The 57,671-nt window shown below is 61.4% G+C and carries 49 protein-coding genes and 2 pseudogenes (2 of these 51 running past the window's edge); 26 read left to right on the forward strand and 25 right to left on the reverse strand.

What is annotated here, in order from left to right; genetic code table 11:
- Both TX24_RS07555 and TX24_RS07560 read left to right on the forward strand, forming a co-directional pair.
- A protein-coding gene (locus TX24_RS07555) for a TIM barrel protein (RefSeq protein WP_034135331.1) crosses the window boundary here: on the forward strand, nt 1-637 show its 3' portion. The gene continues 143 nt to the left of window position 1, outside the view; 637 of the gene's 780 nt are visible here — the last part of the coding sequence; the start codon falls outside the window, past its left edge; the stop codon is at nt 635-637.
- 19 nt (nt 638-656) lie between these two features.
- A complete protein-coding gene (locus TX24_RS07560; protein ID WP_057710052.1) occupies nt 657-1,583 on the forward strand; it encodes a sugar ABC transporter substrate-binding protein in 927 nt (308 codons plus the stop codon).
- Between the two features lie 119 nt (nt 1,584-1,702).
- Here TX24_RS07560 and yghU read toward each other — a convergent pair whose 3' ends face one another.
- The 5 genes from yghU to TX24_RS07585 are packed head-to-tail and all read right to left on the reverse strand — an operon-like array spanning nt 1,703 to nt 6,701.
- Entirely contained in the window at nt 1,703-2,530 is an 828-nt protein-coding gene (yghU, locus tag TX24_RS07565) for a glutathione-dependent disulfide-bond oxidoreductase (RefSeq protein WP_032900551.1), read from the reverse strand.
- A gap of 44 nt (nt 2,531-2,574) precedes the next feature.
- Complete coding sequence (locus TX24_RS07570; protein ID WP_003190575.1) at nt 2,575-3,675, reverse strand: agmatine deiminase family protein; 1,101 nt, start codon at nt 3,673-3,675, stop codon at nt 2,575-2,577.
- An 8-nt stretch (nt 3,676-3,683) separates the two neighbouring features.
- Entirely contained in the window at nt 3,684-4,766 is a 1,083-nt protein-coding gene (locus tag TX24_RS07575; RefSeq protein ID WP_003190573.1) for an extracellular solute-binding protein, read from the reverse strand.
- The gene (gene aguB / locus TX24_RS07580) at nt 4,763-5,644 is read right to left on the reverse strand and encodes an N-carbamoylputrescine amidase (RefSeq protein WP_057710053.1); all 882 of its coding nucleotides are present in this window, start codon (nt 5,642-5,644) and stop codon (nt 4,763-4,765) included. The genes TX24_RS07575 and aguB overlap by 4 nt, the downstream gene beginning before the upstream one ends.
- 4 nt (nt 5,645-5,648) lie before the next feature.
- Complete coding sequence (locus TX24_RS07585; RefSeq protein WP_003190568.1) at nt 5,649-6,701, reverse strand: agmatine deiminase family protein; 1,053 nt, start codon at nt 6,699-6,701, stop codon at nt 5,649-5,651.
- A 134-nt stretch (nt 6,702-6,835) separates the two neighbouring features.
- Here TX24_RS07585 and TX24_RS07590 point away from each other — a divergent pair, with 134 nt between their 5' ends.
- The 3 genes from TX24_RS07590 to TX24_RS07600 are packed head-to-tail and all read left to right on the forward strand — an operon-like array spanning nt 6,836 to nt 8,859.
- Complete coding sequence (locus tag TX24_RS07590) at nt 6,836-7,702, forward strand: LysR substrate-binding domain-containing protein (RefSeq protein WP_003190567.1); 867 nt, start codon at nt 6,836-6,838, stop codon at nt 7,700-7,702.
- A complete protein-coding gene (gene mug, locus TX24_RS07595; protein WP_003190566.1) occupies nt 7,699-8,232 on the forward strand; it encodes a G/U mismatch-specific DNA glycosylase in 534 nt (177 codons plus the stop codon). Before TX24_RS07590 ends, mug begins: the two co-directional genes overlap by 4 nt.
- Nucleotides 8,233-8,262: 30 nt before the next feature.
- The gene (locus tag TX24_RS07600) at nt 8,263-8,859 is read left to right on the forward strand and encodes a glutathione S-transferase family protein (RefSeq protein ID WP_003190565.1); all 597 of its coding nucleotides are present in this window, start codon (nt 8,263-8,265) and stop codon (nt 8,857-8,859) included.
- Between the two features lie 132 nt (nt 8,860-8,991).
- Here the strand turns inward: TX24_RS07600 and TX24_RS07605 are convergent, their stop codons facing one another.
- Nucleotides 8,992-9,759, reverse strand: coding sequence for an SDR family NAD(P)-dependent oxidoreductase (locus TX24_RS07605; RefSeq protein WP_003190563.1), 768 nt, complete (start codon nt 9,757-9,759; stop codon nt 8,992-8,994).
- A gap of 138 nt (nt 9,760-9,897) precedes the next feature.
- Here TX24_RS07605 and TX24_RS07610 point away from each other — a divergent pair, with 138 nt between their 5' ends.
- Entirely contained in the window at nt 9,898-11,046 is a 1,149-nt protein-coding gene (locus tag TX24_RS07610; protein ID WP_054898567.1) for an aldose epimerase family protein, read from the forward strand.
- A 115-nt stretch (nt 11,047-11,161) separates the two neighbouring features.
- Here TX24_RS07610 and araH read toward each other — a convergent pair whose 3' ends face one another.
- The 7 genes from araH to TX24_RS07645 all read right to left on the reverse strand — a co-directional run bounded on the left by araH (nt 11,162) and on the right by TX24_RS07645 (nt 19,585).
- Nucleotides 11,162-12,130 (reverse strand): L-arabinose ABC transporter permease AraH, encoded by a 969-nt coding sequence (gene araH / locus TX24_RS07615; protein WP_057710054.1) that lies wholly within the window; start codon nt 12,128-12,130, stop codon nt 11,162-11,164.
- Nucleotides 12,131-12,139: 9 nt separating this feature from the next.
- On the reverse strand, nt 12,140-13,642 hold the full coding sequence (gene araG, locus TX24_RS07620) for an L-arabinose ABC transporter ATP-binding protein AraG (protein ID WP_057710055.1): 1,503 nt from the start codon (nt 13,640-13,642) through the stop codon (nt 12,140-12,142).
- Nucleotides 13,639-14,643 carry a substrate-binding domain-containing protein gene (locus tag TX24_RS07625; RefSeq protein WP_057710056.1) on the reverse strand — a complete coding sequence of 335 codons (1,005 nt, stop codon included), beginning with the start codon at nt 14,641-14,643 and terminating at the stop codon, nt 13,639-13,641. The genes araG and TX24_RS07625 overlap by 4 nt, the downstream gene beginning before the upstream one ends.
- Nucleotides 14,644-14,782: 139 nt before the next feature.
- A complete protein-coding gene (locus TX24_RS07630) occupies nt 14,783-15,646 on the reverse strand; it encodes an SMP-30/gluconolactonase/LRE family protein (protein ID WP_057710057.1) in 864 nt (287 codons plus the stop codon).
- A gap of 16 nt (nt 15,647-15,662) precedes the next feature.
- Entirely contained in the window at nt 15,663-17,243 is a 1,581-nt protein-coding gene (locus tag TX24_RS07635; protein ID WP_057710058.1) for an aldehyde dehydrogenase (NADP(+)), read from the reverse strand.
- A gap of 10 nt (nt 17,244-17,253) precedes the next feature.
- Nucleotides 17,254-18,246, reverse strand: coding sequence for an AraD1 family protein (araD1, locus tag TX24_RS07640; protein WP_034135672.1), 993 nt, complete (start codon nt 18,244-18,246; stop codon nt 17,254-17,256).
- Nucleotides 18,247-18,262: 16 nt separating this feature from the next.
- On the reverse strand, nt 18,263-19,585 hold the full coding sequence (locus tag TX24_RS07645; RefSeq protein WP_034135673.1) for an MFS transporter: 1,323 nt from the start codon (nt 19,583-19,585) through the stop codon (nt 18,263-18,265).
- 191 nt (nt 19,586-19,776) lie between these two features.
- Here TX24_RS07645 and TX24_RS07650 point away from each other — a divergent pair, with 191 nt between their 5' ends.
- Nucleotides 19,777-21,513, forward strand: a complete 1,737-nt coding sequence (locus TX24_RS07650) for an IlvD/Edd family dehydratase (protein WP_003190553.1) — start codon at nt 19,777-19,779, stop codon at nt 21,511-21,513.
- A 48-nt stretch (nt 21,514-21,561) separates the two neighbouring features.
- A complete protein-coding gene (locus TX24_RS07655; RefSeq protein WP_003190551.1) occupies nt 21,562-22,284 on the forward strand; it encodes a FadR/GntR family transcriptional regulator in 723 nt (240 codons plus the stop codon).
- Nucleotides 22,285-22,291: 7 nt separating this feature from the next.
- On the opposite strand, the gene TX24_RS07660 is transcribed toward TX24_RS07655, so the two are convergent.
- From TX24_RS07660 to TX24_RS07670, 3 genes are all read right to left on the reverse strand, one after another.
- Nucleotides 22,292-22,891: a hypothetical protein gene (locus tag TX24_RS07660; protein ID WP_003190550.1), complete on the reverse strand. Its 600-nt coding sequence runs from the start codon at nt 22,889-22,891 to the stop codon at nt 22,292-22,294.
- Between the two features lie 665 nt (nt 22,892-23,556).
- Nucleotides 23,557-25,686, reverse strand: a complete 2,130-nt coding sequence (locus tag TX24_RS07665; RefSeq protein ID WP_057710181.1) for a TonB-dependent siderophore receptor — start codon at nt 25,684-25,686, stop codon at nt 23,557-23,559.
- A 189-nt stretch (nt 25,687-25,875) separates the two neighbouring features.
- Nucleotides 25,876-26,967: an NADH:flavin oxidoreductase/NADH oxidase gene (locus tag TX24_RS07670; RefSeq protein WP_057710059.1), complete on the reverse strand. Its 1,092-nt coding sequence runs from the start codon at nt 26,965-26,967 to the stop codon at nt 25,876-25,878.
- A gap of 90 nt (nt 26,968-27,057) precedes the next feature.
- Between TX24_RS07670 and TX24_RS07675 the strand changes: the two genes are divergently transcribed.
- Nucleotides 27,058-27,357 carry an ArsR/SmtB family transcription factor gene (locus TX24_RS07675; protein ID WP_003190545.1) on the forward strand — a complete coding sequence of 100 codons (300 nt, stop codon included), beginning with the start codon at nt 27,058-27,060 and terminating at the stop codon, nt 27,355-27,357.
- A 10-nt stretch (nt 27,358-27,367) separates the two neighbouring features.
- On the opposite strand, the gene TX24_RS07680 is transcribed toward TX24_RS07675, so the two are convergent.
- Together TX24_RS07680 and TX24_RS07685 are read right to left on the reverse strand one after the other, a co-directional pair.
- Nucleotides 27,368-28,396, reverse strand: a complete 1,029-nt coding sequence (locus TX24_RS07680; protein ID WP_057710060.1) for a GGDEF domain-containing protein — start codon at nt 28,394-28,396, stop codon at nt 27,368-27,370.
- A 2-nt stretch (nt 28,397-28,398) separates the two neighbouring features.
- Complete coding sequence (locus TX24_RS07685; protein WP_003190543.1) at nt 28,399-29,250, reverse strand: hypothetical protein; 852 nt, start codon at nt 29,248-29,250, stop codon at nt 28,399-28,401.
- A gap of 328 nt (nt 29,251-29,578) precedes the next feature.
- On the opposite strand from TX24_RS07685, the gene TX24_RS07690 reads away from it, so the two are divergent.
- The 5 genes and pseudogenes from TX24_RS07690 to TX24_RS07705 all read left to right on the forward strand — a co-directional run bounded on the left by TX24_RS07690 (nt 29,579) and on the right by TX24_RS07705 (nt 36,525).
- Complete coding sequence (locus TX24_RS07690; protein ID WP_003190542.1) at nt 29,579-30,469, forward strand: bestrophin family protein; 891 nt, start codon at nt 29,579-29,581, stop codon at nt 30,467-30,469.
- A 138-nt stretch (nt 30,470-30,607) separates the two neighbouring features.
- Nucleotides 30,608-31,687, forward strand: a pseudogene (locus tag TX24_RS32880) (HAMP domain-containing protein); the annotation flags it as partial.
- A 327-nt stretch (nt 31,688-32,014) separates the two neighbouring features.
- Nucleotides 32,015-32,551 (forward strand): annotated as a pseudogene (locus TX24_RS32885) (methyl-accepting chemotaxis protein); the annotation flags it as partial.
- A gap of 245 nt (nt 32,552-32,796) precedes the next feature.
- The gene (locus TX24_RS07700; protein ID WP_057710061.1) at nt 32,797-35,205 is read left to right on the forward strand and encodes a glucose/quinate/shikimate family membrane-bound PQQ-dependent dehydrogenase; all 2,409 of its coding nucleotides are present in this window, start codon (nt 32,797-32,799) and stop codon (nt 35,203-35,205) included.
- A 57-nt stretch (nt 35,206-35,262) separates the two neighbouring features.
- Nucleotides 35,263-36,525, forward strand: coding sequence for a carbohydrate porin (locus tag TX24_RS07705; RefSeq protein ID WP_057710062.1), 1,263 nt, complete (start codon nt 35,263-35,265; stop codon nt 36,523-36,525).
- Here the strand turns inward: TX24_RS07705 and TX24_RS07710 are convergent.
- The 4 genes from TX24_RS07710 to TX24_RS32450 all read right to left on the reverse strand — a co-directional run bounded on the left by TX24_RS07710 (nt 36,522) and on the right by TX24_RS32450 (nt 39,595).
- Nucleotides 36,522-37,697, reverse strand: a complete 1,176-nt coding sequence (locus tag TX24_RS07710; protein WP_003190535.1) for a XylR family transcriptional regulator — start codon at nt 37,695-37,697, stop codon at nt 36,522-36,524. The genes TX24_RS07705 and TX24_RS07710 overlap by 4 nt on opposite strands.
- 88 nt (nt 37,698-37,785) lie before the next feature.
- A complete protein-coding gene (locus tag TX24_RS07715; protein ID WP_057710063.1) occupies nt 37,786-38,175 on the reverse strand; it encodes a hypothetical protein in 390 nt (129 codons plus the stop codon).
- Entirely contained in the window at nt 38,172-39,392 is a 1,221-nt protein-coding gene (locus TX24_RS07720) for a PAAR domain-containing protein (protein ID WP_244175833.1), read from the reverse strand. Before TX24_RS07720 ends, TX24_RS07715 begins: the two co-directional genes overlap by 4 nt.
- Nucleotides 39,341-39,595, reverse strand: a complete 255-nt coding sequence (locus tag TX24_RS32450) for a PAAR domain-containing protein (protein ID WP_244175835.1) — start codon at nt 39,593-39,595, stop codon at nt 39,341-39,343. Before TX24_RS32450 ends, TX24_RS07720 begins: the two co-directional genes overlap by 52 nt.
- Nucleotides 39,596-39,886: 291 nt before the next feature.
- Here TX24_RS32450 and xylA point away from each other — a divergent pair, with 291 nt between their 5' ends.
- The 8 genes from xylA to TX24_RS07765 all read left to right on the forward strand — a co-directional run bounded on the left by xylA (nt 39,887) and on the right by TX24_RS07765 (nt 49,251).
- On the forward strand, nt 39,887-41,203 hold the full coding sequence (gene xylA, locus TX24_RS07730; protein WP_057710064.1) for a xylose isomerase: 1,317 nt from the start codon (nt 39,887-39,889) through the stop codon (nt 41,201-41,203).
- A gap of 101 nt (nt 41,204-41,304) precedes the next feature.
- Nucleotides 41,305-42,303: a D-xylose ABC transporter substrate-binding protein gene (gene xylF, locus TX24_RS07735; protein ID WP_057710065.1), complete on the forward strand. Its 999-nt coding sequence runs from the start codon at nt 41,305-41,307 to the stop codon at nt 42,301-42,303.
- A gap of 97 nt (nt 42,304-42,400) precedes the next feature.
- Complete coding sequence (xylG, locus tag TX24_RS07740; protein WP_057710066.1) at nt 42,401-43,945, forward strand: D-xylose ABC transporter ATP-binding protein; 1,545 nt, start codon at nt 42,401-42,403, stop codon at nt 43,943-43,945.
- Complete coding sequence (locus tag TX24_RS07745; RefSeq protein ID WP_032892316.1) at nt 43,946-45,082, forward strand: sugar ABC transporter permease; 1,137 nt, start codon at nt 43,946-43,948, stop codon at nt 45,080-45,082.
- Between the two features lie 838 nt (nt 45,083-45,920).
- A complete protein-coding gene (locus TX24_RS07750; RefSeq protein ID WP_003190524.1) occupies nt 45,921-46,229 on the forward strand; it encodes a DUF6124 family protein in 309 nt (102 codons plus the stop codon).
- Between the two features lie 203 nt (nt 46,230-46,432).
- The gene (locus TX24_RS07755) at nt 46,433-47,374 is read left to right on the forward strand and encodes an ornithine cyclodeaminase family protein (RefSeq protein WP_057710067.1); all 942 of its coding nucleotides are present in this window, start codon (nt 46,433-46,435) and stop codon (nt 47,372-47,374) included.
- 117 nt (nt 47,375-47,491) lie between these two features.
- Nucleotides 47,492-48,625 (forward strand): NAD(P)/FAD-dependent oxidoreductase, encoded by a 1,134-nt coding sequence (locus TX24_RS07760; RefSeq protein ID WP_057710068.1) that lies wholly within the window; start codon nt 47,492-47,494, stop codon nt 48,623-48,625.
- Complete coding sequence (locus TX24_RS07765; protein ID WP_034134993.1) at nt 48,625-49,251, forward strand: helix-turn-helix transcriptional regulator; 627 nt, start codon at nt 48,625-48,627, stop codon at nt 49,249-49,251. The genes TX24_RS07760 and TX24_RS07765 overlap by 1 nt, the downstream gene beginning before the upstream one ends.
- Nucleotides 49,252-49,410: 159 nt before the next feature.
- Here the strand turns inward: TX24_RS07765 and TX24_RS07770 are convergent, their stop codons facing one another.
- Complete coding sequence (locus tag TX24_RS07770; protein ID WP_057710069.1) at nt 49,411-50,187, reverse strand: ABC transporter substrate-binding protein; 777 nt, start codon at nt 50,185-50,187, stop codon at nt 49,411-49,413.
- Between the two features lie 173 nt (nt 50,188-50,360).
- Nucleotides 50,361-51,860: a CoA-acylating methylmalonate-semialdehyde dehydrogenase gene (locus TX24_RS07775; protein WP_057710070.1), complete on the reverse strand. Its 1,500-nt coding sequence runs from the start codon at nt 51,858-51,860 to the stop codon at nt 50,361-50,363.
- Between the two features lie 108 nt (nt 51,861-51,968).
- Between TX24_RS07775 and TX24_RS07780 the strand changes: the two genes are divergently transcribed.
- Entirely contained in the window at nt 51,969-52,898 is a 930-nt protein-coding gene (locus TX24_RS07780) for a LysR family transcriptional regulator (protein WP_057710071.1), read from the forward strand.
- A gap of 9 nt (nt 52,899-52,907) precedes the next feature.
- Here TX24_RS07780 and TX24_RS07785 read toward each other — a convergent pair whose 3' ends face one another.
- Nucleotides 52,908-55,073, reverse strand: coding sequence for a TonB-dependent receptor (locus tag TX24_RS07785; RefSeq protein ID WP_003190512.1), 2,166 nt, complete (start codon nt 55,071-55,073; stop codon nt 52,908-52,910).
- Nucleotides 55,074-55,182: 109 nt separating this feature from the next.
- Between TX24_RS07785 and TX24_RS07790 the strand changes: the two genes are divergently transcribed.
- The 3 genes in view from TX24_RS07790 to TX24_RS07800 are tightly spaced (at most 36 nt apart) and all read left to right on the forward strand, a layout consistent with a single transcriptional unit that may run on beyond the window.
- Nucleotides 55,183-56,355, forward strand: coding sequence for an MFS transporter (locus tag TX24_RS07790; RefSeq protein ID WP_003190511.1), 1,173 nt, complete (start codon nt 55,183-55,185; stop codon nt 56,353-56,355).
- Between the two features lie 36 nt (nt 56,356-56,391).
- Entirely contained in the window at nt 56,392-56,907 is a 516-nt protein-coding gene (locus TX24_RS07795; protein WP_003190510.1) for a sigma-70 family RNA polymerase sigma factor, read from the forward strand.
- Nucleotides 56,908-57,671, forward strand: the 5' portion of a protein-coding gene (locus tag TX24_RS07800; protein ID WP_003190508.1) for a FecR domain-containing protein. 205 nt of this gene lie beyond the right edge of the window; only the first 764 of its 969 coding nucleotides appear in the window; its start codon is at nt 56,908-56,910; the stop codon falls past the right edge of the window.

A 57,671-nucleotide genomic window follows, 5' to 3' on the forward strand; every position in this document is an offset into this window, starting at 1 on the left:
GACGGGCGCGGACTTCACCTCGATGACCGGCTACCTCAGCGGCACCCTCACCGACCCCGACGGCATCCGCCAATTGCTCGACAGCGCCCGTGAGTCGCTGGGCATTGCCGAGCGACTCAATTGCCCCTGCCTCAACCTGCATGGCACGGGCCTGGGTGAAGGCGGCCTGCCCGTGCAGCCCGTCAGCCACACCACCGGGCGCATGTGGCTGAGCGCATGCAAAAGCCTGGAGAAAATCGCGCGCCTGGGGGAAGACGCCGGCCGCGTGTTCCTGCTGGAAAACCTCAACACCGCCGTCGACCACCCAGGTACACCGTTTGCACGTGCCGACGACACCCTGGCCCTGATCGAAGCCGTCGGCAGCCCGCATTTGAAGATGAACCTGGACCTGTACCACGCGCAGATTGGCGAAGGTAACCTGATCGAATTGATCCAGCGCGCTGGCAGCGCCATCGGCGAAATCCAGGTGGCTGACGTGCCTGGGCGCAAGGAGCCCGGCACGGGCGAGATCCACTACCCGGCCATTGCCCGGGCCTTGCACGCCATGGGTTACACCGGTGTGGTCGGCCTGGAGGGCTGGGCCAGCGGCGACAGCGAGACGGCCCTGGAGCGTTTCCGCCAGGCATTCACCCTATAACAATAAAAGGAACAGCCTCATGCACCGTTATTCATTACTAGTGGCCGCGCTGTTATTGATGTTCAGCCAGTGGACCTTCGCTGCCTATCGCATCGGCGTGAGCATTGCCCGGGTGGACGATAACTTCATGACCTATGTGCGCACCGGCCTGGAGGCGGCAGCGAAACACCAGGACGTGCAGATCCAATTCGAAGACGCCCAGGGCGATGTGGTGCGCCAGCTCAATCAGGTCGAAGGGTTTCTCAACCAGAAAGTCGATGCGGTCATCGTGCTGCCGGTGGACACCGCTGCCACCGCCAACATCACCCGCGCCGCCGTGGCGGCGAAGACGCCGCTGGTGTACGTCAACCGCCACCCGGATGAGCGTACGCTGCCTGAGGGCGTGGTTACGGTGGCCTCCAACGACATCGAAGCGGGGCAATTGCAGATGCGCTATCTCGCACAAAAACTGGGCGGCAAGGGCAATGTGGCGATCATCATGGGCGACCTTGCACAGAACGCCACCCATGACCGCACCGAGGGGGTCAAACAGGTGCTCAAGGACTTCCCGGGGATCAAGGTCGTCGAGCAGCAAAGCGCCGAATGGCAGCGCAGCAAGGGAATGGACCTGACCAGTAACTGGTTGCTGGCCGGCACCGCGTTCAATGCCATTGTCGCCAACAACGATGAAATGGCGATTGGCGCGGCCATGGCCTTGCAGCAAGCGGGCAAGGCCAAGGGCGAGATTGCGATTGTCGGCATCGACGGCTTGCCCGATGGCCTGGCGGCGATCAAGCGCGGGTTGTTGGCGGGCTCAGTGTTTCAGGACCCCAAGGCCCAGGCTACCCAGGCCGTGCAAGCGGCGGTGCGGATGATCAAGGGCGAGCAAGTTGACGCACAGGTGTGGGTGCCATTTGAGCTGATCACGCCTGAGCAGGTGGAGGTGTTTGAGCAGCGCTACAAATAACGCAGCTTTGTAGGAGCGAGCTTGCTCGCGAAAAACGCCCAGACGCCGCGCTCATCCAGGAAACACGCGTTATCGTTGACGTTTTTCGCGAGCTTGCTCGCTCCTACCTGGTTATCGTATCAATCCAGGTCACGTGCATCATGCCGCTCGGGCAACTGATCATCGCCCGACACCCGGTTCACCCGCCGTCCACGCTGCACCGCCGGCCGTGCGTCAATCGCATCCGCCCAGCGCTGCACATGTTTGTATTCATGCACCGACAAAAACTCCGCCGCGCCATACAAACGGCCTTTGACCAACCCACCGTACCAAGGCCATATCGCGATGTCGGCAATGGTGTATTCATCCCCGGCGATGTATTGGCTGACCGCCAGGCGCTTATCCAGCACATCCAGTTGGCGCTTGGTCTCCATGGCGAAGCGGTTGATCGGGTATTCCATCTTGCTTGGCGCATAGGCATAGAAATGCCCAAAGCCGCCCCCCAGGTAAGGCGCGCTGCCCATCTGCCAGAACAGCCACGACAGGCATTCAGCCCGGGCGGCGGGCTCCGTTGGCAGGAACGCACCGAACTTCTCGGCCAGGTACTGCAAAATCGCGCCTGATTCGAACACGCGAATCGGCGTGGCGCCGCTGTGGTCCATCAGTGCAGGAATCTTCGAGTTCGGATTCACCGCCACAAAGCCACTGCCGAACTGGTCGCCGTCGCCGATCTTGATCAGCCAGGCATCGTATTCGGCGCCGCTGTGCCCCAGGGCCAGCAGCTCTTCCAGCAGGATCGTGACCTTCTGCCCATTGGGCGTGGCCAGGGAGTATAACTGCAGCGGGTGCTTGCCCACCGGCAGCGGCTTTTCGTGGGTGGCGCCGGCGATGGGTCGGTTGATGCTGGCGAAGGTGCCGCCGCTTTCGGCGTCCCAGGTCCAGACTTTGGCAGGTACGTACTCGGTCATAATCAATGCTCCAGAGGCGCTTGTGATCAACGAAGCGTTCCAGACTAAACCAAAGGTTGATGACTCGTCACACAGTGAATGCCACCGCCACCCGCTGCGATAGCGTCAATATTGATCTGCACCACCTTGCGGCTCGGATACAGCCGCGACAGCAGCTCCAGCGCCTTGCGGTCCGCCAGTGGGTCGCCGAACTCAGGCGCGATTACCGCATCGTTGATCACGAAGTAATTGATATAGCCCGCGGCGAAATCCGGGTTGCCTTGGCTGAACTTGCTTTTACGCGGCTTGAGCGGCGGCGATACGGTATGCACCTGCAACGGGCGACCATCGGCGTCGGTGGCGTTCTTGAGCATTTCCAGGTGTGCCAGGGTGACCTTGTGGTCATAGGACTGCGGGTCGGTGTCGAGATTGGCCAGCACCACGCCGGGAGACACAAAGCGTGCGTAGAAATCCACGTGGGCGTCGGTGATGTCCTTGCCCTTGATACCCGGCAGCCAAATGATTTTACGCAAGCCCAGGCGCTCCTTGAGTTCGGCCTCCACCTCAGCCTGGCTCCAGTCGGGGTTGCGATTGCGATTGATCCAACTGCTTTGCGTCATGATGCCGGTGCCCAGGCCATCCACTTCAATGCCACCGCCCTCGCCCACCAGTTCGCTGCGCCAGTAGCGGGCCCCAGTGTGTTCGGCAATCTGGGCAGCCAGTTGCGCATCCTCGGCGTGCTGCTGTTTGTTGCCCCACCCGTTGAAGTTGAAATCCACCGCCCCCAGCGCTCCGGTGCCATCAATCACGAAATTGGCGCCGGTGTCGCGTATCCAGATGTCGTCCAGCTCGGTCTCGACAAAGGTGATGTTGCGCGTGCCGCAATGTTTTTCCGCCAGCACCCGCTCGTCTCCACGGCAAAACACGGTCACCGGCTCATACTCGGCAATCGCCCGGGCGATACGGCCCAGCGCTGCTTGAACATCGGCGGTAAAGTCCTCCCAGATGGCCTCCTGGGCACCAAAGGCGATAAACGCCTGGCGGTGTTTTTCACCCTCGTCGGGCATATAGAAGCGGCCACTGACAGCGGCACGTACGTAAGGAGCAATCAGGCTCATCGCTGCGACCACGCTGGTGTGTTTGAGGAAGGTTCGACGGGTTGGCATGGGGGTCTCTACTGAAGAGGGGCGGTCTTGAATTTAGTCCATACGCGCATACGTGCACGCATATCGGCCTGGGGGATATCTTTGCCAGCGATCAACCGTTCAAAGGTGGCGGCATCTGGGTAAATATCCGGGTTGTCGCGCAGACTGGCCTCCACCTGCGGTCGCGCCTTGGCATTGGCGGTGGGATAGCCGGTCAGGTTGGTGATAGCGGCCATGTTCTGCGGGCGCATCACAAAGTTGATAAAAGCGTAGGCGTATTCCGGGTGCCGGGCATCGACGGGAATCGCCATGGTGTCCATCCAGACTGTCGTGCCCTCGCGGGGGATGTGATAGCCGAAGGTCACCGCCTTGCCGGCCGCATCGGCGGCACGCTGGGCCTGGGTCATGTCGCCACTGTAGCCCAGGGACAGGCACAGGTTGCCGTTGACCAGATCGGTCACCGGTTGCGACTGGAACTTGCGAATAAAGGGGCGCAGCTTGAGCAACAGTGCACTGGCCGCAGCCAGATCTTCGGGCTTGGCACTGCGCGGGTCGCGGCCCAGGTAGTTAAGCACCACCGCGAGCACTTCATCCGGCGAGTCAATCAGGGAGATGCCGCAATCGGCGAATTGGGCGGCAAACTCGGGCTTGAACAGTAGATCGAGGCTGTTGACCGGCGCGTTCGGCAGGCGCTGGAGGATCTGCTCGGTGTTGTAGGTCAGGCCGATGGTGCCCCAGGTATAGGGCACCGTGGCCTTGTTTGAATTGACGTAGTGCGCACGCAACGCCTGCAGGCCCGGTTCAATGTCCCCCAGGGCCGTGAGCCTGGCAGGGTCCAGGGCCTGCAGGCTGCCGGCACGCATCAGGCGCTCGGCCACTGTGTCGCCTGGGAAGATCAAGTCATAGCCACTGCCTCCGGCCATCAGCTTGGCTTCCAGGGTTTCACTGCTGTCCATCACATCGTAGATCACCTGGATACCGGTTTCGGCGGTGAACCTGGACAAGGTGTCAGGGGCAAAATAATCGGCCCAGTTATACAGCTTCAAGGTCTTGTCATCAGCCACGGCACAGGCGCTGGTGAGGATGAGGGCACAGCTCAACAGGCGTTTCATGATAGGCGCCCATCCAGGGTCAGCAGCGCACCGTACAAGTCCGGGCGACGGTCACGGTATATGCCCCAGGTCAGGCGCTCTTCGCCCATGGTGGCCAGGTCCAGGCTGTGCACGAGTACGCCCGTGCTGTCGCGGTCGGCTTCGGCCAACAGCTTGCCTTTGTGATCGCAGATAAACGATGAACCATAAAAATCCATTTGCAGGCTCGCATTACTGTTCGCCACTTCGCGCCCGACGCGGTTGGCCGCCACCACCGGCAGCAGGTTGGCCGCCGCGTGCCCGCGCATGGTCATCTGCCAATGGTCGCGGGAATCGAGGCTGGCACAGCCGGGTTCCGAACCGATGGCGGTGGGAAACAGCAGTACCTCGGCGCCCTGTAATGCCAGGCAGCGCGCGGTTTCCGGAAACCACTGGTCCCAGCAGATACCGATGCCCAGGAGCCCGAAGGCGCTGTCCCACACGCGAAAACCGGTGTCACCGGGGCTAAAATATTCCTTCTCCTGGTAGCCGATGGCGTTGGGAATATGGCTCTTGCGGTACACCCCAAGCAATCGCCCGTCAGCGTCCGCCACACTCAGGGAGTTAAAGAACGCATTGCCGGCTTTTTCGAACCAGCTCAGTGGCAGCACGACGCCTAACTCCTTGGCCAATGCAGCAAAGCGTTTGAGCACTTGGCTGTGCTGATACTCCTCGGCCAAGGCCAGGTGCTGATGCCGTTGTTCGATGCAGAAATACGGCGTAGCGAATAGCTCCTGCAACAGGATTACCTGGGCGCCCTTGGCGGCTGCGTCGCGCACCAGTTGCTCGGCGCGGTCGAGGTTACTCGGTAAATCCCAGGTGCAAGGCATCTGGGTAGTGGCAATCGTCAATAGACGCATGGCATTACCCCTTCAATGGCCAGGCAGGCTGTTGTTGGGTGATGCAATGCACACCGCCGCCGCCATGGGCCAGGTGGTTGATGCGCACCGGTACGATCTCGCGGTCCGGAAAAGCCTGGCCCAGGACATTGGCCGCGACCTGATCCGCGGCGATTCCATAGGCAGGCATGATGATTGCGCCATTGGCGATATAGAAGTTGGTGTAGGAGGCGCAGAACACCTCGGCGTCAGTGTTCACGGCCTCGGTAGCCTCATACAGCTCGATCAGCTCAAAACGACGGCCCTGAGCGTCGGTGGCCAATTCCAGGACGCGACGATTTTCCCGCGCAACTTGGGCATAGACCGAGCTGTGGTCGTGGGTCGCGTCCACCAGCAACACGCCGGGGCGGGCGAACGCGCAGATGCCGTCGACATGCCCATCCGTCATGTCGCCGGTAACGTAGTTCGGGTCGCCGGGCAACCAGATCGTCTTCTTGATACCCAGCCAGCGCGCGAACACCTCCTCGATGTCAGCCTTGGTCACGCCAGGGTTGCGGTTGGGATTGAGCAGCACCGATTCGGTGGTGATCAAGGTGCCCTCGCCGTCCACATGGAGGGCACCGCCCTCATTGCTCAACGGCATGCCGAAGCAGACAAGCCCGAGGTGATTGAGCACTCGACGGGCCAGGCTTTCATCCCATTCATGGGCCGACTTTGCGCCCCAGGCATTGAAGCGCCAGCTCACACCGGCCAGCCCCTGTTGCGGGTGACAGATAAAGGACGGGCCGGAGTCGCGGCACCAGCTGTCGTTGACCGCCTGGGGAATCAGTTCAATCCGCGGGCCGCACAAGGCGATGGCACTGGCAACCGCCGAAGGGTCGACAACCATCTTCACCGGCTCAAAGCGTGCAATGGCAGTGGCTACCCGCGCGAAGTCCTGCTGCACCTGCGCCAACGTCACGCCCCAAGTGTTCTCCCACAACGCCTGGTTATGAGGCCAGACCATCCAGGTCGCCGCATGCCGGCACCATTCCGCGGGCATCCGCCACCCCAGGTTTTCAACTTCATCCATCTGCATGACAAGTACCTTTGAGTTAAGTCATTGTGTTCAGTGAAAGCTACCCACGGGCTAATGACAGGCATGCTACGGTGAAGAAATAGCGCAAACAAACGATGAATTTTGCGCAAAACTGATTAGAGGAACTTATCAGCATGCTCAACCACTGGCCGCCCCTCGGCACCCTTCGCGGCTTTGAAGCCGCCGCTCGGCTGGGCAGTTTTCACAAAGCCGCCGAAGAGCTGCACTTGACCCAATCGGCAATCAGCCAGCAGATTCGCAGCCTGGAGGCGTACCTTGAACAGCCGCTGTTTTTTCGCAGCGGGCGCAGCGTCAGCTTGACCGACGCCGGCCAGGATTTCCTCAGCACCACCCAGGCCTTACTGCAACAACTGGCCGTCGGCGTGCGGCGCCTTGGGCAATACCGCAAACCCAATCAATTGGTGCTCAACACCACGCCGACCTTCGCCCGGCATTGGCTGTTGCCCCGCCTGGCCGACTTTCGCCGCCAACACCCGCAGGTCGATCTATGGATTTTCAGCACCGACGAAGTGCCAGACATGGCCAGCCAGACCATCGATTTGGCGGTGCGCGACGACATCAGCTCCCAGGCCGAATGCAGCTTCAAGGTGCTGCATATCGACCGGCTGTTTCCGGCATGCCACCCGCAGGTGCTGGAGGTGCCTCTTGAGCAACGCACCACCTTGCACGGTGAGCGGGAAATGGACTGGAGCCATTGGGCGGTGGAAGCCGGGATTGATGTGGGCCAACAGGACCAGGGCCTGAATTTTTCCGACCCCGGTTTATTGCTGGATGCGGTGTGCACCGGGTTGGGGATTGGCCTGGTAAGCCAGTTGCTCAGCCGCCAGGGGCAAGCCAAAGGTTTGCTTACGCCGTTGGTAGACGCCACCATTCGCGGCCCCAGCTGGGCGCTACTGACCCATCGCGACAGCGAGAACGACCCCCTGGCGCGGTGTTTTATCGAGTGGCTATCGAGCCATTTGCAGGGAGATGCGGCATGAACGACCGACTCGACGACCTCCTCGCCGACCACTTGCATGTCCTGTTCTGCGGCATCAACCCTGGCAAGGGCTCCGCCGCCCTCGGCCTGCATTTTGCCAATCGCAGCAACCGCTTCTGGCGCACCGTGCATTTGGCCGGTTTCACGCCCCATGAAATCCGCCCGCAAGACGGTGCCACCTTGCTGCACTACGGTTGCGGATTGACCACCTTGGTGGCACGTCCAACGGCCAGTGCAGGCGAGTTGGCGCGGCATGAGTTCCAGGACGCGGCGGCGGCGTTCGAACACAAGATCCGCCGCCATGCCCCGCGCTTCGTCGCGTTCCTCGGCAAGCCCGGCTATAGCGCGCTGAGCGGCCAGCGCGAGGTCGCCTGGGGTTTGCAAGCGCAGCCACTGGGCGGGGCCTCGGTCTGGGTGCTGCCCAACCCCAGCGGGCGCAACCTGGCGTTCAGCCTCGATCAATTGGTGCAGGCGTATCGGCTGCTGCACAACGCCGTTGCGCAATCCAGGCCCGCGCCCTTAATCTCGTGAGCCCAACACCCTGTAAGCAATGGAGGCTGCATGAAACTGGTCGGAATGCTGGACTCGCCCTACGTACGCCGCGTGGCTGTTTCCCTGGAGTTATACGGGGTGGACTTTGTTCATGAACCGCTTTCGGTGTTCAGCACTTACGCTGAATTTGCCCAGATCAACCCGGTAGTCAAGGCCCCGACCCTGATGCTGGACGATGGCACGGTGCTGATGGATTCGAGCCTGATCCTCGATTACCTGGAAGCGCTGGCGCCGGCTGACAAGAAGCTGCTGCCCCAACAACCGGCTGCACGCGCCCGCGACCTGCAACTGCTTGGGCTCGCGCTGGCGGCCTGTGAAAAAAGCGTGCAGATCGTCTATGAACACAACCTTCGCCCCGCTGAAAAATTGCATGCGCCGTGGCTTGAGCGCGTTACCGGGCAACTGCTGGCGGCTTATGCGTTGCTGGACAAGCAGCTGGCAGGCAATGAAGCGCTGACCCAGGCGTCGATTACCGCAGCGGTCGCCTGGTCGTTCAGCCAGTTCACCGTGGCCTCGGTGGTAAAGGCCGATGCGTTCCCCAACCTCAAGCGCCATGCTGAACGCCTGGAGCAGCACCCGGCGTTCAAGCGTTACCCCATCGAATGAACTCGCGCTAATGTGTAGGAGCGAGCTTGCTCGCGAAAAACTCATAGACGCCGCGTTTACTCAGGCTACACGCGTTATCGTTGACGTTTTTCGCGAGCAAGCTCGCTCCTACATAGGGCCCTGTTCGCGTCGCTACACCCATCCGCCGTCAACGATAAAGTTCTGCGCCGAGCACATCGCCGAGGCATCCGAGGCCAAAAACAGCGCCATGTTGGCGATGTGTTCCGGCATCACGCTGCCGGGCAGGCACTGGCTGCGGGCGATGAGGTCCTTGGCGGCGTCGTCGACCCACATGGCCAGTTGTTTTTCGGTCATCACCCAACCCGGTACCAAGGTGTTGACGCGGATATGGTTGGGCCCCAGTTCCCGCGCCAGGGCTCGGGTCATGCCGTGGGCGGCAGCCTTGCTGGCGGCGTATACGGGGTAGCCGGCCGAGGCCATCATCCAGCCCACCGAGCCCAGGTTGATGATCGAGCCGCCGCCGGCCTCTTTCATCATCGGCACCACCGCCTTGGCGGCAAAGAAGGCATGTTTGAGGTTGACCGCAATCAGCTGGTCGAACAGGTGCGAGTCGATTTCTTCCAGGCTGTGGCGCACATCGTTCGCTGCATTGTTGACCAGTACCGTAATCGGCCCCAGGGAATGCTCGAAGCGCCCGATCGCCGCGCGGTAGCCGATCTCGTCGGTGATATCGCAGCACTCGAACTCGACACTCTGCCCTTTGGAGTTCAGCAGCGCCGCCAGGCGTTCACCTTGGCTCTGTGCACGGTCCACGAACGCCACCTTGGCGCCCTGCGCGGCGAAGGCCCGCACCATGAACTCGCCAATCCCCGAAGCCCCGCCGGAAACCAGCACGGTTTTGTCCTTGAGGTCGGGATAAATCGCTTGCTGGGTAGTCATAACAATCAGTACTCCGCTTAATTAGTCTTATTTTATTTTGCAAGAACGGCGTTAAAGGCTATAAATCTGCTGTCATATCGACAAAATATCTCAAATTAGTAGAACTATTCCAGCAAAACAACAAAAGGAAGTTCGACCATGAAGCACCCTCGATACCTGCTGTCCGGCCTCGCGCTGTCCATGCTGATCGCCAGCGGCGGCGCGCACGCTGCCGGCCTTAGCAGCGAACACAAACCCTTCGGTAAAACCAATGACGGCACCGCCGTCGAACAGTACGTGTTGCGCAACAGCCATGGCATGCAAGCCACGGTGATCACCTACGGCGGTGTGCTGCAGTCGCTCAAAGTGCCGGACAAACACGGCAAGCTCGACGACGTGGTACTGGGCTTCGATGACGTGCAAGGCTATCAAGGCGGTACCGCGTTTTTCGGTGCCACCATCGGCCGCTTCGGCAACCGCCTGGCCGGCGGCGCCTTCGAACTCGATGGCAAACGCTATCAGGTACCGCTCAACGACGGCCCCAACTCATTGCATGGCGGCGCCCAGGGCTTCGACAAGCAGGTGTGGCAAGCCAAATCGGTCAAGGACAAAGACTCGGTGGGCGTCACCCTCACCTACCTGTCCAAAGATGGGGAAATGGGCTTTCCGGGCAACTTGAAGACCGAGGTCACCTACCGCCTCAACGACAACAACGAACTGCACATCGACTACACCGCCACCACCGACAAGCCGACGGTGCTCAACCTCACCAACCATAGCTACTTCAATCTGGCCGGTGCGGGCAACGGCGATATTCTCAAGCAGGTCGCCACCTTGCACGCCAGCCACTACACACCGGTGAATGCCACCTTGATTCCCACCGGCGAACTGGCACCGGTCAAGGGCACGCCGATGGACTTCCTGAAGCCCACACCCATCGGCCAGCACATCAAGGCAGACCATCCGCAGCTCAAATTCGCCGAGCCCAAGCAAGGTGGCTTCGACTTCAACTGGGCGCTGGATACCAAAGGGGACGTCAAGCAACTGGCCGCCGAAGTGCATGATCCTGAGTCGGGCCGACGCTTGCAGCTCTACACCACAGAGCCCGGCGTACAGTTTTATACCAGCAACTTCCTGGACGGTTCGGTGAAGGGCAAAGGCGGCAAGACCTATCAGCATTGGAGTGGATTTACCTTGGAGACCCAGCACTTTCCCGATGCGCCTAACCAGCCGAGCTTTGCCTCAACGCGTTTGAATCCAGGGCAGACTTACACCCAACACACTATTTTCAAGTTCACCGCTGATTAAACTGTGGGAGCTGGCTTGCCTGCGATGGCGGTGGCACAGGCTACTCAATTATTGCCTGAACCAACGCTATCGCAGGCAAGCCAGCTCCCACATTGGTTTTTCACAGCGCCTGGGTTCAGCGTTGTTTCATGCGGTCGATGACCACGGCCAACAGCAGGATTGAGCCGCGGATCACGTACTGATAGAAAGTGTCGATGTTCTTGAGGTTCATCGCATTCTCGATGATCGCCAGAATCAACACCCCGGCAATCACATGGCGGATCATGCCGATGCCGCCGCTCAGCGACACCCCACCCAGCACGCAGGCCGAGATCACCGTCAGCTCGAAGCCCTGGCCGATCATCGGTTGGCCAGAGGTCATGCGTGACGCCAGGATCACTCCAGCCAGCGCGCCAATCAGGCCGTGCACGGCAAAGATCAGGATCTTGGTGCGGTCAACGTTCACGCCGGCCAGCAACGCCGCTTCCGGGTTACCGCCGATAGCCATGGTGTTGCGCCCATAGGTGGTGTAGTTGAGCAGCCAGCCGAAAAACAGGAAGCAGACAATAGTGATCAGAATCGGCACCGGCACACCAAACAATTGGCCGTTGCCGAACACGAAGAATTGCTCCTGGGACACCCCTACCGCCTTGCCGTCGGCAAAGATATAAGCCAGGCCGCGCACGATCTGCATGGTTGCCAACGTAGTGATCAAGGCGTTGACCCGCAGCTTGGCGATCACGATGCCATTGATCAACCCCACCATCAGGCCCATCAGCAGCGCGGCGCCAATGCCCAGCATCACGCTGTCGGTATCGCGCATCACAATCGCCGCGACCACCCCGGCGCAGGCGATCACCGAGCCTACCGACAGGTCGAAGTGCCCCGAGGCCAGGCAGAACAGCATGGTGCACGCGGCGATGCCCACAGTGGAAATCGCCAGGCCCAGGCCGCGCATGTTGAGCGGTGAGAGGAAGTTATCGATCAGCAAGGCACACAGTACAAAGATGCCCACGGCTGCCATCAACATCGCCCAGTTGTCGAGCAATGCGCGCATGTCCATAGGTTTGCGTGACGAGGGCAACGCGTTGTTTTGAATAGTCATGGTCGTCTCTCAGTTCGCCAGGCCGCGTGGCAAGGCCAGTTGCAGCAGGTTGGATTCAGTCGCCTGTTCGCGCAGTTGTTCGCCGCGCAGGGCGCCTTCGCACAGCACCAGGATGCGGTCGGAGATGCCCATCACTTCCATCAGGTCGCTGGACACCACGATTACCGCTATGCCACTGGCCGCCAGGTTATGGATGATCTGGTAGATCTCCGACTTGGCGCCGATGTCGATACCGCGGGTGGGTTCATCCAGCAGCAGGACCTTCATCGGCATCGACAACCAGCGGCCAAGAATGGCTTTCTGCTGATTACCGCCGGACAGGTACAGGATTTTCTGCTCGGCATTCGGCGTCTTGACCTTCATGGCCTGGATCTGCCGCTCGGCGTTGCCCTTCTCCCAGCCGTCGCGCAGCAGCCAGCCGAACGAGGCATGGGCGCTGCGGGCGCTGATGTTGATATTTTCCGCCACGCTGGACAGCGGAATGATGCCTTCCTTCTTGCGGTCCTCCGGGCACAGCAGCACGCCAGCGGCGATGGCGTCGCGGGGTGAGCGCAGTTGCAGCGCTTGCCCGCACAGTTCCAGGCTTCCGGCACTGGCGCGCTCTAACCCACTGAGCAGGCGAAACAGCTCGGTACGCCCCGCGCCCACCAGCCCGAACAGGCCCAGGATCTCGCCTTTGCGCACCTGGAAACTGATCGGTTCACGCAGGCCGGGGCCGAGCAAGCCGTCCACCTTGAGCGCCACGTCGCCCTGCTCACGCGGGCGGTAATCGTAGATGTCCTGGATATCGCGACCGACCATGCAGGTCACCAGTTGATCGTGGGTCAGCGTGCTCATGTCCTCGAAGGTGCGCACGTAGCGGCCGTCCTTGAACACCGTCACCGCGTCGCAAATGCGGAACACCTCTTCCATACGGTGCGACACATAGAGCACCACTTTGCCCTCGTCGCGCAGGCGCGTGATGATCGCCATCAAGCGGTCGATTTCCCGCGCCGATAAACTGCTGGTGGGTTCATCAAAGGCGATCACGTTGGCGCCGCGAGACAGCGCCTTGGCGATTTCCACCAGTTGGCGCTGGCCCAGGGACAGGCGCCCAAGTTTCTCGTCGGGATCGATTTCATCGGCCAGGCCCTTGAGGCAGGCCAGGGCCTGCTTGCGCAGCAGGCTCCGGTTGACCACGCCAAAGCGCGTGGGCAAATGCCCGAGGAACAGGTTCTCGGCCACGCTCATTTCCGGCACCAGGTGCAGCTCTTGGTGAATCACCGCCACACCGCTGGCGATGCTGTCGGCGGCGCATTTGAAGGCCATGGTCTGCGCGCCGATCTGCACGGTGCCGCTGGACGGAATGTAGGCGCCGCCGAGGATTTTCAGCAGGGTCGACTTGCCTGCGCCGTTCTCGCCCATCAGCGCGTGCACCTGCCCGGGGTGGGCGGTGAAGCAAATGCCATCCAGCGCCTTGACCCCGGGAAAGGTCTTGCCGATGCCGTCAAACCGCAGGGCCGCAGCGGTCATTTCCACAGCCCGATCTTGGTCAGTTCCGCCTGGAAGTTTTCACGGGTGATCAGCGTCACTTCGTCCATGGCGGTGTATTTCGGCGGCTCGGTGCCTTGGGTGACCCACTCGTACATCATCTCAGCGGTTTTATAGCCTTCAATGTGCGGGCTGGGCAGCATCGAACCAAAGAAGCCGCTGTTGGCTTTCTTCAATTCGCCGATGGCGTCGGTACCATTGATGCCGATGCCGATCACATTGGTTGCGGCGAAACCGGCACTTTCGGTGGCGCGCACGCCGCCGAGCACGGTGTTGTCGTTCATGCCGCCGATGATCAGGTTCTTCGCCCCGCTTGGCAGCTTGACCAAGGCAGAGTTGGTGGCGTCCATGCTGCCGGGCACGTCGAGGGTTTTCAGGGGGGCGGTGAGGATGTGGTCCTTGGGAATACCGGCCTCCTCCAGGGATTTGATCGAGCCGTCGGTGCGTTTCTTGCCGGTGTCGAGTTCGTTGAAGGTGTTGATCACCGCGTAGGTGTCCTTCCAGTCCCAACCGCGTTTTTTCGCTTCGGCGGCCATGGCGGCGCCCTGCTTCTGGCCCACCTCAAACGCGGCCATGCCCAGGTACGGCACGTCTTCCATGAAGTTGCCCTTGGCATCGACAAAGCGATCATCCACGGCCATCACTTTCAGGCCGTTGGCCTTGGCCTTGGCGACAATGGCCGGGCCCAGGGATACGTCTGGCGGGCAGATCACGAAGCCCTTGGCACCGTTGGCGGCCAGGCTGTCGATGGCCGAGAGGGTTTTCTCGCCGTCGGGCACCGCGATCTTGATGAGTTTGAAGCCTTTGTCCTGGGCGGCTTTTTCCGCAAACGCCCACTCAGTCTGGAACCAGGGCTCTTCGGCCTGCTTGACCAAAAAGCCGATCTTTACTTCTTCAGCGGCCAGCAACAGGCCGCTCAAGCTCATGGCCGAGACCGCCACAGCGGCGCAGCACAGGGAACGCAAACCACGACGACGATTCATAGGGGTGACTCCTTGTTGTTGTTTTTAGGTAGAACGTTGTAGGAGAGAGCTTGCTCGCGAAAAACCCGAGGGCGACGCGCCCATCCAGCATGAACGCGTTATCGTTGACGTTTTTCGCGGGCAAGCCCGCTCCTACAGGTTATCCGGCGAAGCGGTGACAGGGTTTTCCGGGAACATCCATTTCAATCGCCAGTACCGCACCATCCAACGGATGCCCCAAGGGACTCGCAGCACTGGTGATATACAACGTGGTGAGCTCAGGCCCACCGAACACGCAACTGGTGGGCCGGCTGACCGGCAGTTCGATGATGCGATCCACCTCACCCAAGGGCGTTAGCCGCAGCAGGCAACTGCCGTCCCAGCGCGCGTTCCAGATGTAGCCCTCGGCGTCCATGGCCGAACCATCCGGCCCGCCGCGTGTGTGCGGCCCGAACCAGGCCTGGGCGGCGCCGAGTTGGCCGTCAACCTGGATCGAATGCTGATAGAGCGTGCCGTCCATGCTGTCGCCGAAATGCACCTGGCTGCCCTCCTCGTTCCAAAGCAACGTGTTGGGAATGCCCAAGCCGTTGAGCAACCGCGTGACCGTTGCATCCGCATCGATGCGAAACAAACCACCGGAACGCCGGGTAATCGGCAGGTCTTCGCCCTGCTCGCCAATGTTGTTCTGCATGGTGCCCAACCACAGCCGGCCCTGGGCATCGCAGCGTGCTTCATTGCCACGGTTGCCCGCTTGCGGGTCGGCTACGCACAGCAGGGTCAAGGCTTCGGTGGCCAGGTCCAGGCGATACACGCCGCTGCTCAAGGTCACCAACGCATCGCCGCGTTCACAGGGGATGAACGCCGAGACGTGCTCGGGCAACTGCCACACCTGCAACTGCCCACCCATCAGGCGCAGTGCCTGGCGGGCGGCGATATCCACCCAATACAGGGCCTGGGTCGGTGCATCCCAGAACGGCCCTTCGCCCAACCGGGCACGGTGCGGGGTGACTGCGCTCAACGACATGAAGCCTCCTGATCAGTTACAGCGATTCGCGCGATGGCGTGCCATTTACCAGGCGCTGAATACGCAAGGGGTTGGCGTTTTTCAACGCATCGGGCAGCAGGCTATCAGGGTAGTTCTGGAAGCACACCGGGCGCAGGAAACGGTCGATGGCCAGGGTGCCGACCGAGGTGCCACGCGCATCCGAAGTTGCCGGGTACGGCCCGCCGTGGACCATGGAATCACACACTTCCACGCCAGTGGGGTAACCGTTGAGCAGGATGCGCCCGACTTTCTGTTCCAGCAGGGGCGTGAGTTCGGCGAACTGTTGCAGGTCGCCCGGTTCGCCGATGAGCGTGGCGGTCAACTGCCCGTGCAGCCCCTGCAGGGCGGCGCTGAGTTGGGCTTGGTCGGCCACTTCGACGAACACCGTGGTGGGGCCGAACACTTCCTCTTGCAGCACTTCGTCACCGTCAATCAACAGACGTACATCCGCCTTGAACAGTTGCGGTTGCGCCTGGTTGCCCGATTGCGCGCTGCCCGCCAGATGCTGGATGCCCGGGTGAGAGAGGAGTTTTTCCAGGCCCTTGCCGTAGCTGCCCAGGGTGCCGGCATTAAGCATGGTTTGTGGCGGTTGCTCGCCGATCAATTGCGCGACCTGTTGCGTGAACGCGGTGAACGCAGGCGAGGCGATACCGATCACCAGGCCTGGGTTGGTGCAGAACTGGCCGCAGCCTTGTACCACCGAGGCGGTCAGGTCGCGGGCGATGCTTTCGGCGCGGGCGTGCAGCGCCTGGGGCAGCACGATTACCGGGTTGATGCTCGACATTTCGGCAAACACCGGGATCGGTTGCGGGCGCGCCGCGGCCATGTCGCACAGGGCGCGGCCGCCTTTGAGCGAACCGGTAAAGCCCACCGCCTGGATCGCCGGATGCTTGACCAGCGCCTCACCGACGCCGCCGCCAAAGATCATATTGAACACGCCGGCCGGCATCTCGGTGGCCTCGGCAGCGCGGATGATCGCATCGGCCACACGCTCGGCGGTCGCCATGTGCCCGCTGTGGGCCTTGAACACCACCGGGCAACCGGCGGCCAGCGCGGCAGCGGTATCGCCGCCAGCCGTGGAAAATGCCAGAGGAAAGTTGCTGGCGCCGAACACCGCCACCGGGCCAAGGCCGATGCGGTATTGGCGCAGGTCTGGGCGCGGCAGCGGCTGGCGCTCTGGCAGGGCCTTGTCGATACGCGCGCCGTAGAAGTCACCACGGCGCAGCACGGTGGCGAACAGACGCATCTGGCCGCTGGTACGCCCACGCTCGCCTTTGATGCGTGCGGCCGGCAAGGCGGTTTCGCGGCAGACCAGTTCGACGAAGTCATCGCCCAAGGCGTCCAGCTCATCGGCCACCGCATCCAGAAACTGCGCACGCCGTGCGGCGCTCAAGGCGCGATAGGCCGGGTACGCCTGGGCCGCGGCCTGGGCGGCGGCGTCCACTTCCTGGGCGGTGGCCTGGTAGAAATCCTGGGGCAAGGCTTCGCCGGTGGTAGCGTCGATGCTTTGCAGCTTGATGCTGCCATTGGCGCTGCGCTGGCCGCCGATGTAGTTGTGGCCGAGGAACGGGGTCATGTTGATCTCCTTAAAGGGGGGTGACTTGGCCGGGTTCAAATGCCGCATCGCTGCTGCCGATACCGTTGATCAACGGCGCGCCGAATTCAGCCTGGCTGATCTCGAACACATCGCCCGGCTGGGTACGTATACCGTCGGCGAATGACAAGGTGGCGGTGCCGAAGAAGTGAATGTGCACATCGCCCGGCTTGAGGAATTGGCTGTATTTGAAGTGGTGGTATTCGAGGTTTTCCAGGCTATGGCACATATTGGCCTCGCCACTGAGGAATTCGTTCTGCCAGATCACCTCGCCGTTGCGCAGGATGCGGCTGGTGCCCGCCAAGTGCTGGGGCAGTTCGCCCACGCGCAGCTCCGGGCCATAGCTGCAACTGCGCAGCTTGGAATGGGCCAGGTACAGGTAGTTCTTGCGCTCCATCACATGGTCGGAGAACTCGTTGCCCACCGCGAAACCCAGGCGATAGGGTTTACGGTCATACCCGATCACATAGAGGCCGCCGATTTCCGGTTCTTCGCCGGCGTCTTCGGCGAACGGCGGCACCGGGAACGCCTGGCCCGGGCGCACGACGATGCTGCCATCGCCTTTGTAGAACCACTCCGGTTGCACACCGGCCTGGCCGGCGCCTGGTTTGCCGCCCTCCACGCCCCATTTGAAGATGCGCATGGTGTCGGTCATCGCGCTGTCGTCGCCGGCCTGCTGGTGCATCTTGTCGCGGGCCGAGGCACTGCCCAGGTGGGTGAGGCCGGTGCCGCTGATCAGCATGTGTGCTGGGTCCGGGTGGTCTAGCGGTGGCAGGATCTTGTGGTGCGCCAACAAGGCGGCGTAGTCATGGCTGGCGCCCAGGCCGAGGGCCTCTACCTGTTGCTGCAACTTGCCGCCGCCGTCGATGGCGGCCAGCGCCAGTTCACGCACGCTGTGGGCGCCGCGCACTTCGCGCACTTGGTTGCCTTCTACCACGCCGACGCGGCGCTCACCGTTGCTCAACTCGAACTGAACTAAACGCATGCGGGTTCTCCTGGATTTAAGTGCGTGTGGCGCCACGGGCGCTGGCGGCGAATTGGTCGGCGGGCAGCACGTGCTTGCGCTCCAACAAGCGGTAGACCACGAGGGTCAGCAGCAAGCCGAACACCATCACACCGGATAAGAAATACAAGCCTGAGGCCAGGTTGCCGGTGTACTCCTTGAGCGCACCGATCACGAACGGGCCGATATAGCCGCCGAGGTTGCCCACCGAGTTGATCAAGGCAATACCGGCCGCCGCGCTGGCGCCGGCAAAGAAGCGCCCCGGCAGGGTCCAGAACACGGCGGTGCAGGAAAACATTGCAAACGCCGCCAGGCACAGCGCGGCCATTTGCAGCACCGGCACGGTGAGCCAGGCGCTGCAGAACAGGCCGATGGCGCCCAGTACATACAGCACGGCGAGATGGCCATAACGGTCGTTCAAGCGGTCGGAACTGCGCGGAATGATCAACAGGCCGATGATGCCGAAGATGTACGGCACGGCGGAGATGAAGCCGGTGGTGAGGTCGCTGCCGCCAAACTGTTTGATCAGGGTCGGCAGCCACAGGCCGAGGCCGTAGATGCTCAAGGTCACCGGCAGGTAGAACAGCGCCAGCAGCAACACGCGCTTGTCCTTGAGCGCATGCAAGGGGTTGCCGTGGCGCGTCTGGCCGTAGGCCTGCAGGTCTTTGTGCAGCTCGCCGGTGAGCCAGGCTTTTTCTTCCTCGCTCATCCAGTTGACCTTTTGGGGGCCGTCCGGCAGGTAACGCAGCACCGGCCAGGTCAGCAGGATCGCCGGGGTGCCGATCACGATAAACAGCCACTGCCAGCCATGCAGGCCGAGGATGCCGTCCATGCCGAGCAGACCGCCGGACACGGGGCCTGTGATCATCATTGCAATCGGTTGGGAGAGGATGAACAGCCCGAGGATCTTGCCGCGATGGCGCACCGGGAACCATTGGGTGATGTAGTACAGCACGCCGGGAAAGAACCCCGCCTCCGCCGCGCCCAGCAGAAAGCGCATCACATAGAAGCTGTGCGGCCCCTGCACGAACGCCATGCCAATGGTGATGGCGCCCCAGGTGATCATGATGCGCGCAAACCAGCGCCGTGCGCCGAAGCGGTCGAGCATCAGGTTGCTAGGAATTTCGAACAGGAAATAGCCAATGAAGAACAACCCGGCACCGAGGCCATAGGCGGCGTCACCGATGCCCACGTCAGCGCCCATGTGCAGCTTGGCGAAGCCCACGGCGGAACGGTCCACGTAGGCGATCAGGTACAGCAGGATCAGGAAGGGAATCAGTTTCAGCGTGATGCGCCGAATAAGCCGCAGTTCCTGGCTCATGGGGTCGATCTCCGATTGTTGTTTTTATAGAAGCTCGGGGGACGCCTCTGACGAAATCCGCCAGGGCCATACCTCAGTTAGGATCGACTATATAGTATGACTATTTGCAAAACAACACTTCCAAAGCGGCGATTTTGCGCTTATGTTTAAGCACGCATAGAACATATAGTCATACAATAAGAGAATCGATCATGCCTGACAAAAAGCCCGGCCTACGCTCTGCCCAGTGGTTCGGTACCGCCGACAAGAACGGTTTCATGTACCGCAGCTGGATGAAGAACCAAGGCATTGCCGACCATCAGTTCCATGGCAAACCGATCATCGGTATCTGCAACACCTGGTCGGAGCTCACGCCGTGCAACGCGCACTTCCGCCAGATCGCCGAGCACGTCAAGCGTGGCGTGATCGAGGCCGGTGGCTTCCCGGTGGAGTTCCCGGTGTTCTCCAACGGCGAATCCAACCTGCGCCCTACTGCGATGCTCACTCGCAACCTGGCGAGCATGGACGTGGAAGAAGCGATTCGCGGCAACCCGATTGATGGCGTGGTACTGCTCACCGGCTGTGACAAGACCACCCCCGCGCTGCTGATGGGCGCGGCCAGTTGTGACGTGCCGGCCATCGTGGTCACCGGCGGGCCGATGCTCAACGGCAAGCACAAGGGCCAGGACATCGGCTCGGGAACAGTGGTGTGGCAGCTCAGCGAACAGGTCAAGGCCGGCACCATCACCCTGGATGACTTCCTCGCGGCCGAGGGCGGCATGTCGCGTTCGGCGGGCACCTGCAACACCATGGGCACGGCTTCTACCATGGCGTGCATGGCCGAAGCACTGGGTACTTCCCTGCCCCACAACGCGGCGATTCCGGCCGTGGATGCGCGTCGCTATGTACTGGCGCACATGTCGGGCATGCGCGCCGTGGAGATGGTGCGTGAAGACTTGAAGCTGTCGAAGATCCTTACCAAGGAGGCGTTCGAAAACGCTATCCGCGTGAACGCAGCCATCGGCGGCTCGACCAACGCGGTGATCCACTTAAAAGCCATCGCCGGGCGCATCGGCGTCGAACTCGACCTGGATGACTGGACCCGCATCGGCCGCGGCATGCCGACCATCGTCGATCTGCAGCCCTCCGGACGCTTTCTGATGGAGGAGTTTTACTACGCCGGTGGCCTGCCCGCCGTGCTGCGCCGCCTGGGTGAAGCCAACCTGATCCCGCACCCCAACGCCTTGACCGTCAACGGCAAGTCCCTGGGCGAGAACACCAAGGATTCACCGATCTACGGCCAGGACGAAGTGATCCGCACCCTGGACAACCCGATCCGCGCCGACGGCGGCATCTGCGTGCTGCGTGGCAACCTCGCGCCCCTGGGCGCGGTGCTCAAGCCTTCGGCCGCGAGCCCCGAACTGATGCAGCACCGTGGCCGCGCCGTGGTGTTCGAGAACTTCGACATGTACAAGGCACGCATCAACGACCCGGAGCTGGACGTGGATGCCAACTCGATCCTGGTCATGAAAAACTGCGGCCCCAAGGGTTACCCCGGCATGGCCGAAGTCGGCAACATGGGCTTGCCGGCCAAGCTGCTGGCCCAGGGTGTGACGGACATGGTGCGCATTTCCGATGCGCGCATGAGCGGCACCGCCTACGGCACCGTAGTGTTGCACGTGGCCCCGGAAGCCGCAGCCGGCGGGCCGTTGGCGACAGTGAAGGAAGGTGATTGGATCGAACTCGATTGCGCCAATGGTCGCCTGCACCTGGACATTCCAGATGCCGAGCTGGCAGCGCGCATGGCCGACCTGCCGCCCGCGCAGAACCTCATCGTCGGCGGCTATCGCCAGCTGTACATCGACCATGTGCTGCAGGCCGACCAAGGCTGCGACTTTGACTTCCTGGTGGGCTGTCGCGGGGCGGAAGTCCCACGGCATTCCCACTAATTGGGATGCTATGATGCGGCGAATCTAAGCCAGAGCCTCCCCGTCGTTATGGATCACCAGCCGCCCAAGCCGCGCAAGAGCCAGCATGCCCAGATCGTTCAGGACTTGGGCATGCACATCGTTTCCGGTCGCTTCAAGCCCGAGGAACGGTTGCCCATGGAAGCCACGCTGTGCGAGGAATACCAGGTCAGCCGCTCGGTATTGCGCGAAGCCACGCGAGTGCTCAGCGCCAAGGGCCTGGTGTATTCCAAGCCACGGGTGGGCGCGGTGGTGCGGCCACGCTTGAAATGGCACCTGCTCGACCCGGACGTGCTGTCCTGGTTGATGCAGTCCACGCCCCACAGCGAGTTCTTCAACACCCTGGCCGGGGTGCGCCGCATCCTCGAACCGGAAATCGCCGCCATGGCCGCGACCACCGCCACCGATGAAGACATCGCCACCATCGAACACGCCTACCAGGGCATGGAAACCGCCAAGACCCACGAGGAACTGTTGCAGGCCGACCTGGACTTCCACCGCGCGATTGCCGACGCCACCCGCAACGACCTGCTCGCCTATATGTGCAACATGCTCTCGTTGCCGTTGCGCGAGTCGATCAACATCACCAACCGCCGCCCGGACATTCAGGGCCTGAGTCTGCCGCGGCACAAGGCGATCCTCACGGCGATCCAGAACCGCGATGCCCTGGGCGCACGGCATGCGTCGCTGGTGCAACTGGATGACACCCGGGTGGCGCTGGACACGGTGATGAATGTGTTGACGCCGTTGTGAGCCCGCGTCATTCCTGACTGTTATTGTTGGCTCTGGGGCAGGTGTTATCGCCCTCTTTTTTCAGCGCCAGGACGGCCTGGCGCTCGGACAGCAAGTGAGTGATGGCGCCGCCGATCGCCGCGGAAATCAATGCCAAGGCCTCTTTAGGCAGATTGATCGCCGCCCAGGTCAACCCGCCGATCAGCAGAATGACAAACAGGATATTGAACCGTGACACCCCGAGTTTTATCGAGCGGACGATATCGGACGTGTCCTGCATTTTTTCGAAGCGTTTTAGGTCTTCGAACTTGCGCACCGATTCCAGGGTTTCCAGGTAATGGGTTTCGGCCCGCTTGAGTTTCTTGATGACATCGGCTTCGAGCATGACCTCCTCTATCTCGATCCTGACCAGGCTGATATTGGCGCCTGGGCGGCCAAGAATTTCCGAACTCAGCGAACTTTCGGCCAGCTCGGCCAGCAGATAGGTATAGGAGGTTTCGCTGATCTCCTTGGCATATTTTTGCAAAGCTGATGTGTAGCACTTGGTGGCATATCGGGTGAACAGACGCTCGGCATCGTTAGTCTTTTTGATCAGTTCTTCAACTTCGTCGATCAGTTCCCGTTCCATTTTTAATATCCCTATTAAGCGTGGCTTCGAAAAGCAATGAGCGCCGACCGCTGCGCTGGCACGTTAGGGGCAAACATCCCTCGATCAAGGGCCAGTGTCTACTGTCAAACCTGACAGGTGAATAGGAGGCAGGGCCCCTTGCTCCCGTGACGGCCTACGGTCAGCGCCTATCTACCTGGCGCTCCCAAGATCCAAATGTGGGAGCTGGCTTGCCTGCGAAGGCGGCCTGACAGTCAACACAGTTGGACCGTGTACATATCCATTCCTGCGGTAACGGCCACTAAGGGTTCCGCCCTGACGGCGGCTCACTTTTGAAAAGCCGGAATGCCGGCCCAGACAAAAGTAAGCAAAACGCTCTTGCCCCACCACTCGGCACCTCGCCTAGGCTCGGTGTGCCCGTAATCCGCCAGTGATTTGGGGGGCCGCCGCCACGCGCCATCCATGGCGCGGGGCGGCTAAACCGGCATCCCTGCCGGTTTACCCCCCAAATCACTGTCGAATTCCGGCCAGCGTGGTTTGACGGGGCGCTTAAGATCAAGATCAAAAGCAGATCAAGAGCGACTCGCTTCGCATCGTGGTTACCGTCCGCTGCTACAGTCCACTAAGTTGTGTAGATACCTATGGTCATCGCAGGCAAGCCAGCTTCCACATATCGACGCTGTTCATCACAGGGTGTAGGCGATGCCCACCTGCACAGTGCGCGGTGCTCCGGGGTAGGCGTAGATATTGCCGAACGCGCCTTCTTCATACTCGCGGTTGAACAGGTTTTTCACATCCAGGTTCAAGCGCACATGCTCATTGACCTTGTAGTAGCCGAGCAAGTCGACCACGGTATAAGCGTCCATGGAGAATGCCGTGTTAGCAGTCTGGCCGGCGCGCTGGTCGACGTACTTGCCGCCGACGCCCAGGCCCAGGCCTTTGAGCGCGCCGTCCTGGAACTCGTAGACGTTAAGCAGGCTGAAGCTGTTGCGCGGGATGTTCATCAAGCGTGTGCCGGAGCGCAACGTGTTATCACGGGTAACTTCCGCATCTACGTAAGCGTAGCCGCCGATCACGCGCCATTCGGGCGTGAGGTTGCCTGCCACATTGAGGTCGAAGCCCCGACTGCGCACCTGGCCAGCCGCGACACTGAAGGTATTGTCCACGGGATCAGTGGTCAGCACGTTCTTCTTCTCGATCTGATAGATCGCCGCATCAACGCTCAACTGCCGATCCAGCGCCTCCCACTTGATGCCCATCTCGTAAGACTTGCCCTTCTCCGGCGCAAAACCACCGCCTTCGCGGCTGGCGCCAGTGTTGGGCTTGAACGAACGCGCAGCATCGGCATAGACCGCGACGGTGTCGGTGAGGTCGTAGATCACACCCACGCGTGGGGTGACGGCGTTGTCGGCGGCCTGCCAGCTTTTACCTACATAGTTCTGGTAATCATGCTCGAAACGCTCGAATCGGGCACCGGCCAGCACTTTCAGACGTTCAGTGAGAGCAACCTGGTCCTGTACAAAAGCGGCGTAGGTCTTGAGGTTTTCTTTGTCGTGGGTCGGCGTACGGGTCAGTGCCGGACGGGGTTGACCGTACACCGGGTCAAAGATGTCAATTGGATAGGTGCCCGCTGCGGCGCTGGAACGCTGGATAATTGACTTGTAGTCGTAGTCCTCGTACTCGATACCGGTGAGCAAAGTGTGATCGAAGCCGCCAGTGGAGAAGTGCCCGGTCAAGTTGAGCTGGTAGTCCTTGTCGGTCCATTCCAACTTGCGGTAGTTGAAGTTGCGTTGCAGGGTGCGGCCGTCAGTGCCTAGGCTGCCCGGCCCGTTGGCTTCGATGGCATTGCCTTTCAAACTGCCGTCCAACCACTGGAAACCGCCGCCCAGGGTCCAGTTGTCGCTCAGTGCATGCTCGAAACGCAACTGCGCCATGTTGTTGTCGTTGTGCAGCTTGCCAGCGTCCTTGTCGCCCCAGAAAGTGTCACGGGATGGCGTGCCGCGCTGGTTGGGGAAGCGCGTCAGGCCACGGTCCAGCGGGTGGTTGTTGCGCATGAAATCGCCTTCGAAGGTCACCTTGGTGTCATCGGTGGCCTGCCAGGTGATCACCGGCGTCACGCCGTAGCGTTCCGTCTCGACGTGATCGCGGAAGGTGTCGCCGCCCTCGCCCACCACGTTCAGGCGATAGGCCAGGCGGCCTTCTTCATCCAGCGGGCCGGAGGCATCCAGGGTGCCGCGCTTCATGCCCTGGTCATTGAGCTGGCTGCCCAGGGTGACGGTACGTTCAGCCAGCGGCTGCTTGGATACCACGTTGAAGGTACCGCCTGGATCGCCACGGCCGTAGAGCATGGTCGCGGGGCCGCGCAGCACTTCCAGACGCTCGATGGTGTTGGCGTCCGGCATGTTCGGATAACCGCGGTTGATCGGGAAACCGTTGCGGTAGAACTCACCGGTGGTGAAGCCGCGCACGGTAAAGGTGGTCAGGCCCTGGCCGCCAAAATTGTTGGCACGGCCCACCCCGCCCGCGTAATCGAGGGCATCCTGCAGGCGCGTTGCACCGAGGTCTTCGACCACGTCCTTGGACACTACGCTGATGGACTGTGGAGTTTCATGAATGGCGGTGTCGGTGCGCGTCGCACTGGCTGAGCGTGTGGCGTGGTAGCCCTGCACGGGGCCTTGGGCCGACTCAAGGTCCGCAGTGGCGGTGACATTGGTCGCTTGCAGCTCAATACTGGCATTCTCGGCAGGCACCTGCTCTGCCCACGCGAAGGGGGAAAACGCCTGGAGCACACAGATGGAAATCAGGGTACGACGCATGGGTGTGGAACCTAGTGAATGAGCCAGATGGGACGGCAAACCTGCCAAGAATTCGCCGCGCATCATATATCACGGCATTCTCGTTTGATATCGGTTCTCATTCGTTATTTTTCGCCGCGCAGGTCGGGAAAAACAACAGGCGAAAAAAAGCCACTCAATCGAGTGGCTCATGCAACGCGCAGGCGTACCTCAGCGATAGCGTTCCAGCCAATGCGCGTAAGGCGCCGGCAAGGTCCAGGAGGACTTGTCTACGCCCAGCTCCTTGGCGGCAAAGTAGGCCCAATGCGGGTCGGCCAAATGTGCGCGACCTACCGAAACCAGGTCCAGGTGCCCGGCCTGCAACGCGCCTTGTGCCAGTTGCGGCGTGCCGAAGCCCCAGGCCGAGGTCACCGGAATAGCGGCTTCACGGCGTACACGCTCAGCAATCGGGCCCATGAAGGCCGGGCCCCAAGGAATGTTGGTGTCAGGAATGGTAAAGCCGACGCTGACGCTCAGCAGGTCCAGGCCACCGTCCTTGAAACGGCGGGCCAGTTCAATGGACTCGGTGAGGGTCTGCTCATCACGGCCGTCGTATTCGATCACACCGAACCGAGCGGTGAGCGGCAGGTTTTCTGGCCAGACTTCACGCACCGCAGCCAGGGTTTCGAGGAGGAAGCGGCTGCGGTTGTCGAAGCTGCCACCATAGGCATCGGTACGCTGGTTGGAATGCTCGGAGAAAAAGCTCTGGCCCAGGTAGCCATGGGCGAAGTGCAGCTCGATCCATTCAAAGCCGGCATCGCGAGCGCGGCGGGCCGCGTCGACGAAGTCCTGCTGCACGCGGGCAATGTCTTGCAGGGTCATGGCACGCGGTACGTTGGGTAGGTTGGCACCGAACGCGATGGCAGAGGGGGCGATGGTTTCCCAGCTACGGGCATCAGAGGCCGGGATGTGGTCATCACCTTCCCAGGGGCGATTGGCACTGGCTTTGCGGCCGGCGTGGGCGATCTGGATACCCGGCACCGAACCTGCGGCCTTGATGGCCTTGACCATGGGCACGAATGCCTGGGCGTGCGCGTCGCTCCAGATCCCGGCGCAGCCTGGGGTGATGCGTCCTTCAGGGGCGACCGCGGTAGCCTCGACCACCAGCAGACCGGCGCCACCACGGGCCATGCCGGCCAGGTGGACGTGGTGCCAGTCGTTGACCATGCCGTCGTCGGCCATGTATTGGCACATCGGTGGGATAGCAATGCGATTGCGCAAGGTCACATCTTTGAGTTTGAACGGTTCGAACAAAGCCGACATTGAGAACTCCAGGAAGGGGTGGGTGATTCGATAGTTCGATGGTAATCGAACTATGGTATTGAACGCTACCCCCCTGTTATGATCCGCCCCATGCGAGCCTTCAAACACCCTACCCCCCAAGAATTGACGCTTGAGCGTGTGCTGTACGCCTTGAGCGACCCCGTGCGCCTGGACATCGTGCGCTACCTGGCCAACGTGCCAGAGGCCACCTGTGGCGAACTCGACGGGGGGCGGCCCAAATCCAGCATGTCCCATCACTTCCGGGTATTGCGCGATGCCGGCCTGGTGCACACGCGCAATGTGGGCACCACCCATATGAACTCGTTGCGCCGTGACGAGCTGGAAAGCCGCTTCCCTGGGTTGCTGGCGAGCGTTCTGTCACAGCACTAGACGGCACGCGTCAGGACAAGACCGCCTGTAGCAATGCGCCGTCCAGGTGCACACAGTCCTTGCCATTGCGCTTGGCGCCGTACAGGTTCTTGTCCGCCATCTTGAGTACGGCCGACAACTCGTCGCCTGGCGAAAAACGCGCCATCCCCGCACTGCAGGTGTAATGGTGGGGCGCAGGCACGCTGCTGCGGATCGCCTGCAACAAGTCCAGGGCATAATCACAGGCCACCTCCACATCGTCGCCCTGCAATAACACGCCGAACTCTTCCCCGCCGATCCGCCCAAAGCTGTGGCTGCCCTTGGCGTTTTTCAGGCACAGGGCCATGGCGCGCAGGATTTTGTCCCCGACGTCGTGGCCATACAGGTCGTTTTTTTCTTTGAAACTGTCGATATCCAACATGATGAAGTAGCCGCCCTGCTCCCCGGCCAGCAACTTCTCGAAGCTCTGCATAAAGGCGCGCCGGTTGAGAATGGAGGTCAGGTAGTCGGTCTCGGCCAAGGCGCGAAACTCGCTTTCCACCAGCAATACCGAACGCAGGTTCTTCAAGTAGGAGTAACTCAAGATAAACCCGATGGACACCGACGCCGCGCAGAACAGCAGCAAATACACCTCGGTGCCGGCGTATATATCCGCCTGCATGGGCGGCCACAGGATCAGCCAGATCAATAGCGCATCGGCCAGATAATCCTGGACACTGATAAACAAGATCGCACTGCCCACCACCAGGGTCACGGCCAACGGCAAGCCGTAGATACGCAAATCTTCGTTCAAATGAATCAGATAGGCGAAGCCGACGGACAACAACACCATATAGATGACCCCCAGCACTCGCCAGAGCAGAAAGTTCGCGGTGGTGGCATGTACCCGGCAAACAATCAGCAGGCCGACCGTGACGGCCAACATATAAAGGTCCAACTTCAGGGCCGGCGGAATCAGGAGCATGCCGACCCAGGCAATAATCCCTACCCATTCGGCTTGGGCCACCGCAGGTGACAACAAACTGCGCATTCTGGGCCGCAACTTCAAGTTAGCAGGCATCCTTAGGCTCCCATCTCAATAGCATGCAGGCCCATCGCAAATGAAAAGGCCATGAACCGCTTTACCAGGCTGGCAAAGGGTGGCAGAACTTCCAGACGGGTTTTGGAGTGGGCTTTGAAATAACCCTTTTCAACCCCCTCCTGCACCATACGGATAATGTGGGTCTTGGACACGGAAAGTTGCTTGGCCAAGGCCAGGTAGGAAGACGACCGGAAGGTGGCGCGGTCATTCTCTGGGGCAAAGGCGTCGTTGTAGATCGCCAGCATCAACAGATGGCCGGCGTCGCGCTTGACCAGCCAATAACATTCGGGCAGCAAGACATCCACCGTCAGTTCGGCCGCGAGGATCATGGCAAAACCCTTGAAGTAGAGCGCCAGGAACTCGCGGTCATCCAGGTCGCGCATCTGCCGGAACACTTCCCTCTCGGGATAGAGCAGCGCCAACGACTCAGTGAGGGCGGTGAGCATCAGCCGCGCTTCGCGGCAGGCTTCATCCGAGGGTGCATACACCCTGAAGCGACTGTCTTCGGGGTGCGGCGCAACCTCCATGAAGCCCAGGGCCTGGAACAGCAAAAAGATCGATTCCAGGCTGTTTTTCGAACAATACTTGCGCGTTACGCACAAGGCTTTAACTTCTGCCAACAACGGCAGCGGTGTGGAAAAGTATTGGCTCAATAATGCAAACGACACCATCAAGCGGCTGTATTTAAGGGCACTCTTGTAGAAAAACGGTCGTCTCGAATAGGGCACGAGCAGCACGTGGTAATGCGCTCTCATGCACGATTCAAAATCCTTATGACGTTCGAGCGCTTGCGCGGTATTACACATAGCCAACTTCAACGAACTGACACGCATGAAAGAGCCCTGATCATCCAACTTGATGCCACTGATCTCAGCTACGAAATCCCTGCAGCCCGGCTCCAAAACAAATCACTTCAATAATCCTGCCATTAATGGCTTTTCGCCTCGAACGCAATGTACAGCGATTGCCGGACAAGACGTCATCAGTACCAAAGTTGTTCCACAGTCAAATGCCCGTGGCACACAGTTGCGTGCAACCTTTGGTTACATTCCCTCCGCCTGGCGGTTAGAGGACTAATCGATTCAGCACGCTGCGAACCTTCCCCTCTCAGCGACGTCGTAACAGGGAATTGTTGCCAACCGCCCGCCGCGAGGTTCTCGTTTGAAAGCTGCCCTACTGAAGAAATACCGCCTGATCATCAAGACCATGGGCTATGTGGGCTGGGCGTTGTTCTGGCTGTTGTTGTGGGATGTGGCAGTGACGGTGGACTTCATGCTGTTTCTCACCGCCAAGATCAATTTGCCGCTGATGCCCCTGACCTTGCTCGGCTCGGCCCTGGTGGTGCTGATCAGTTTTCGCAACAGCAGCGCCTACAACCGCTGGTGGGAAGCACGCACGCTGTGGGGCGCGATGGTCAACAACTCGCGCAGTTTTGCCCGGCAAGTGTTGACCCTGCTCGATGACGCACCCGGTGAGGTGAACCCGGTGAAGTCGACGCTGTTGCGCCGTCACGTGGCTTACGTCAATTGCCTGGCTGCGCACCTCAAGGGCCAGCCGTGCCCGGAGGAAGTGCGAGCTTTTATCCCCGCAGAAGAATTTGCCCGCAACGGCGCCACCAATAACTTCGCCAATGACATCCTCACCGGCTCGGCCTCGTTGCTGGCGCGCGAATACCAGGCCGGGCGCCTGGACAGCATTCGCCTGGCGCGGTTGGAGTCGACCCTGGTGGACCTCTCTAACGCCCAGGGCGGCATGGAGCGGATTGCCAACACGCCACTGCCCTACCCTTACGTGTATTTCCCACGGCTGTTCATTTCGCTGTTCTGCCTGATCGTGCCGGTGGGCCTGGTGGAATCCCTTGGCTGGTTCACGCCGCTGGCCTCCACCGTTGTGGGCTTCATGCTGCTGGCCATCGAACGCATCGGCACCGACCTGCAAAGCCCGTTCAATTCCAGCGAACACCAGATCCAGATGGAAAGCATCTGCGAGACCATCGAGAAGAACTTGCAGTCGATGCGCCGCGATGCCCTGGTCGGTGACCCGATCGCCTGATTACCCTTGCTCAAGTGCCAATACCCTCGGCCGATATACCGAGGGTACGCATGGCCTCGCCTCTCACAAAAACGCCTGCGACACGCAGCACTAATTTTTCTCCCCTTGCCAAAACTATAAATACCCGCGGGTGAAGTCATGAATATCAAGCAGAAGCTGACATGGGCGTTTGCGGCCATCGCGTGCGTGCCGGTCATCCTGGTCGCCATTATCGTGGTGCTGAATCTGCGCGAGGGTGCGCTGGCCAACTTCCTCGACAGCAGCGGCCGCGAAATCCGCCAGATCGACAATGGCATGCAGCAGTTTTTCGACGGCATCAGCCAGAATGTCGACTTCGTCGCCAAGGACCCGCGCGTGATCGCGGCCAAGAACCTCAAAAGCTATGCCGGTGCCGATGCCGCGCAAATCCCGCTGACGCCGACCAATACAGAACTGCTGGCGATTTTCGATCAGTTCGCCAAAAGCCACCCCAGCACCGCCTACCTGTCCCTGGGCCTGAGCGATGGCGGCTACGCCAGTTGGCCGGACGACGCCAAACTGACCCAATATGACCCGCGCACCCGCCCCTGGTACCAGGCCGCCATCGCAGCGCCAGGCAAGACCGTGCGCACAGGCGCCTATTACTGGGCCCCGGACGATGTGGTGCTGATCGGCACCGTACGCACCGTCGCGAATGCCACGGGCAATATCCTTGGAGTAGTCGGCCTGGACGTGTCGCTCAAGCAACTCACCGAGCTGGTGCGCACCATCAAGCTGGGCGACAGCGGCTACCTGATGCTGGTGGAAGCCGACGGCAATGTGCTGGTGGACCCCAGCGATGCCACGCACAACTTCAAGCCCCTGGCGGGCCTGGGCGCGAACTACGCCGAACTGGCCAAGCACGGCGATGGCGTGACCGAGGTGAGCATCGACGGTGTGGCCTACATGGCTAACGTGGTCAGTTCCAAAGACCTGGGCTGGCGCTTTATCGGCCTGATCAAGCGTGACGAAGTGATGGCCGGTGCCACCCGCCTGACGTGGTTGATCGCGGCGATTGCCGCCGTACTGGCCGTGGTGTTCGCCATCGTCGGCGCCAGTTTTGCCCGTGTGATCGTGCGCCCGATTCGCGGCGTGGCCGACGGCCTGCAGGAAATCGCCGAAGGTGAAGGCGACCTCACGCGCCAGCTCAAGGTGCAAGGCAAGGACGAAACCGCGAGCCTCGCCGGCTGGTTCAACCAGTTCCTGAGCATGATCGCGCAACTGGTGCAGCGCATCGGCAACGCCTCCTCAGACCTGCAAACCGCCGCCGCCGACACCAGCGCCGTGGCCAACAATATGAACCAGGCCGCCGGCCGCCAGCGCGAAGCCGTGGAACTGGTGAGCACCGCGTTCAACGAGATGGTCGCCACCGCCAACGAAGTCGCGCGTTCATGCAGCGCCGCCGCCACGAGTGCCGATGAGGGCTATCGCGACGTGCACACCGGCCAGCAGCACATCGGCGAAGCCACCGGCAGCGTGCTCAAGCTCAGCGAAGACCTGCAAAAATCCACACAGACCATGCAGTTGCTTGAGCAAGACAGCCAGAACATCAACACCATCCTCGACACCATCCGTTCGATTGCCGAACAGACCAACCTGCTGGCGCTCAACGCCGCAATCGAAGCCGCCCGCGCTGGCGACCAGGGCCGCGGCTTTGCGGTAGTGGCCGATGAAGTGCGTGCGCTGGCGCGTCGCACCGCCGACTCCACCGGCGAAATCGACAGCCTGCTGGGCAACCTCGCCCGCCGCACTCAGGAAGTCACCCAGCAGATGCAAGGCAGCTTGCTGGTGTCCAACACCAGCGTTGCGCGCATCCAGCAGGCCCGCGATAGCTTCGACAAGATCCGTGGTTCGGTGGACTCGATTCGCGACCAGAACACCCAGATCGCCACCGCCGCGGAAGAGCAGCATCAGGTGGCCGAAGAGATCAACCGGCATATCGCCCAAATTCACGCCGACGCGCAGTTGGTGGAAGGCTTTGCGCATTCGGCGCAGACCGGGTCAGGGCGGCTGACGGATATTTCCGGCCAGCTCAATGGGCTGGTGGGGCGTTTCAAGTTCTGATGCCTTAACAGGCAGCGCTGGACCGTGGCGAGGGAGCTTGCTCCCGCTGGACTGCGTAGCAGGCCCAGTCTTTTGGGGCCGCTTCGCGCCCCAGCGGGAGCAAGCTCCCTCGCCACAGGGTAGCAGCGGCCCCGCCCCATCATCGCAGTACCTGCAACAGTCTATTGCAGGACTCAAATGTACTAACCGGTTACTTATCTTGCTAAAATCGCGTCTTTGCCCTCTCTCACTCGAGTCCATTCGACATGAAACGAGCATCGCGCGCCGCTGGCGTCTCTAGATTCTTACTCCTGGGCCTGGGCGTCGTCATCGCCCTGCTCGGCCTTGCGCTTGCCGTCGGCGGCGCCAAACTGGTGAGCCTGGGAGGTTCCTGGTACTTCCTGCTCGGCGGCGTGGTCATGGCCATTTCCGGGCTGCTGATTGCCCGCTGCAAGCCTGCCGGCGCCTGGTTGTTCGCCGCGTTTCTGCTGGCTACCGCCGTGTGGGCAGTGGCCGACGTGGGCCTGGAATACTGGCCGCTGTTCTCGCGACTGTTCATGTTTGCGGTGATCGGCGTGGTGGTCGCGCTGGTGTATCCGTTGCTGGCCGGCAAACCGGCGCGGGGTGCCTATGGCGTCGCCGCCGTGTTGGCGCTGGGCGTGGCGGTGGCAGCGGGCAATATGTTTGTCGCGCACCCAAGCGTTGCACCCACCGGTGCAGGCCCGGGCGTTACCCCGGTGGCTGCGGCCGATGCGCAGAAAGATTGGGCCCACTACGGTAATACTGAAGGTGGCAGCCGTTTCGCCGCGCTGGACCAGATCAACCGCGACAACATCGACAAGCTCAAAGTCGCCTGGACCTACCACACCGGCGACGTGGCCATCAGCGACGGCAACGGTGCCGAAGACCAGCTGACGCCCCTGCAGGTCGGCAACAAAGTGTTTATCTGCACCCCGCACAACAACCTGATCGCGTTGGATGCCGACACCGGCAAAGAACTGTGGAAGAACGAAGTCAACGCCAAGTCGGCAGTGTGGCAGCGTTGCCGGGGCATGGCGTATTTCGACGCCAGCGCACCGATTGCCCAGCCGACCCAGCCCAACAGCTCGCCGATCCTGACCGCCAGCGTGCCTGTCGGTGCGCAGTGCCAGCGTCGCCTTTTGACCAACACCATTGATGCACGCCTGATCGCCGTGGACGCCGACACCGGCAAGTTCTGCGAAGACTTCGGCACCCATGGCCAGGTAGACCTCAAAGCTGGCCTGGGCAATGTACCGGACAGCTACTACCAACTGTCCTCGGCGCCGCTGATGGCCGGCACCACCGTCGTAGTCGGCGGTCGCGTGGCAGACAACGTGCAGACCGATATGCCCGGTGGCGTGATCCGTGGCTTTGACGTGATCACCGGCCAAATGCGCTGGGCGTTCGACCCAGGCAACCCTGAAGACAAGCAGGCCCCGACGGGCGACGCCACCTACGTGCGCAGCACCCCGAACAGCTGGGCGCCGATGTCTTACGACCCGCTGATGAACACGGTCTTCCTGCCGATGGGCAGCTCCTCCACCGATATCTACGGCGTGGAACGCACCCAGCTCAACCACAAATACGGCGCTTCGGTGCTGGCACTCGACGCCTCCACCGGTGCCGAGAAGTGGGTCTACCAGACAGTCCACAACGACCTGTGGGACTTCGACCTGCCGATGCAGCCAAGCCTGATCGACTTTACACCGCCAGGCAGCGACAAGGCCGTACCGGCCGTGGTCATCGGCACCAAGGCCGGGCAGATCTATGTGCTCGACCGCGCCACCGGCAAGCCGCTGACGGACGTGCAGGAAGTGCCGGTCAAAGCCGCGAACATTCCCAACGAGCCGTATTCCCTGACCCAGCCGAAATCCGTGGGCATGCCGCAGATCGGCGCGCAAACCCTGACCGAATCGGACATGTGGGGCGCCACGCCGTATGACCAGTTGCTGTGCCGCATCGACTTCAAGGGCATGCGCTACGACGGCCTGTACACGGCACCGGGCACCGATAAATCCCTGAGCTTCCCGGGTTCCCTGGGCGGCATGAACTGGGGCAGCATCTCCACCGACCCGGTGCACGGTTTTATCTTCGTCAATGACATGCGCCTGGGCCTGTGGATCCAGATGGTGCCGTCGCAGAACAAGGCCCAGGCCTCTTCCGGTGGTGAAGCGCTGAACACCGGTATGGGCGCCGTGCCGCTCAAGGGCACGCCGTATGCGGTGAACAAAAACCGCTTCCTGTCGGTGGCCGGCATTCCGTGCCAGGCGCCGCCATTCGGCACCTTGACCGCCATCGACATGAAGACGCAAAAGGTCGCCTGGCAAGTCCCGGTGGGCACCGTTGAAGACACCGGCCCCCTGGGTATTCGTATGCACCTGCCGATCAAGGTTGGCCTGCCGACCCTGGGCGGTACGCTGTCCACCCAAGGCGGCCTGATCTTTATCGCTGGCACCCAGGACTTCTACCTGCGCGCCTTCAACAGCGGCAATGGCGATGAAATCTGGAAAGCCCGCCTGCCCGTCGGCAGCCAGGGCGGGCCGATGACCTACGTGTCGCCCAAAACCGGCAAGCAATACATCGTCGTCACCGCCGGCGGCGCACGCCAGTCCACCGACCGCGGCGACTACGTGATCGCCTACGCCCTGCCGTAACCACCCTCTGTGCGCGCGGTGCCCAGGCACCGCGCTTTGTGTTTGGAAAGATCCCCCATGACCCCTACTCCTCATACCGCCTGGCGCCTGGCGCTGGGCCTGGCCTTTGCGGCCGCCCTGCCTGTTCAAGCCGACGACACCACCCTGACCGGCGACTGGGGCGGCCTGCGCCGCGAACTCGACGCGCAAGGTGTGCGCTTTACCGGTGACTACAGCGGCGAGACCGCCTACAACGCCCACGGCGGCCAACATCGTTCGGCGCGCTATTCGCAAAATATCAAGCTCGGCGTGCAATTCGACCTGGGCAAGCTCTACGGTTTCACCAACGGCGACCGCATCCAGCTGACCATCAACGACCGACGCGGCAACAGCGCCTCCGAGGACCTGGTGGGCAACCGCCTGCCGATCCAGGAAAACTACGGCGGCCTCTACACGCGCCTCACCGAGCTGAGTTACGAGCGCACCCTGTTCACGCCAGCGCTGAACGTCAAGCTCGGCTATATGGCCATGGGCAATGACCTCGGCGGCTTGGACAGCGGCATCCTGTGCAACTTCATGAACGCCGGGTTCTGCGGGCATCCGCTGAACATGTCCGGCGGCAGTGGCTGGGCCAACTACCCGAATGCGCACCTCGGTGCCCGGGTGAAATACGACTTTTCGCCCAACTGGCAACTGCGCGTGGCGGCATTCAATGTCGACCCGTCCAGCAACGGCAACGCCAGCCGTGCCTGGCACCTGGGGCCCAAGCACACCGCCGGCACCGTGGTGCCCATCGAGCTGATCTACAAGTACGCGGGCGCACTGCCCGGTGAATACAAGCTCGGTTATTACTACGACAGTTCCGATGTAAAACGCATTGGCAGTAACAAGGACGTCAGCGGGCGTGGCGGTCACTACCTCTTGATCGACCAGGCTGTGTGGGCCTCCCAGTCATCCCAAGGCCGTAGGTTGCATGCCTTCGGCCAGTACTCCGCCGCCAGCCAAGCGGCCTCGCCGTTCACCAAGTGGTATGGCGCGGGCGTGGTGCTGTACAAGCCGTTCGAAGGTCGCCCGCGCGATACCGTCGCCCTGGGCTATGGCCGCGCGGTGCCAAACCCGCGCAGCCGTGATGTACAGGAGCTGGCAGCGTTCAACGCCGGCACGGCCTACCCCGACCTGGACACCGCCGAACAGTTGATCGAACTCAGTTATGGCTACCAGGCCACGCCTTGGCTGACCTTACGCCCGGATGTGCAATACATCATCGAGCCGGGGGCGTTTTCCGGGGAGAGCATCGACAATGCGCTGGTGCTGGGTTTGCAGGTCAAAGCGGTGTTCTAGCTCGCGCCCTGCTGATACTGACGCGGCGTACAGCCAAATTCGCGGCGAAACACCGTATGCAGGTACTGCGCAGAGGTGAAGCCGCAACGTGCGGCAATGTCGGCAATCGCAAGGCTGTGGTTTTCCAGGCCCTTGGCAGCGGCAGCGAGTTTGAAGCGCAAAATCTCATCATGCACGCTGCAGCCTCGGGCCTTGCGAAAATGCGCTTCCAGGGACGAGCGTGAAACGCCGACATAAGCGGCGACCTGATCGGTCTTGATACCCTGGCAGGCGTACTGGCGGATAAACAACAAGGCCTGCATCACGTAAGGGTTGCCCAGGGGTTGATGCAGGCTGGAGGCCTGCACGTTGATGGCGTCCGGCGGCACCAGCACCTGCGTGCCCGTGCAGGGTTTGCCGTGCAGCATCTGATGCAACAGCGCCGCAGCGGTGCGGCCCATGGTCTCCGTGCCCTGGATCACCGAGCTGAGCGGCACCCGCGTGAGGGTGCGGGTCAGCGGGTCGTTGTCGATGCCGATCAACGCCACCTCCTCAGGCACCGCAATGCCCGCCGTCAGGCAGGCTTGCAGCAATTGCCGGGCGCGGGCATCGGTCACCGCGATAATGCCGATAGGCTTGGGCAGGCTGTGCAGCCAGGCAATCTGCTGCTCCACCGCGCTGTCCCACAACGGCGCACTGGTGCCCAGTCCGCGATACACCTCCACCTGCAAGCCATCGCGCTGCATCAAGCGGCGAAAAGCTTTCTCACGCTCCTGAGCCCACCGATTGGCCTGGGCTTCGGGCAGGCTGAAACAGGCAAACCGCGTCAACCCCGCCTCCACCAGATGCTCGTAGGCCAGCTTCATCAGGGCATGGTTATCGGTGGCCACATAGGGAATGCCCTTGGGGTACTTGCTGACGTCCTCATAAGAGCCCCCCACCGCCACCACCGGTAGCCGACTGCCGGCCAGCGCCTCGCCAATCAGCGGGTCATCGAAGTCAGCAATGATGCCATCGCCCTGCCAACGCTCGATACCGCGCAGGCGGCAGAGGAAGTCTTCTTCCAAGAACAGATCCCAGGACGCACGGGTGCTACTCAGGTAATTGCCAATGCCGGCGATGATGCCGCGGTCGTAGATTTTGCTGCCGTTGAACAGCAAGGCGATGCGGTGAACGGGCGGTAGGGTTTTCATTGTTTTTGTCCTGGGGCCGGTCGGTGCAGATGAGTACGCAGAGGTTTGACTGATCAGGATAGCGGGCCTCGGATGAGGCCCGCTCAACTTACCTAAATTCCACCAATATGGCTGCAACTGCTGCCCAAAAGACGGAACCGATCAACATCATCATATTGATGGTCAACAGACGTTTTAGATGAGGGGGGAAATTTTCAAGATCGCCTGGGTCCAGTTCTCCGATGCGAATAGACGCCTTCGGCAACGTCACCATTCCGGCAATTTTTGATATTTCCAGAAGCGACCAGATTACCCCCCTCTTTCCCAGGCTTGTTCCCCAGATATAAATAAAACGACTGTTTTTTAGCGCATCCTTTATAGCGTCCAAGTGTCGACGACTAAGGTAAAGACTAAAAGTAATGCCAGCAGCGGCAAGTAAAATCGGCCCCCCCGTAACGATGAGTGCGATCCAGGGAGGCCAAGTGTCGATACTGGTCATGGTTGCCTGGCCTCGTAAATTTTTTCACCTATGTACTCACCCGTTTTACCACCATAAGTCATACCCACCCAGGCGCCAGTGCCTACAACAGCAGCGACACAGATAACACCACCGATCCCTGTTGTGACGCCTAGCGCTACGCACACCGCAGTACTGGCATAGCTCGCTGCCAATCCGCTTGCAACACCTATAGCAGTAGACCCAGCGAATTTCCCTCCTTCAGTAAATTTAACCTTCTCACACGCAGCACCAGAATTCCCGTTACACACCTGCTGTATAGCCAACAACGAAGACACACCGCCAAGGCCTATACCGATATAACCACCTGCCTTCATATACTTCGTGGCACGGCTGACCGCTTCCACATGCGCGGCGTACCCCGGAATCTGCCCCGGCCCACCCGCCTTGTCCCAGTGATGCACCAAGCTGCGACTGGAAATTCCAAGGGCCGTTTTCAACTTGGGGTGATCGCCCAGCGTTGTTTGTCCTCGCAGGCGGGTGGAGTTGAGCAGATGAGCATCCAACTGGTTCATCAACCGCTGGCGATCAGCAAAAAACTGCGGTGACCGAAGGTGCCCGTGCTGCCGATAGCTGTCCTGATGCAGGCGTTCCATGGCCTGGAGTGTCTCGCGCAGGTTGCTCAAGTGCTTTTCCATCACCACTGCGCTGACGCCGAGCCAGGTGGAGGTATGGCCGATAAAGCCAGCGATCTCGGCACCGTGGCGATAGAGAAAGTCAGCCTCGTCCGGCGTCAGCGAATCCAGAGATGCACTGACGTGTTGTGCAGCCTGCATCAGCTGCGCTTCTTGATACGTGCAGGAGGTGTTGTTCGGATCGCTGAGCACGATCATCGAACCGGCTTTGACGTGATTCGTATTCGGGTTCAGTGCTTGAAACTTGCGCATCACAGCCGGGTCGAGCGTCGGAAAAAGTGTGGCTTCCAGCGCCTCGCGGGTCATGCTTTTGGGCACGATATAAAAACCTGGCTCCTGACCTTGCACACCATTGGATGCCATTGATCCAACATGACCGGACGGCACGAAACCAGAATGACGTGGCGCTACAGTGTTTCGATTTACAGATGATGCGTTTGGTTGAGCTACTCGCAGGTTAATGGGCGGTTCTGCATGTTGGTTTTCATAGGTGGCTGAGTACACCGAAGGAATCAGCTCGGCTTTACAGGGACAGTCGCTGTAACTATCCAAAGTGCCGGCCATAAGCCGGCCATAAGCCGGCCATGGCTGTTTATGTGGGAAATGCCACCGACGATCTTATAAGTTTGCCCATCCTTGCCACAGGTGACTCGGTCACCTTCGCACGCATGAAAAAGGCCATGTATGTTGACTCTCTTATCACCGTCCAGCACTTCCCCGCCGCAGGTGGTCTTGTCACCCAGTCCAATGAAATAACCTACGCTCATTTTTTTGCCTCTTATCCATGTTTTTTGGCCGTACCTCCCTGCTCGTCTCGATAAGAAAACTGACGCGTAACGCCTTCCGAGGTAAACGAGCAGGAGCAAGTCAGTGGCACACCAAACCTTGAAGAGGCACTTCCCCACCGTAAAGTCAGACGTTTCCGTAAATCCTGTACTCCCTCAGCCGTTCTCAGCCCCTCACTCAAAATCGCACTCCCCTTTGGTGATTTTCATAATCAGCCGCCCAGGCGCCATTGCTAGTATCCAGACACCGCCCAGAACAATAAGGAAACCCCCATGCCGTACTTCCCCGGTGTCGAGAAGGTGCGCTTCGAAGGCCCTGCCAGCACCTCTGCCCTCGCGTTTCGTCACTACGACGCCAACAAATTGATCCTCGGCAAGCCCATGCGGGAGCACCTGCGCATGGCGGCCTGTTACTGGCATACCTTTGTGTGGCCGGGGGCGGATATGTTTGGGATGGGCACGTTCAAACGCCCTTGGCAGCGCAGTGGCGATCCGATGGAGGTGGCCATCGGCAAGGCCGAGGCGGCGTTTGAGTTTTTTTCCAAGCTGGGCATCGACTACTACAGCTTTCACGACACCGATGTGGCGCCCGAAGGCAGCTCGCTCAAGGAGTACCGCAACCACTTTGCGCAGATGGTCGACCACCTGGAGCGCCATCAGGAACAGACCGGCATCAAGCTGCTATGGGGCACTGCCAATTGCTTCAGTAACCCGCGCTTTGCCGCCGGGGCCGCGAGCAACCCGGACCCAGAGGTGTTCGCCTTCGCCGCCGCCCAGGTGTTCAGCGCGATGAATGCCACGCTGCGGCTCAAGGGCGCCAACTACGTGCTGTGGGGTGGCCGTGAAGGGTATGAAACCTTGCTCAACACTGACCTCAAGCGCGAGCGCGAACAGCTCGGGCGTTTTATGCGCATGGTGGTGGAGCACAAGCACAAGATCGGCTTTACGGGTGACCTGTTGATCGAGCCCAAGCCCCAGGAGCCGACCAAGCACCAATACGATTACGACAGCGCCACCGTGTTCGGCTTCCTGCATGAGTACGGCCTGGAACACGAGATCAAAGTGAACATCGAGGCCAACCACGCGACGCTGGCCGGGCACAGTTTTCATCATGAGATCGCCACCGCCGTGTCGTTGGGGATCTTCGGCAGCATCGACGCCAACCGTGGCGACCCGCAGAACGGTTGGGACACCGACCAGTTCCCCAACAGCGTCGAGGAAATGACCCTGGCCACCTATGAAATCCTCAAGGCCGGTGGGTTCAAGAACGGCGGCTATAACTTCGATTCCAAGGTGCGCCGCCAGAGCCTGGACGAGGTGGACCTGTTCCACGGGCATGTCGCCGCCATGGATGTGCTGGCCCTGGCGTTGGAGCGTGCGGCGGCGATGGTGCAAGACGACCGCTTGCAGCAGTTCAAGGACCAGCGGTATGCCGGCTGGAGCCAGCCATTGGGCCAGGCGGTGTTGGCTGGGGAGTTCAGCCTGGAGTCATTGGCTGAACATGCCTTTGCCAACGAGCTGAACCCGCAGGCGGTGAGTGGGCGCCAGGAGATGCTTGAAGGCGTTGTGAATCGGTTTATCTATCGGTGACATTTGCACGACAAATCTCTGCACAGAGCGTCGAGTGACGCTCTACAGTTCAACCCGCACCACGCTGTGTCTTTCCAACAACAATAAAAGGACGCACCACCATGAAGTCATTCAAACCTGCCCTACTCGCCGCAGCCCTGGCGCTGTTCGCCCTGCCGGTAATGGCCGACCCTGCGCACCCGAAAATCGGTTTTTCCATCGACGACCTGCGCCTGGAGCGCTGGTCCCGCGACCGTGATTACTTTGTCGCCGCCGCGGAAAAGCTCGACGCCAAGGTGTTCGTGCAGTCTGCCGATGCCAACGAGCAAAAGCAGATTGCCCAGATCGAAAACCTCATCTCCCGGGGCGTCGATGTGATCGTGATCGTGCCGTTCAACGCCACGGTGCTGACCAACGCGGTGGCCGAAGCCAAGAAGGCCGGGATCAAGGTAGTGTCCTATGACCGCCTGATCCTCAATGCCGACATCGACGCCTACATTTCCTTCGATAACGAAAAAGTCGGCGAGATGCAGGCCAGCGGCGTGTTGCAAGCGGCGCCCAAGGGCAACTACTTCCTGCTCGGCGGTGCGCCGACGGACAACAACGCCAAGGTACTACGCGAAGGTCAGATGAAGGTGCTGCAACCCGCCATCGACAAAGGTGATATCAAGATCGTCGGCCAGCAATGGGTCAAGGAATGGAACCCCACCGAAGCCTTGAGCATCGTCGAAAACGCCCTGACCCGTAACGACAACAAGATCGACGCAATTGTCGCCTCTAACGACGCCACCGCCGGCGGTGCGATCCAGGCCCTGGCTGCGCAGAAGCTGGCGGGCAAGGTGCCGATCTCCGGCCAGGACGCTGACCTGGCGGCGATCAAGCGCGTGATCGACGGCACCCAGACCATGACCGTGTACAAGCCACTCAAGCTGATCGCCACCGAAGCGGCCAAGCTTTCGGTACAACTGGCGCGCAGTGAAAAGCCTACCTATAGCTCGCAATATGACAATGGCAGCAAGAAGGTCGACACCATCTTGCTCACGCCGACGCCGTTGACCAAAGCCAACATCGATGTGTTGGAGAAAGACGGCTTCTATACCAAAGAGCAGATCGGCCTGTAGGTGCTGGCAGGCAGCCCGTGTCGCCTGGGGTTTTTTCGCGAGCAAGCTCGCTCCTACAGTGACGGTGTTTCGTCGGCCTTTTGTGTGAGCCATTGCCATGTCGCATTACCTGCTGCAAATGAACGGCATCGTCAAAAGCTTTGGCGGTGTCAACGCCCTCAACGGCATCGATATCAAGGTCAAACCTGGGGAGTGTGTGGGCCTGTGCGGCGAGAACGGTGCGGGTAAATCCACCTTGATGAAGGTGCTGTCGGCGGTGTACCCGCACGGCACCTGGGAAGGGGAAATCCTCTGGGATGGGCAGCCGCTCAAGGCCCAGTCCATCCGCGAAACCGAGGCCGCCGGCATTGTCATCATTCACCAGGAACTGACCCTGGTGCCCGACCTGTCGGTGGCCGAGAACATTTTCATGGGCCACGAACTGACCCTGCCCGGTGGGCGCATGAACTACCCGGCGATGCTGCACCGCGCCGAAGCCTTGATGCGTGAACTCAAGGTACCGGACATGAACGTGGCGCTGCCGGTGTCGCAGTATGGCGGCGGCTACCAGCAACTGGTGGAGATCGCCAAGGCCCTGAACAAACAGGCTCGCCTGTTGATCCTCGACGAGCCCTCCTCGGCCCTCACCCGTGGCGAAATCGAGGTGCTGCTGGACATCATCCGGGGCCTCAAGGCCAAGGGTGTGGCCTGCGTGTACATCTCCCACAAGCTCGATGAAGTGGCGGCGGTGTGCGACACCATTGCAGTGATTCGCGACGGCAAGCACATCGCGACCACTGCCATGGCAGACATGGACATCCCCCGGATCATCACGCAGATGGTCGGCCGCGAAATGAGCAACCTCTACCCCACCGAGCCCCATGACGTGGGCGAAGTGATCTTCGAGGCGCGTAACGTCACCTGCTACGACGTCGACAACCCCAAGCGCAAGCGCGTCGACGACATCTCCTTCGTGCTCAGGCGCGGCGAAATCCTTGGCATCGCCGGTTTGGTGGGCGCCGGGCGCACAGAGCTGGTGTCGGCGCTGTTTGGCGCTTACCCCGGCCGCTACAGCGCCGAGGTGTGGCTGGATGGCCAGGTGATCGACACACGCACGCCGCTCAAGTCGATCCGCGCCGGGCTGTGCATGGTCCCAGAAGACCGCAAGCGCCAAGGCATCATCCCCGACCTCGGCGTGGGCCAGAACATCACCCTGGCGGTGCTCGACACCTACGCGCACCTGACCCGCATCAACGCCGAAGCCGAACTGGGCAGCATCGACCAGCAAATCAGCCGCATGCACCTCAAGACCGCCAGCCCGTCGCTGCCGATCACCAGCCTCTCAGGCGGCAACCAGCAAAAGGCCGTGTTGGCGAAAATGCTGATGGCCAAGCCCAAGGTGCTGATCCTCGACGAACCCACGCGCGGCGTGGACGTGGGCGCCAAGTATGAGATCTACAAACTGATGGGCGCGCTGGCGGCCGAAGGGGTGTCGATCATCATGGTGTCCTCGGAATTGGCCGAAGTGCTCGGCGTGTCCAACCGCGTGCTGGTGATTGGCGACGGCCAGTTGCGGGGTGATTTCATCAACGAAGGGCTTACCCAGGAACAGGTGCTCGCCGCCGCGCTCAGCCAAAACAATAACAATCGGAAGACCGCGTAGATGAATCAGGTCAAACACCTATTTACCCGCTACAAAATGCTCGCGTTGGTGATCGCCGTCGCGTTCATCTGGCTGTTTTTCAGTTGGCAGACCGAGGGCGGCTTTCTCACCCCGCGCAACCTCTCCAACCTGCTGCGGCAGATGTCGATCACCGGGATATTGGCGTGCGGCATGGTGCTGGTGATTATCAGCGGCGAGATCGACTTGTCGGTGGGCTCACTGCTCGGGCTGTTGGGCGGGTTGGCAGCTATTCTGGATGTGGTCTATCACGTGCCGCTATTGGCCAACCTGAGCCTGGTGGCGCTGTGCGGCTTGATGATCGGCTTGGCCAACGGCTACATGACCGCTTACCTGCGCATCCCCTCGTTCATCGTCGGCCTGGGCGGAATGTTGGCGTTTCGCGGGATTCTGCTGGGGATTACCGGCGGCACCACCATTGCGCCGGTGTCGCCGTCGCTGGTGTATGTGGGCCAGGGGTATTTGCCCCACAACGTCGGCATCGGGCTTGGCGTATTGTTGTTTGCCCTGACACTGTTCCTCACCTGGAAACAACGGCGCAACCGTGCGCTGCATGGCTTGGCGGCGCACTCACTGCTGCGCGATGCACTGCGGGTGGTGCTGATTGGCGCGGTGCTCGCAGGCTTTGTCACCACCCTCAACCGCTACGACGGCATCCCCGTGCCGGTGCTGCTGTTGCTGGCGCTGCTGGGGGTGTTCAGCTATGTCACGCACCAGACCGTGTTCGGCCGCCGGGTGTATGCGGTGGGCAGCAATATGGAGGCCACGCGGCTGTCGGGCATCAATGTGCAAGCGGTGAAACTGTGGATCTTCGGCATCATGGGCGTGATGTGCGCGCTGGCCGGCCTGGTCAATACCGCGAGGCTGGCGGCGGGTTCGCCGTCGGCGGGCAACATGGGCGAACTCGACGCCATCGCCGCGTGCTTTATTGGCGGCACTTCGATGCGCGGTGGGTCGGGCACGGTGTATGGCGCGTTGCTGGGGGCGCTGGTGATTACCAGCCTGGACAACGGCATGTCGATGCTCGATGTGGACAGCTACTGGCAGATGATCGTCAAGGGCAGCATTCTGGTGCTGGCGGTGTGGGTAGATGTGAGTACGCGCTCGGGCAGGCGATAACTCGTCCGCCAGAACATCATCGATCACCTGTGGGAGCTGACTTGTCTGCAATAACGGCATGACAGCTGATCTCCATCTACCTGACACCCCACGGTCAAACTGTGGGAGCTGGCTTGCCTGCGAAGGCGGCCTGGCAGTCAACACAGTTGAATTGTGTGCATATCCATTCCTGCGGTAACGGCCACCTAGGGTTCCGCTCTGACAGCGGCTCACTTTTGAAAAGAGCCCAAAAGTAAGCAAAAGGCTCTTGCCCCACCACTCGGCACCTCGCCTAGGCTCGGTGTGCCCGTAATCCGCCAGTGATTTGGGGGGCCGCCGCCACGCGCCATCCATGGCGCGGGGCGGCTAAACCGGCATCCCTGCCGGTTTACCCCCCAAATCACTGTCGAATTCCGGCCAGCGTGGTTTGACGGGGCGCTTAAGATCAAAAGCAGATCAAGATCAAGAGCGGCTCGCTTCGCATCGTGGTTAGCGGCGATTGCAGGCAAGCCACATTGATCGTATTGCAGCGTGGGTTAGTGGCATTTGGTCATGGTTTGTAAAGGGCCAGCAAGGCGTGTCCCTTTAAATTGCAGGACGTTTCCTAGACAATCCTTGCCGCCTTGTGCCTGCTGGAATCGGTGGCTAGTCTGCGGTCCGTCACTGCCAAATCAGTGATCGGGTTTAGTCGCCCGGATTCGAGCAAGCGTTTGGTCCCATAACGTTTTTATGGTGGCTGTGCGCGGGGCGCCCTCGGGTGCGCCGGATGCTCTGGACCGGTCGACTAACCTGCGTACAGCCGCCACCCTACGTTTAGTCGCGAAGCGTGTCGGCTCCATGAACATTCCGGAGCTATACCATGAATAAAGTACTACCAGACCCACCCATCGATCCCGCAAAAGACCGCGCCGCCTTCAACCGCGCCATCGACCATTACCTGCCTACCCAAGGCTTCCACTGTGTCAACGAAGACCTGAGTTTCGAGGACGCCCTGCTCTACACCGCCAGCCTGCTCGACAGTGCCTCTGCCACGGCGCTGGATTGCGGCGAGCTGCTGCAAAGCCCTGAGCGGGCGAAGATCCTGGCGGTGTGGCATTTGCTGGAAATTGCAAAAACCACCGTAGATCGCTCCATCGAGTGCCTGACCGGCACCAAGGCCACTGCCTAAACGCGGTTAAAACTGTGTGCGGGCTTGCCTGCGAAGGCGGTGTGTCAGTCATTGCATTTGCTGCTGCACTAACGCCATCGCAGGCAAGCCAGCTCCCACATCTGATCTTCATGGCTCCCACATTGATCTCATTTTTCCCTCGGGTTATTGCGGATAAAAACTAAAAGTCCATAATGGACAAATTAGTTTATACGGAGAACCCCATGTCCGCGACGCCCCTCGTTATCGACCAAGCCCAGGCCCGTACCTTGCTGGCTCAAGTCGACGTGCCGTTGATCCTGCGCAAGCTGTTCCGCGACCTCGCCGCCGGGCACGCGGTGCAGCCGGCGCAACAATTGGTGGAGTTTCCCCAGGGTGCCGGGGATTTCATCAACTACTTGGGCGTATTGGCCGAAGACGGGGTGTACGGGGTCAAGACTTCGCCCTACATCGTGCGTGAGCAAGGCCCGTTGGTGACGGCCTGGACCCTGTTGATGTCGATGCACAGCGGCCAGCCGTTGCTGTTGTGCGATGCCGCTGAATTGACCACCGCACGCACCGCCGCCACCACGGCGTTGGCGGTGGATGCGCTGGCCCCGGCGGCGGCGCAACGTCTGGCGATTATCGGCAGCGGCAAGGTCGCCCAAGCGCACCTGCGTTATGTGCAGAACCTACGCGACTGGCAGCAAATCTGCCTGTACTCACCGAGCCTGGACAGCGCCAGCGCCGAAACACGCGCGCAGTTGGCCTGCCTGGACCCGCGCCTGACCCTCGCCGCCACCTGCGAGGCCGCCCTTGAAGACGCGGATGTGATCCTGCTGTGCACCTCGTCCGCTGGCCCGGTCATCGACCCGTCACGCTTGAGCAAACCCGCGTTGATCACCTCCATCAGCACCAACGCGCCACGCGCCCATGAAGTGCCGCCGCACTGCCTCAACCAGATGCACGTGTTCTGCGACTACCGCCAGACCACCCCGGATTCGGCCGGTGAGATGCTGATCGCCAGCGAACAGCACGGCTGGGACAAACGCACAATTGTCGGCGACCTGCCCGAGTTGTTCAGCGACATGGCCCAGCGCCCGGACTACGATCGTCACGTGTTTTTCCGCTCCATTGGCCTGGGCCTGGAAGACATCGCCCTGGCCAATGCCCTGTACCGACTGTAGGAGCGAGCTTGCTCGCGAAGACCTCACAGCTACTGCGTTTACACAGGATGGGCGCGTTATCGTTAACGTTTTTCGCGAGCAAGCTCGCTCCTACAAGGCTTATTTCAGGAGATATCCATGAGCCAGGCAGACTTCATCATTATCGGCGGCGGCATCGCCGGCGCGTCCACCGGGTTCTGGTTGTCGCAGCACGGCAAGGTGCTGGTGCTGGAGCGTGAAAACCACCCGGCCTATCACTCCACCGGGCGTTCGGCAGCGCTCTACACCGCCGCGTACGGCACCCCGCAGGTACGCGCGCTGACCTTAGCCAGCCGGGCCTTTTTCGACCAGCCACCCGCAGGCTTCTGCGAACATCCCCTGCTGACGCCCCGGGGCGAAATGACCGTTGATTTCAACGGTGACCCGGCCGAACTCGACAGCCAGTACCTGAGCGCCAAGGCCACCGTGGCGCAGGTGCAGCGCCTGACGGTCGATGAAGCCTGTGCACGCTTGCCGATCCTGCGCCGTGACAAAGTCCACGGGGCTATCTACGACCCCACCGCTTGCGACATCGACACCGACGCCCTGCACCAGGGCTACTTGCGCGGTATCCGCCGCAACCAGGGAGACGTGCGCACCGACAGCCATGTGCTGGGCTTGAGCCGCGACGCCGACGGCCTGTGGCAGGTGCGCACCCAGGATGCGATCTACACTGCGCCGGTCATCATCAACGCCGCCGGCGCCTGGGCCGACCATATCGGCGGGCTGGCGGGTGCTGCGTCCATCGGCTTGCAGCCCAAGCGCCGCTCGGCCTTTGTCTTCGCCGGCCCCGACGGCGTGGACAGCCACGACTGGCCGATGCTGGTGGCCCTCGACGAAGCGTTCTACATGAAACCCGATGCTGGCATGTTCCTCGGCTCGCCAGCCAACGCCGACCCGGTAGAACCCCAGGATGTGCAGCCTGAAGAACTGGATATCGCCATGGGCATCTACCAGATCGAGGAAGCCACCACCCTGACCATCCGCCGCCCCACGCGCACCTGGGCCGGGCTGCGCAGTTTTGTGCAGGACGGTGATTTGCTGTCGGGCTTTGACCCGCAAGTACCGGGGCTGTTCTGGGTGGCAGCGCAAGGCGGCTATGGTATCCAGACCTCACCGGCCATGGGCCAGGCAAGCGCCGCCCTGGTGCGCGGCGAACCGCTGCCGGAGGCACTGACCCGGTTCGGCCTGGACGCTGGTATGCTCTCCCCGGTCCGCCTGGAGCCCCATTGATGAACACCGCTGAACAAGACAAGGTCATGCAGAACTTCCGCGCGATTGCCGATGCAATCGCCACGCTGTTCTTTCCCCATGCAGAAGTGGTGTTGCATGACCTGCGCACGCAAACCGTGGATTACATCGCCAATAACCTGTCCAAACGCAGCCTGGGTGACGACTCGTCCCTGGAGGACATGCTCGACGGTGACGTCAGCGAGGTGAATATCGGCCCTTACGAAAAGCTCAACTGGGACGGCCAGAAAATCCGCAGCCTGAGCACCGTGCTGCACGACCACCAAGGGCGCAGGCTGGCTGTGTTGTGCATCAACCTGAATATTTCAATGTTCGAAACGGCCAAGGCGGCGCTGGATTTGTTCCTGTCGCCGAGCAAGCTGATCGCACAGCCGGACGCGCTGTTCCGTGATGACTGGCAGGAACGCATCAACACCTTTCTGCATGCCTGGCTGCGCGAGCGTCAGTTGAGCCTGAACCTGTTGACCCGCGACCACAAACGCGAACTGGTGCTGGCGCTGCATGCCGAGGGGGCATTCAAGGGCAAGAGCGCCTCCAACTATGTGGCCAATGTGCTGGGCATGGGGCGGGCGACGGTCTACAAGCATTTGAAGGAACTCAAGGGTTGACCCCCTTCTGACGACAACGCTAATCCCCTGTGGGAGCTGTCGAGCCCCAGCGAGGCTGCGAAGGGGCCGGCAAGGTCAACATTTTCATCGCCTGACCCACCGCTTTCGCAGCCTCGCCGGGGCTCGACAGCTCCCACATTGACCGCGTCTTTGCGTGATTCAGTCGCCGTAGATATCGGCCTTGAAGTACTGCTGTGAAATCTTCTGGTATTCGCCGCTGGCGCGAATGCCGTCGATGGCCGCGTTCAGTTCGCTGACCAATTCGCCATTGCCCTTGCGCACCGCAATACCGGCGCCCTCGCCCACGTATTTCGGGTCCTTGAGCTCCGGGCCGACAAAGGCATAACCCTGCCCGCGCGGCATCGCCAGGAAGTCGCTCAGGGGAATGGTGTCGGCAAAGATCGCATCCAGGCGCCCCGCTGCCAGGTCCATGTAGATTTCTTCGTTATTGCTGTAGCGCTTGACGTTGATGCCCTTGGGCTCGAACACCTCGGTGGCATAGCGGTCGGTGGTGGTGGCGCGCTGTACGCCGACGTTCTTGCCCTTGAGGCTGACGTACTGGTCATCCACCACGGCGCCGTCCTTCATCACCAGGCGCGACGAGGTGAAGTAGTACTTGTGGGTGAAATCCACCGACTTCTTGCGGTCTTCGTTGATGGTCATGGACGACAACGCCATGTCGATCTTCTTGACCTTGAGGGACGGAATCAGCCCGTCGAACTCACCTTCAATCCACACGCACTTGACCTTCATTTGCGCGCACAGGGCGTTGCCGATGTCGTAGTCGAAACCCACGATATTGCCGTCGCCGGTCTTGGAGGCGAACGGGGGGTAAGCCGCCTCGATACCGATACGCAGGGTTTTCTCGGCGGCCAGCAGGTGGCTGGAGGCGAACAGGCTCAAGGCCAAGGCGGGAAGGAGGTGGCGTTTCTTCATGAGGGGGTTCTCGCAGGTTGTTGTTGGTTTGGCAAGAGTGAAGAAAAACGTGCAGCGGCTATTTTGTACTTATAATTCCATACTGGACTTTTATGTGTTTAACCGTCAACAGGCAAAAAAATGTGGGAGGGCTTGAGCCTTCCCACATCAGATCCAGCAGCACCGCTTAAACCTTACTTGGACACCGGCATTGCAAACTCCGCGCCCTGCTCGATGCTCTCCGACCAGCGTTGCATGATCGACTTCTGCTTGGTGTAGAAGCGCACACCCTCGGTGCCGTAGGCGTGCATGTCCCCGAACAGACTCTTCTTCCAACCACCAAAACCGTGCCAGGCCATCGGCACCGGAATCGGCACGTTGATACCGACCATGCCCACTTCGATGCGCCGCGCAAACTCACGAGCTATGTTGCCATCGCGGGTGAAGCAGCTGACGCCGTTACCGAACTCGTGATCGTTGACCAGCTTCACCGCCTCGGCAAAATCGTTCACGCGTACACAGGCCAGCACCGGGCCGAAGATTTCTTCGCGGTAGATGCTCATGTCCTGGGTCACGTGGTCGAACAAGGTCGCGCCCAACCAGAAGCCGTTCTCCAAGCCCGGCTCGGTGGGCACGTAGTCACGGCCATCGAGCAGCAACTGCGCGCCGGCTTTTACGCCCTGCTCGATGTAGCCACTGATGCGTTCCAGCGCAGCCCGCGACACGATCGGGCCCATCTCGGCTTTCAAATCGCGACCATCGGTGATGCGCAACGTCTTGGCGCGCTCGGTCAAGGCAGCAATGACCTTGTCACCCACATCACCCACCAGCACCGCCACCGAGATCGCCATGCAGCGCTCGCCGGCACTGCCGTAGGCGGCGCCCATCAGCGCGTCAACGGTGCGTTCGATATCGGCGTCGGGCATCACCACCATATGGTTTTTCGCCCCGCCCAGGCCCTGCACGCGCTTGCCGTTGCGGGCGCCGCTCTCGTAGATGTATTGGGCAATTGGCGTGGAGCCGACGAAGCTCACGGCTTTGACGTCCGGGTGTTCGATCAGCGCGTCCACCGACTCTTTATCACCCTGCACCACATTGAACACGCCCTTGGGCAGGCCGGCTTCATGCAGCAGCTCGGCCATGAACAGCGAAGCGCTTGGGTCAGTCGGGCTGGGCTTGAGGATAAAGGTGTTACCCGCCGCAATGGCGATGGGGTACATCCACATCGGTACCATCACCGGGAAGTTGAACGGCGTCACGCCGGCGACCACACCCAGCGGCTGGCGCATCGTCCAGTTGTCCATGCCACGGGAGACCTGGTCGGAGTGTTCGCCCTTGAGCAGGTTGGGAATGCCGCAGGCAAATTCGAGAATGTCGATGCCACGGTCGACTTCGCCCTGGGCATCGGTGAACACCTTGCCGTGCTCGGCGACGATGATGCGCGCCAGGTCGTCCTTGCGTTCGCGCAGCAGGTGCAGGTATTGGAACAACACGCGGGCGCGGCGGATCGGCGGGGTGTCGGCCCAGCCGGCAAACGCGGCCTGGGCAGCGGCAACGGCTTCGGCCACGGTCTGGCGGCTGGCCAGGGCCACGCGCGCGGTGACTTCACCAGTGGCCGGGTTGTAGACGTCCTGATAACGGTCATCGCGGCTGACGCGCTGGTCGTTGATGTAGTGCTCGATGGTTGCAGTCATGGCAGTCGATCCAGGTGGGTGGCGTTGGTGCACACGATAGGCTTTCACTTTGTTCCGAACCAGAGCAGAATCCAGAACTTATTGTCCTTACCTGCGAACAATACACCCATGGAAAAGGCTGAAATCGAAGGGCTGTGGACCCACATTCACTGGCTGTCGGTGCTGGAGGAACAAGGCACCTACACCGCTGCCGCCGCGCGCCTGGGGGTGAGCAAGTCAGCGGTGAGCCAGCGCATTTCCGACCTGGAAAAGGCCACCGGCACGCGCCTGGTGACGCGCACCACCCGCAGCGTGCGGCTGACCGATGCGGGGCTGTCACTGACTCGCGAAGTGCGCAGCGCCTACGCGCAGATCGCCCGCAGTTTTTCCTCGGTGCGCGACTCGGTCGGGGAAATACGCGGGCTGGTGCGCCTGACCGCCCCCGTGGCCTTCGCCCGGCAACAACTGGTGCCGCACCTGTCCGGTTTTTTGCAGCAGTACCCCCAGGTGCGTATCCAACTGGACGTCTCCGATGCCTTGAGCTCATTGGCCGCCGAGGGCTACGACCTGGCGGTGCGCCACGGCTTCCAGGTGCCCGAAACCCACGTGGCGTGGAAGCTGTGCGACACCACCTCAGTGCTGGTCGCCACCCATGATTACCTGCAACGCCACGGCAAACCCCGCGAGCCAGGCGAGCTGTCGGCCCACAACTGCCTGTTTTACCCACGCGGCACCGACCAGCCCGCCTGGACCTTCGAGCGCGGCAGCCCCCCCGTCGAGCGCCTCACCGTGCCCATCGCCGGCAGCTTCGCCACCAATAACAGCGAAGCCTTGCGCGACGCGGCACTCAACCATCTGGGCATCGCCCTGCTCCCGGACTTCAGCGCCCAGGCGGCGCTGGCCGCGGGCAAAGTGGTGCAGGTGCTCAAGGACTGGACCCTCAAGGGCGCGTTTGCCGATGAGATCTACCTGATTCGGCCCTACTCGCCCCATGTACCCAAGTCGGTGAGTGCGTTGGTCAACTACCTGAAGGACAAACTCTCGGGCGGGTTCCGCTAGGCGGCAGGGTTAAAAGTCCACCGTCGCCGACAGCTGCAAAGTACGTGGATACCCCGGCGAGAAGGCGCCGTAAGACGCGACGCCCGACCAGTACTCGCGGTCAAATACGTTCTGCACGGTGGCGCGCAAGGTGGTGGGCCGCCCTTCGATCTTGGTCGCGTAGCGGACGCCGGCATCAATGCGCGTCCAGGCATCCAGCTCCTGGGTGTTGGCCTGGTTGACATATTGGCTGTCGGTGTAGATCGCCCCGCCGGTGAGGGTAAAACCTTCCAGCCACGGGGTGTCGTACTCGGCCCACAGGTTGGCCTGGATATCGGGCACGCCGACCGGTTTGTTGCCTCGGTTGGCGGCGCTCGCCGACTGGGTCAGCTCGCCATCGAGGAAGGTCACGCCGCCCATCAAGCGCGTGCCAGGCGCCACTTCGCCGTATACGCTCAGCTCGACACCACGGTTGCGCTGCTCGGCCTGCACGGAGTACACACCGTTGGCGCCCAATTCGCCGCTGGGCTTCTCGATCTGGAATAACGCCAGGGTGGTCATGAGGGTGCCGTGTTCATACTTCACGCCCAGTTCGTGCTGCTTGGATTCATAAGGCGCGAAGGTTTCACCGGCATTGCTGGCCGTACCCGGCGCGATATCGCCTTTGCTCAACCCCTCGACATAGTTGTAGTAGAGCGACACGTCATCCCAGGGCTTGACCACCACGCCCACCAAAGGCGTGGTCGCAGCGTCCTTGTAGCGCGAACTCACCGCGCCTGCGGCGTTGTAGTTACGCGACTCGATGTCTTGGCGCCGCACGCCCAGGGTCAACTGGATGCGCTCATCGAGAAAGCCCAGGGTGTCGGTGAGCGCCACGCCGGACAGCTCCGATTCGGAGATGCGCAGCACTTTCGGCGCCCGCAGGTTTTGCTTGGGCGTGTCCACCGGGTGGTAGATGTTGGAGCGGATTTCGGTGCCGTTGTTGATGCCGCGAGACAGCTCATCCTGGTAACGGGTCGCCATCAGCGTGGTGGTGTGGGTGATCGGGCCGGTGGCGAACTGCGCACGCAGGCCCACATCGGCGGTGGAACGGTCGACGTTGAACTTGTAGTAACCCGGAATATTACTGGTGTCGCCAGCATCATTGAGGATGCGCGGCACCTGGTCCGACAGGCGCTTGACATCCGACCGCCCGCCGCCGGCATGGGCGAACACGGTGAGCGAATCGCTGAGGTCATATTCACCGCCGAGCAAGGCCGATTGCTCCTTGGTGTCCGACCAGCCCCACTTCTGCGGCAGGCTGGTGCGGCCATTCGGGGCCGAAGGCACCTGCACGCCCGGCGCCAGGGTGAACGGGCGCGAGGCGCCTTCAAAACTTTCTTTCTGGCTGATGTAGTCCAGGTTCAGGCGCAGGCGCTCGCCGCGATAATCCAGGGCAATGGCGCCCACCCCCACGTCGCGATGCTGATCGTCCACGGCGGTGTCGCCCCCTTGCAGGCTGCCGTTGAAGCGCACACCAAACTGGTTTTCCTCACCGAAACGGCGGCTGATATCCAGGTGACCGCCGACTTGGGTGTCGGAGGCATAACTGCCGGTAAAGCGCGTCAGGTCCTGGTCCAGCGGGCGCTTGGGCACGATATTGATCACACCGCCCACGCCGCTGTTGGGCGAGATGCCGTACATCAGCGCCCCCGGCCCCTTGAGCACTTCGACGCGCTCGGCGTACTCGGTGAATGCGCGGTAGTTGGGGGCCACGCCATACACGCCGTCATAGGCCAACTCGCCCAGGTTGCCCTCGCCAATCGCAAAACCCCGCACGAAAAACGAGTCGACAATACCGCCAGTCTGCCCGGTAGAACGCACCGAGGGGTCGCGCTCCAGGGCATCGGCCACGGTCACCGTCTGCAGGTCGGCGAGGGTCTTGGCAGTGTAGCTGGTCACGCTGAACGGCGTGTCCATCACGTCCTTGTTGCCCAGCATGCCCAGGCGCGCGCCACGGGCCACCTGGCCGCCAGCGAGCACCTCGGGCAGGTCGGTGGGGCCCAGATAGCGGGCGTTGACGTTCGTCGCGTCAAGGGTCAGGCTCTGCGCGCTGTCGTCGGTTGACTCGGCGGTGGCGGCCCAGGCGTTGCCACTGGCAGCAGCCAGCAACAGGGCGGTACGAATAGCGAGGGTTAACCGGCTGGCAACAGGCATGACGTCAGGGCCCTTTGATCAAGTGAAGTGAGGATTACGCTTGATGCCAGTCGACGCGTGAAAAAGTATCACCCCAGCCGCGACTTTTTTTGTATAGCGAGACTGCTCCATGCCACCCACCCGCGTCCTGATTGCCCTGCTGTTCACGATCCAGCTTGTGTCCATGGGCGCCATGGAAATGAGCGGGCCGTTCTGGCCGGTGCATTTACGCCAACTGACCGACTCCGACACGCTGTTCAGCTTCGCCAGCGTCGCCGTGTACGTGGGGCCGATGCTCGGCATTCTGTTGACCAGCGCGTTCTGGGGCCGCATCGGCGATCGCTACGGCCACAAGCTGATGATGATTCGCGCACTGGCAGGCCTGACCCTGACGCAACTGGGGCTGGCCTTGTTCAGCGACCTCTGGACTATTCTGGTGCTGCGTTTTCTGCAAGGCGCCTGTGCCGGCTACATCGCCCCGGCCCAGGCGTATGGCGTGAGTATCGAGGTGCCGTCACGGCGTGCACGGCTGTTCGCACTGCTGCAGATTTCCACCAACGTCGGCTCGCTGCTCGGCGCCGTGGTCGGCGGCTTGATCCTCGACCATGCGACGTTCTTCTGGATCAACCTCAGCGCCGCGGCGCTCTGTGCGGTGTGCACGGTGATTGCAGCGCTGACCTTGCCGAACGTGCCACCGGTGAAGAAAACCACAGCCCCCTCAACGGGCGGCACCTGGCAGGCCTCGGCCCTGCTGCCGCTGTTGACGGTGATGGGCATTCTGCTGCTGGCGCGGATGCTGCCGCAGACCTCGTTCGCGCTGTATGTGAGTACGACGTTCGCCGTCAGCAATGCCCTGGTCGGCCTGTGCTACGGCTTGCTGGCCCTGGGTTTTATCCTGTCGGCCACCGCCTGGGCGCGCCACTTCGAAGGTCGCAGCCAGGCAGACAGCTTGCGCCGCCTCACCTGGGTGGTGGCCGGCTGCATCGCGCTGACCGCCCTCGCCGGCCTCACCCGCAACCCGCTGGTGTTTGTGCTCGCCTATTTTGTCTGGGGCGTATTGCTGGGCGCGACCACGCCGGTACTGATGGCGCTGGTTTCAAGGACCGCCGACAGCACGCAGCAAGGCCATGTGCTGGGGATCGCCCAGGGCACGGCGCAATTTGCCTCGATCGTGGGTATCTGCGCCGGCGGCTTGCTCAGCCAGGTCTATGGCTTGGCGTACACCTACCTGTTTGTGTGTGTGGCCTATGCCATGGCGCTGATTGCGATTCTCGCGTTGCGCAACCGACGGGTTTGCACTTAGCATTGGGAATACTTCTCAATTGCACGGTTGCGCGCCATGAGCGAAAGCCTTCCCGCCGATAACACCCCTCACCTGCGCGCAATCGAGGCGCTGTACAGCGGCCATCACGGCTGGCTGTACGCCACGCTCAAACGCAAACTCGGCAATGCCATGGATGCGGCGGACCTGGCCCAGGACACCTTCACCCGCATCCTGGCCTCGCAGGTCACGGTGATTGACCAGCCACGCGCCTACCTGAGCTGCGTGGCCAAGGGCATCCTGGTCAACTGGTACCAGCGCAAGGCCCTGGAACGTGCCTATCTGGAAGCGCTCGCCAGCGTGCCGGCCCACGAGGTGCCGTCGCCGGAAGCGCACTTTCTGGTGCTGGAGACCCTGCACGAAATCGACGCAATGCTTGACGCGCTGCCGCCGCTGGTCAAGCGTGCGTTCCTGCTGTCGCAGCTCAACGGCCTCAAATACCAGGACATCGCCGAGCAATTGGGCGTGTCGCTGATTACCGTCAAGCGCTACATGAAACAGGCACTCGTCCAGTGCCTGATGCGGGTGGAATAAGTGCTCAGCCTGGGCAAGGAACCACCGCTGCCCACCGACGCCCTTGAAGAGGCCGCCGAATGGCTGATGCGCCTGAGCGAGAACGAATTGAGCGCCAGCGAACGCGCCGAGTGGGAGCGCTGGAAGGTCAGCAGCCCTGAGCGTGGCCGGGCTTGGGCGCGCGCGCAATTGCTGCAAAGCAAGCTCGGTGGCCTGCCGCCGTCCCTGGCGATGTCGGCGCTGGACCGCCCGAGCAACCCCCAACGCCGCGAAGCCCTGGGCAAACTGGCCTTGTTGCTGGCGGTAATGCCGGTGGGCTGGGGCAGCTGGAAGCTGGCGCAGTCCCAGCAATGGAGCGCCGACTACCGCACCCGCATCGGCGAACGTCGCGAACTGACCCTGGCCGACGGCTCGCGCCTGACCCTCAACACCGAGACCGCCATCGACGTGCGGTTCGACACCCAGCAACGCCTGGTGAGCCTGCGCGAAGGTGAAATACTGGTGCAGACCGCACAGGATGCATCCCGCCCGTTCCTGGTCAGCACCCGCCAGGGCCATATGCACGCCCTGGGCACGCGTTTTACCGTACGCGAACTGGGCGCACGCACGCATCTGGCGGTGCTTGAGGGCGCGGTCAAAGTGAAGCTGGCCGACAATAGCCAGAGCGCGCCACTGATCGTCAGCGCCGGGCAACGCACGGATTTTTCCGCGCAACAGTTCGGCGCGCTCACCCCCGCCGACCGCAATATCAGCGCCTGGACCCAAGGCATGCTGATGGCCGACAA

This window comes from Pseudomonas lactis, assembly GCF_001439845.1.
GTDB lineage: Bacteria > Pseudomonadota > Gammaproteobacteria > Pseudomonadales > Pseudomonadaceae > Aquipseudomonas > Aquipseudomonas lactis.

Excerpts from the sequence above, each read along its gene's own strand:
- TX24_RS07560 (WP_057710052.1), top strand. The coding sequence starts at position 657 with ATGCACCGTTATTCATTACTAGTGGCCGCGCTGTTATTGATGTTCAGC.
- yghU (WP_032900551.1), bottom strand. The coding sequence starts at position 2,530 with ATGACCGAGTACGTACCTGCCAAAGTCTGGACCTGGGACGCCGAAAGC.
- TX24_RS07570 (WP_003190575.1), bottom strand. The coding sequence starts at position 3,675 with ATGCCAACCCGTCGAACCTTCCTCAAACACACCAGCGTGGTCGCAGCG.
- TX24_RS07575 (WP_003190573.1), bottom strand. The coding sequence starts at position 4,766 with ATGAAACGCCTGTTGAGCTGTGCCCTCATCCTCACCAGCGCCTGTGCC.
- aguB (WP_057710053.1), bottom strand. The coding sequence starts at position 5,644 with ATGCGTCTATTGACGATTGCCACTACCCAGATGCCTTGCACCTGGGAT.
- TX24_RS07585 (WP_003190568.1), bottom strand. The coding sequence starts at position 6,701 with ATGCAGATGGATGAAGTTGAAAACCTGGGGTGGCGGATGCCCGCGGAA.
- TX24_RS07590 (WP_003190567.1), top strand. The coding sequence starts at position 6,836 with ATGCTCAACCACTGGCCGCCCCTCGGCACCCTTCGCGGCTTTGAAGCC.
- mug (WP_003190566.1), top strand. The coding sequence starts at position 7,699 with ATGAACGACCGACTCGACGACCTCCTCGCCGACCACTTGCATGTCCTG.
- TX24_RS07600 (WP_003190565.1), top strand. The coding sequence starts at position 8,263 with ATGAAACTGGTCGGAATGCTGGACTCGCCCTACGTACGCCGCGTGGCT.
- TX24_RS07605 (WP_003190563.1), bottom strand. The coding sequence starts at position 9,759 with ATGACTACCCAGCAAGCGATTTATCCCGACCTCAAGGACAAAACCGTG.
- TX24_RS07610 (WP_054898567.1), top strand. The coding sequence starts at position 9,898 with ATGAAGCACCCTCGATACCTGCTGTCCGGCCTCGCGCTGTCCATGCTG.
- araH (WP_057710054.1), bottom strand. The coding sequence starts at position 12,130 with ATGACTATTCAAAACAACGCGTTGCCCTCGTCACGCAAACCTATGGAC.
- araG (WP_057710055.1), bottom strand. The coding sequence starts at position 13,642 with ATGACCGCTGCGGCCCTGCGGTTTGACGGCATCGGCAAGACCTTTCCC.
- TX24_RS07625 (WP_057710056.1), bottom strand. The coding sequence starts at position 14,643 with ATGAATCGTCGTCGTGGTTTGCGTTCCCTGTGCTGCGCCGCTGTGGCG.
- TX24_RS07630 (WP_057710057.1), bottom strand. The coding sequence starts at position 15,646 with ATGTCGTTGAGCGCAGTCACCCCGCACCGTGCCCGGTTGGGCGAAGGG.
- TX24_RS07635 (WP_057710058.1), bottom strand. The coding sequence starts at position 17,243 with ATGACCCCGTTCCTCGGCCACAACTACATCGGCGGCCAGCGCAGCGCC.
- araD1 (WP_034135672.1), bottom strand. The coding sequence starts at position 18,246 with ATGCGTTTAGTTCAGTTCGAGTTGAGCAACGGTGAGCGCCGCGTCGGC.
- TX24_RS07645 (WP_034135673.1), bottom strand. The coding sequence starts at position 19,585 with ATGAGCCAGGAACTGCGGCTTATTCGGCGCATCACGCTGAAACTGATT.
- TX24_RS07650 (WP_003190553.1), top strand. The coding sequence starts at position 19,777 with ATGCCTGACAAAAAGCCCGGCCTACGCTCTGCCCAGTGGTTCGGTACC.
- TX24_RS07655 (WP_003190551.1), top strand. The coding sequence starts at position 21,562 with ATGGATCACCAGCCGCCCAAGCCGCGCAAGAGCCAGCATGCCCAGATC.
- TX24_RS07660 (WP_003190550.1), bottom strand. The coding sequence starts at position 22,891 with ATGGAACGGGAACTGATCGACGAAGTTGAAGAACTGATCAAAAAGACT.
- TX24_RS07665 (WP_057710181.1), bottom strand. The coding sequence starts at position 25,686 with ATGCGTCGTACCCTGATTTCCATCTGTGTGCTCCAGGCGTTTTCCCCC.
- TX24_RS07670 (WP_057710059.1), bottom strand. The coding sequence starts at position 26,967 with ATGTCGGCTTTGTTCGAACCGTTCAAACTCAAAGATGTGACCTTGCGC.
- TX24_RS07675 (WP_003190545.1), top strand. The coding sequence starts at position 27,058 with ATGCGAGCCTTCAAACACCCTACCCCCCAAGAATTGACGCTTGAGCGT.
- TX24_RS07680 (WP_057710060.1), bottom strand. The coding sequence starts at position 28,396 with ATGCCTGCTAACTTGAAGTTGCGGCCCAGAATGCGCAGTTTGTTGTCA.
- TX24_RS07685 (WP_003190543.1), bottom strand. The coding sequence starts at position 29,250 with ATGCGTGTCAGTTCGTTGAAGTTGGCTATGTGTAATACCGCGCAAGCG.
- TX24_RS07700 (WP_057710061.1), top strand. The coding sequence starts at position 32,797 with ATGAAACGAGCATCGCGCGCCGCTGGCGTCTCTAGATTCTTACTCCTG.
- TX24_RS07705 (WP_057710062.1), top strand. The coding sequence starts at position 35,263 with ATGACCCCTACTCCTCATACCGCCTGGCGCCTGGCGCTGGGCCTGGCC.
- TX24_RS07710 (WP_003190535.1), bottom strand. The coding sequence starts at position 37,697 with ATGAAAACCCTACCGCCCGTTCACCGCATCGCCTTGCTGTTCAACGGC.
- TX24_RS07715 (WP_057710063.1), bottom strand. The coding sequence starts at position 38,175 with ATGACCAGTATCGACACTTGGCCTCCCTGGATCGCACTCATCGTTACG.
- TX24_RS07720 (WP_244175833.1), bottom strand. The coding sequence starts at position 39,392 with ATGGCCGGCACTTTGGATAGTTACAGCGACTGTCCCTGTAAAGCCGAG.
- TX24_RS32450 (WP_244175835.1), bottom strand. The coding sequence starts at position 39,595 with ATGAGCGTAGGTTATTTCATTGGACTGGGTGACAAGACCACCTGCGGC.
- xylA (WP_057710064.1), top strand. The coding sequence starts at position 39,887 with ATGCCGTACTTCCCCGGTGTCGAGAAGGTGCGCTTCGAAGGCCCTGCC.
- xylF (WP_057710065.1), top strand. The coding sequence starts at position 41,305 with ATGAAGTCATTCAAACCTGCCCTACTCGCCGCAGCCCTGGCGCTGTTC.
- xylG (WP_057710066.1), top strand. The coding sequence starts at position 42,401 with ATGTCGCATTACCTGCTGCAAATGAACGGCATCGTCAAAAGCTTTGGC.
- TX24_RS07745 (WP_032892316.1), top strand. The coding sequence starts at position 43,946 with ATGAATCAGGTCAAACACCTATTTACCCGCTACAAAATGCTCGCGTTG.
- TX24_RS07750 (WP_003190524.1), top strand. The coding sequence starts at position 45,921 with ATGAATAAAGTACTACCAGACCCACCCATCGATCCCGCAAAAGACCGC.
- TX24_RS07755 (WP_057710067.1), top strand. The coding sequence starts at position 46,433 with ATGTCCGCGACGCCCCTCGTTATCGACCAAGCCCAGGCCCGTACCTTG.
- TX24_RS07760 (WP_057710068.1), top strand. The coding sequence starts at position 47,492 with ATGAGCCAGGCAGACTTCATCATTATCGGCGGCGGCATCGCCGGCGCG.
- TX24_RS07765 (WP_034134993.1), top strand. The coding sequence starts at position 48,625 with ATGAACACCGCTGAACAAGACAAGGTCATGCAGAACTTCCGCGCGATT.
- TX24_RS07770 (WP_057710069.1), bottom strand. The coding sequence starts at position 50,187 with ATGAAGAAACGCCACCTCCTTCCCGCCTTGGCCTTGAGCCTGTTCGCC.
- TX24_RS07775 (WP_057710070.1), bottom strand. The coding sequence starts at position 51,860 with ATGACTGCAACCATCGAGCACTACATCAACGACCAGCGCGTCAGCCGC.
- TX24_RS07780 (WP_057710071.1), top strand. The coding sequence starts at position 51,969 with ATGGAAAAGGCTGAAATCGAAGGGCTGTGGACCCACATTCACTGGCTG.
- TX24_RS07785 (WP_003190512.1), bottom strand. The coding sequence starts at position 55,073 with ATGCCTGTTGCCAGCCGGTTAACCCTCGCTATTCGTACCGCCCTGTTG.
- TX24_RS07790 (WP_003190511.1), top strand. The coding sequence starts at position 55,183 with ATGCCACCCACCCGCGTCCTGATTGCCCTGCTGTTCACGATCCAGCTT.
- TX24_RS07795 (WP_003190510.1), top strand. The coding sequence starts at position 56,392 with ATGAGCGAAAGCCTTCCCGCCGATAACACCCCTCACCTGCGCGCAATC.